This is a genomic window from Sphingomonas sp. DC1600-2 (assembly GCF_049897605.1).
Taxonomy (GTDB): Bacteria; Pseudomonadota; Alphaproteobacteria; order Sphingomonadales; family Sphingomonadaceae; genus Sphingomonas.
On the sequence record NZ_JAFCWO010000008.1, the window covers coordinates 1 to 55,744 of the forward strand.

Annotated in this window: 55 protein-coding genes, 1 rRNA gene, 1 pseudogene and 1 riboswitch (1 of these 58 cut by a window edge); of the genes and pseudogenes, 22 read left to right on the top strand and 35 right to left on the bottom strand. The window is 66.8% G+C overall.

The genetic code is table 11. From position 1 onward, the window contains the following. A 16S ribosomal RNA gene (locus ACP7BL_RS13960) occupies window positions 1–83 on the bottom strand; the annotation flags it as partial. Window positions 84–517: 434 nt separating this feature from the next. Between ACP7BL_RS13960 and ACP7BL_RS13965 the strand changes: the two genes are divergently transcribed. Further along, window positions 518–2,011 carry a lipopolysaccharide biosynthesis protein gene (locus ACP7BL_RS13965; protein WP_426258609.1) on the top strand — a complete coding sequence of 498 codons (1,494 nt, stop codon included), beginning with the start codon at window positions 518–520 and terminating at the stop codon, window positions 2,009–2,011. On the opposite strand, the gene ACP7BL_RS13970 is transcribed toward ACP7BL_RS13965, so the two are convergent. Further along, window positions 2,008–2,436, bottom strand: coding sequence for a CBS domain-containing protein (locus tag ACP7BL_RS13970; RefSeq protein ID WP_033966133.1), 429 nt, complete (start codon window positions 2,434–2,436; stop codon window positions 2,008–2,010). The two genes, ACP7BL_RS13965 and ACP7BL_RS13970, sit on opposite strands and share 4 nt — an antisense overlap. 78 nt (window positions 2,437–2,514) lie before the next feature. Between ACP7BL_RS13970 and ACP7BL_RS13975 the strand changes: the two genes are divergently transcribed. Then, complete coding sequence (locus tag ACP7BL_RS13975) at window positions 2,515–2,790, top strand: hypothetical protein (RefSeq protein ID WP_033966132.1); 276 nt, start codon at window positions 2,515–2,517, stop codon at window positions 2,788–2,790. A 147-nt stretch (window positions 2,791–2,937) separates the two neighbouring features. Here the strand turns inward: ACP7BL_RS13975 and ACP7BL_RS13980 are convergent, their stop codons facing one another. The 6 genes from ACP7BL_RS13980 to hisS form a co-directional block, all read right to left on the bottom strand. Continuing rightward, the gene (locus tag ACP7BL_RS13980; protein WP_426258610.1) at window positions 2,938–4,527 is read right to left on the bottom strand and encodes a DUF4139 domain-containing protein; all 1,590 of its coding nucleotides are present in this window, start codon (window positions 4,525–4,527) and stop codon (window positions 2,938–2,940) included. After that, complete coding sequence (locus ACP7BL_RS13985) at window positions 4,461–5,876, bottom strand: DUF4139 domain-containing protein (RefSeq protein WP_426258611.1); 1,416 nt, start codon at window positions 5,874–5,876, stop codon at window positions 4,461–4,463. The genes ACP7BL_RS13980 and ACP7BL_RS13985 overlap by 67 nt, the downstream gene beginning before the upstream one ends. A 91-nt stretch (window positions 5,877–5,967) precedes the next feature. Then, window positions 5,968–6,990: a DUF4167 domain-containing protein gene (locus ACP7BL_RS13990; RefSeq protein WP_426258612.1), complete on the bottom strand. Its 1,023-nt coding sequence runs from the start codon at window positions 6,988–6,990 to the stop codon at window positions 5,968–5,970. A gap of 234 nt (window positions 6,991–7,224) precedes the next feature. Then, window positions 7,225–8,052, bottom strand: coding sequence for a peptide chain release factor N(5)-glutamine methyltransferase (prmC, locus tag ACP7BL_RS13995; RefSeq protein WP_426258669.1), 828 nt, complete (start codon window positions 8,050–8,052; stop codon window positions 7,225–7,227). A gap of 142 nt (window positions 8,053–8,194) precedes the next feature. Then, window positions 8,195–9,268 (bottom strand): peptide chain release factor 1, encoded by a 1,074-nt coding sequence (gene prfA, locus ACP7BL_RS14000; RefSeq protein WP_126846142.1) that lies wholly within the window; start codon window positions 9,266–9,268, stop codon window positions 8,195–8,197. After that, complete coding sequence (hisS, locus tag ACP7BL_RS14005; RefSeq protein ID WP_426258613.1) at window positions 9,265–10,596, bottom strand: histidine--tRNA ligase; 1,332 nt, start codon at window positions 10,594–10,596, stop codon at window positions 9,265–9,267. Before hisS ends, prfA begins: the two co-directional genes overlap by 4 nt. 236 nt (window positions 10,597–10,832) lie before the next feature. Here hisS and ACP7BL_RS14010 point away from each other — a divergent pair, with 236 nt between their 5' ends. The 4 genes and pseudogenes from ACP7BL_RS14010 (at window position 10,833) to ppa (ending at window position 14,911) form a co-directional block, all read left to right on the top strand. After that, window positions 10,833–11,660 (top strand): sulfite exporter TauE/SafE family protein, encoded by an 828-nt coding sequence (locus ACP7BL_RS14010; protein ID WP_341204291.1) that lies wholly within the window; start codon window positions 10,833–10,835, stop codon window positions 11,658–11,660. Between the two features lie 36 nt (window positions 11,661–11,696). Continuing rightward, the gene (locus tag ACP7BL_RS14015) at window positions 11,697–12,344 is read left to right on the top strand and encodes a DUF1345 domain-containing protein (protein WP_126846138.1); all 648 of its coding nucleotides are present in this window, start codon (window positions 11,697–11,699) and stop codon (window positions 12,342–12,344) included. A 67-nt stretch (window positions 12,345–12,411) separates the two neighbouring features. Continuing rightward, a pseudogene (locus tag ACP7BL_RS14020) lies at window positions 12,412–14,319 on the top strand (M61 family metallopeptidase). Window positions 14,320–14,359: 40 nt separating this feature from the next. Next, a complete protein-coding gene (ppa, locus tag ACP7BL_RS14025; RefSeq protein ID WP_033966891.1) occupies window positions 14,360–14,911 on the top strand; it encodes an inorganic diphosphatase in 552 nt (183 codons plus the stop codon). A gap of 98 nt (window positions 14,912–15,009) precedes the next feature. On the opposite strand, the gene ACP7BL_RS14030 is transcribed toward ppa, so the two are convergent. From ACP7BL_RS14030 to ACP7BL_RS14135, 22 genes are all read right to left on the bottom strand, one after another. Next, window positions 15,010–16,311 (bottom strand): UDP-glucose dehydrogenase family protein, encoded by a 1,302-nt coding sequence (locus tag ACP7BL_RS14030; protein ID WP_033966893.1) that lies wholly within the window; start codon window positions 16,309–16,311, stop codon window positions 15,010–15,012. A 192-nt stretch (window positions 16,312–16,503) separates the two neighbouring features. After that, on the bottom strand, window positions 16,504–17,616 hold the full coding sequence (locus tag ACP7BL_RS14035) for an OmpA family protein (RefSeq protein WP_033966895.1): 1,113 nt from the start codon (window positions 17,614–17,616) through the stop codon (window positions 16,504–16,506). A 142-nt stretch (window positions 17,617–17,758) separates the two neighbouring features. Then, the gene (locus tag ACP7BL_RS14040) at window positions 17,759–18,262 is read right to left on the bottom strand and encodes a DUF2793 domain-containing protein (protein WP_033966896.1); all 504 of its coding nucleotides are present in this window, start codon (window positions 18,260–18,262) and stop codon (window positions 17,759–17,761) included. Between the two features lie 13 nt (window positions 18,263–18,275). Next, a complete protein-coding gene (locus tag ACP7BL_RS14045; protein ID WP_137903306.1) occupies window positions 18,276–20,450 on the bottom strand; it encodes a phage tail protein in 2,175 nt (724 codons plus the stop codon). Window positions 20,451–20,453: 3 nt separating this feature from the next. Next, window positions 20,454–20,852 (bottom strand): peptidoglycan endopeptidase, encoded by a 399-nt coding sequence (locus tag ACP7BL_RS14050; protein WP_126846132.1) that lies wholly within the window; start codon window positions 20,850–20,852, stop codon window positions 20,454–20,456. Further along, window positions 20,849–21,661, bottom strand: a complete 813-nt coding sequence (locus tag ACP7BL_RS14055) for a DUF2163 domain-containing protein (RefSeq protein WP_126846130.1) — start codon at window positions 21,659–21,661, stop codon at window positions 20,849–20,851. The genes ACP7BL_RS14050 and ACP7BL_RS14055 overlap by 4 nt, the downstream gene beginning before the upstream one ends. Continuing rightward, on the bottom strand, window positions 21,658–23,961 hold the full coding sequence (locus ACP7BL_RS14060; RefSeq protein ID WP_426258614.1) for a DUF2460 domain-containing protein: 2,304 nt from the start codon (window positions 23,959–23,961) through the stop codon (window positions 21,658–21,660). The genes ACP7BL_RS14055 and ACP7BL_RS14060 overlap by 4 nt, the downstream gene beginning before the upstream one ends. 163 nt (window positions 23,962–24,124) lie before the next feature. Beyond that, entirely contained in the window at window positions 24,125–24,688 is a 564-nt protein-coding gene (locus ACP7BL_RS14065; protein ID WP_426258615.1) for a tail tape measure protein, read from the bottom strand. Next, window positions 24,681–24,881, bottom strand: coding sequence for a phage tail assembly chaperone (locus ACP7BL_RS14070; RefSeq protein WP_137903310.1), 201 nt, complete (start codon window positions 24,879–24,881; stop codon window positions 24,681–24,683). The genes ACP7BL_RS14065 and ACP7BL_RS14070 overlap by 8 nt, the downstream gene beginning before the upstream one ends. Beyond that, on the bottom strand, window positions 24,881–25,192 hold the full coding sequence (locus tag ACP7BL_RS14075; RefSeq protein WP_010406305.1) for a gene transfer agent family protein: 312 nt from the start codon (window positions 25,190–25,192) through the stop codon (window positions 24,881–24,883). Before ACP7BL_RS14075 ends, ACP7BL_RS14070 begins: the two co-directional genes overlap by 1 nt. Continuing rightward, window positions 25,189–25,596: a phage major tail protein, TP901-1 family gene (locus ACP7BL_RS14080; protein WP_209515896.1), complete on the bottom strand. Its 408-nt coding sequence runs from the start codon at window positions 25,594–25,596 to the stop codon at window positions 25,189–25,191. Before ACP7BL_RS14080 ends, ACP7BL_RS14075 begins: the two co-directional genes overlap by 4 nt. A 308-nt stretch (window positions 25,597–25,904) precedes the next feature. Beyond that, entirely contained in the window at window positions 25,905–26,288 is a 384-nt protein-coding gene (gene gp17 / locus ACP7BL_RS14085) for a tail completion protein gp17 (RefSeq protein WP_426258616.1), read from the bottom strand. Then, entirely contained in the window at window positions 26,288–26,482 is a 195-nt protein-coding gene (locus tag ACP7BL_RS14090; protein ID WP_426258617.1) for a hypothetical protein, read from the bottom strand. Before ACP7BL_RS14090 ends, gp17 begins: the two co-directional genes overlap by 1 nt. Beyond that, a complete protein-coding gene (locus ACP7BL_RS14095; protein ID WP_426258618.1) occupies window positions 26,476–27,036 on the bottom strand; it encodes a head-tail connector protein in 561 nt (186 codons plus the stop codon). The genes ACP7BL_RS14090 and ACP7BL_RS14095 overlap by 7 nt, the downstream gene beginning before the upstream one ends. A gap of 108 nt (window positions 27,037–27,144) precedes the next feature. After that, a complete protein-coding gene (locus ACP7BL_RS14100) occupies window positions 27,145–28,197 on the bottom strand; it encodes a phage major capsid protein (protein ID WP_426258619.1) in 1,053 nt (350 codons plus the stop codon). Between the two features lie 97 nt (window positions 28,198–28,294). After that, window positions 28,295–28,678 (bottom strand): HK97 family phage prohead protease, encoded by a 384-nt coding sequence (locus ACP7BL_RS14105; RefSeq protein WP_426258670.1) that lies wholly within the window; start codon window positions 28,676–28,678, stop codon window positions 28,295–28,297. A gap of 119 nt (window positions 28,679–28,797) precedes the next feature. After that, entirely contained in the window at window positions 28,798–29,103 is a 306-nt protein-coding gene (locus ACP7BL_RS14110; protein ID WP_426258620.1) for a DUF6127 family protein, read from the bottom strand. Next, complete coding sequence (locus ACP7BL_RS14115) at window positions 29,100–30,224, bottom strand: phage portal protein (RefSeq protein WP_426258621.1); 1,125 nt, start codon at window positions 30,222–30,224, stop codon at window positions 29,100–29,102. The genes ACP7BL_RS14110 and ACP7BL_RS14115 overlap by 4 nt, the downstream gene beginning before the upstream one ends. A gap of 184 nt (window positions 30,225–30,408) precedes the next feature. Continuing rightward, window positions 30,409–31,083 (bottom strand): spermidine synthase, encoded by a 675-nt coding sequence (locus ACP7BL_RS14120; RefSeq protein WP_426258622.1) that lies wholly within the window; start codon window positions 31,081–31,083, stop codon window positions 30,409–30,411. A gap of 79 nt (window positions 31,084–31,162) precedes the next feature. Then, window positions 31,163–32,500, bottom strand: coding sequence for a DNA-packaging protein (locus tag ACP7BL_RS14125; protein ID WP_426258623.1), 1,338 nt, complete (start codon window positions 32,498–32,500; stop codon window positions 31,163–31,165). Beyond that, window positions 32,497–33,021 carry a hypothetical protein gene (locus ACP7BL_RS14130; RefSeq protein WP_426258624.1) on the bottom strand — a complete coding sequence of 175 codons (525 nt, stop codon included), beginning with the start codon at window positions 33,019–33,021 and terminating at the stop codon, window positions 32,497–32,499. The genes ACP7BL_RS14125 and ACP7BL_RS14130 overlap by 4 nt, the downstream gene beginning before the upstream one ends. 166 nt (window positions 33,022–33,187) lie before the next feature. After that, the gene (locus ACP7BL_RS14135; RefSeq protein WP_426258625.1) at window positions 33,188–35,056 is read right to left on the bottom strand and encodes a methyl-accepting chemotaxis protein; all 1,869 of its coding nucleotides are present in this window, start codon (window positions 35,054–35,056) and stop codon (window positions 33,188–33,190) included. A gap of 177 nt (window positions 35,057–35,233) precedes the next feature. Here ACP7BL_RS14135 and ACP7BL_RS14140 point away from each other — a divergent pair, with 177 nt between their 5' ends. Then, complete coding sequence (locus ACP7BL_RS14140; RefSeq protein ID WP_426258626.1) at window positions 35,234–36,433, top strand: carbohydrate porin; 1,200 nt, start codon at window positions 35,234–35,236, stop codon at window positions 36,431–36,433. Window positions 36,434–36,467: 34 nt separating this feature from the next. On the opposite strand, the gene ACP7BL_RS14145 is transcribed toward ACP7BL_RS14140, so the two are convergent. From ACP7BL_RS14145 to ACP7BL_RS14160, 4 genes are all read right to left on the bottom strand, one after another. Continuing rightward, window positions 36,468–36,998, bottom strand: coding sequence for a glycine zipper 2TM domain-containing protein (locus ACP7BL_RS14145; RefSeq protein ID WP_126846097.1), 531 nt, complete (start codon window positions 36,996–36,998; stop codon window positions 36,468–36,470). A gap of 69 nt (window positions 36,999–37,067) precedes the next feature. Beyond that, window positions 37,068–38,012 carry a diaminopimelate epimerase gene (dapF, locus tag ACP7BL_RS14150; protein WP_426258627.1) on the bottom strand — a complete coding sequence of 315 codons (945 nt, stop codon included), beginning with the start codon at window positions 38,010–38,012 and terminating at the stop codon, window positions 37,068–37,070. A gap of 37 nt (window positions 38,013–38,049) precedes the next feature. Next, window positions 38,050–39,129: a DUF2855 family protein gene (locus ACP7BL_RS14155; RefSeq protein ID WP_426258628.1), complete on the bottom strand. Its 1,080-nt coding sequence runs from the start codon at window positions 39,127–39,129 to the stop codon at window positions 38,050–38,052. A 22-nt stretch (window positions 39,130–39,151) separates the two neighbouring features. Then, window positions 39,152–39,625 (bottom strand): DUF6456 domain-containing protein, encoded by a 474-nt coding sequence (locus ACP7BL_RS14160; protein ID WP_033966151.1) that lies wholly within the window; start codon window positions 39,623–39,625, stop codon window positions 39,152–39,154. A gap of 92 nt (window positions 39,626–39,717) precedes the next feature. Here ACP7BL_RS14160 and ACP7BL_RS14165 point away from each other — a divergent pair, with 92 nt between their 5' ends. The 9 genes from ACP7BL_RS14165 to cobJ all read left to right on the top strand — a co-directional run bounded on the left by ACP7BL_RS14165 (window position 39,718) and on the right by cobJ (window position 50,271). Then, window positions 39,718–40,281, top strand: coding sequence for a helix-turn-helix domain-containing protein (locus ACP7BL_RS14165; RefSeq protein WP_426258629.1), 564 nt, complete (start codon window positions 39,718–39,720; stop codon window positions 40,279–40,281). Continuing rightward, on the top strand, window positions 40,278–41,045 hold the full coding sequence (locus ACP7BL_RS14170) for a glutaminyl-peptide cyclotransferase (protein ID WP_033966153.1): 768 nt from the start codon (window positions 40,278–40,280) through the stop codon (window positions 41,043–41,045). Before ACP7BL_RS14165 ends, ACP7BL_RS14170 begins: the two co-directional genes overlap by 4 nt. A gap of 122 nt (window positions 41,046–41,167) precedes the next feature. After that, window positions 41,168–42,226, top strand: a complete 1,059-nt coding sequence (locus ACP7BL_RS14175; RefSeq protein ID WP_052192457.1) for a HoxN/HupN/NixA family nickel/cobalt transporter — start codon at window positions 41,168–41,170, stop codon at window positions 42,224–42,226. A gap of 74 nt (window positions 42,227–42,300) precedes the next feature. Continuing rightward, window positions 42,301–42,529: riboswitch (cobalamin riboswitch) on the top strand. A gap of 180 nt (window positions 42,530–42,709) precedes the next feature. Then, entirely contained in the window at window positions 42,710–43,747 is a 1,038-nt protein-coding gene (cobW, locus tag ACP7BL_RS14180; RefSeq protein WP_426258630.1) for a cobalamin biosynthesis protein CobW, read from the top strand. Window positions 43,748–43,756: 9 nt separating this feature from the next. Continuing rightward, on the top strand, window positions 43,757–47,026 hold the full coding sequence (cobN, locus tag ACP7BL_RS14185; RefSeq protein ID WP_426258631.1) for a cobaltochelatase subunit CobN: 3,270 nt from the start codon (window positions 43,757–43,759) through the stop codon (window positions 47,024–47,026). Continuing rightward, window positions 47,023–48,159: a cobalamin biosynthesis protein CobG gene (locus ACP7BL_RS14190; RefSeq protein ID WP_426258632.1), complete on the top strand. Its 1,137-nt coding sequence runs from the start codon at window positions 47,023–47,025 to the stop codon at window positions 48,157–48,159. Before cobN ends, ACP7BL_RS14190 begins: the two co-directional genes overlap by 4 nt. After that, window positions 48,159–48,788: a precorrin-8X methylmutase gene (locus ACP7BL_RS14195; RefSeq protein WP_426258633.1), complete on the top strand. Its 630-nt coding sequence runs from the start codon at window positions 48,159–48,161 to the stop codon at window positions 48,786–48,788. Before ACP7BL_RS14190 ends, ACP7BL_RS14195 begins: the two co-directional genes overlap by 1 nt. Continuing rightward, complete coding sequence (gene cobI / locus ACP7BL_RS14200; RefSeq protein WP_033966156.1) at window positions 48,785–49,516, top strand: precorrin-2 C(20)-methyltransferase; 732 nt, start codon at window positions 48,785–48,787, stop codon at window positions 49,514–49,516. The genes ACP7BL_RS14195 and cobI overlap by 4 nt, the downstream gene beginning before the upstream one ends. Continuing rightward, the gene (gene cobJ, locus ACP7BL_RS14205) at window positions 49,513–50,271 is read left to right on the top strand and encodes a precorrin-3B C(17)-methyltransferase (protein ID WP_033966157.1); all 759 of its coding nucleotides are present in this window, start codon (window positions 49,513–49,515) and stop codon (window positions 50,269–50,271) included. The genes cobI and cobJ overlap by 4 nt, the downstream gene beginning before the upstream one ends. Here the strand turns inward: cobJ and ACP7BL_RS14210 are convergent. Next, window positions 50,241–50,996 carry a cobalt-precorrin-6A reductase gene (locus tag ACP7BL_RS14210; RefSeq protein WP_426258634.1) on the bottom strand — a complete coding sequence of 252 codons (756 nt, stop codon included), beginning with the start codon at window positions 50,994–50,996 and terminating at the stop codon, window positions 50,241–50,243. The two genes, cobJ and ACP7BL_RS14210, sit on opposite strands and share 31 nt — an antisense overlap. Between ACP7BL_RS14210 and cbiE the strand changes: the two genes are divergently transcribed. The 6 genes in view from cbiE to cobF are tightly spaced (each overlapping or abutting the next) and all read left to right on the top strand, a layout consistent with a single transcriptional unit that may run on beyond the window. Continuing rightward, entirely contained in the window at window positions 50,995–52,215 is a 1,221-nt protein-coding gene (gene cbiE / locus ACP7BL_RS14215) for a precorrin-6y C5,15-methyltransferase (decarboxylating) subunit CbiE (protein WP_426258635.1), read from the top strand. The two genes, ACP7BL_RS14210 and cbiE, sit on opposite strands and share 2 nt — an antisense overlap. Further along, window positions 52,212–52,577 (top strand): cobalamin biosynthesis protein, encoded by a 366-nt coding sequence (locus tag ACP7BL_RS14220; RefSeq protein ID WP_426258636.1) that lies wholly within the window; start codon window positions 52,212–52,214, stop codon window positions 52,575–52,577. The genes cbiE and ACP7BL_RS14220 overlap by 4 nt, the downstream gene beginning before the upstream one ends. Next, complete coding sequence (gene cobM, locus ACP7BL_RS14225) at window positions 52,574–53,359, top strand: precorrin-4 C(11)-methyltransferase (protein WP_426258637.1); 786 nt, start codon at window positions 52,574–52,576, stop codon at window positions 53,357–53,359. The genes ACP7BL_RS14220 and cobM overlap by 4 nt, the downstream gene beginning before the upstream one ends. Continuing rightward, a complete protein-coding gene (locus ACP7BL_RS14230) occupies window positions 53,356–54,669 on the top strand; it encodes a cobyrinate a,c-diamide synthase (RefSeq protein WP_426258638.1) in 1,314 nt (437 codons plus the stop codon). The genes cobM and ACP7BL_RS14230 overlap by 4 nt, the downstream gene beginning before the upstream one ends. Beyond that, the gene (gene cobA, locus ACP7BL_RS14235; RefSeq protein WP_426258639.1) at window positions 54,666–55,388 is read left to right on the top strand and encodes a uroporphyrinogen-III C-methyltransferase; all 723 of its coding nucleotides are present in this window, start codon (window positions 54,666–54,668) and stop codon (window positions 55,386–55,388) included. The genes ACP7BL_RS14230 and cobA overlap by 4 nt, the downstream gene beginning before the upstream one ends. Then, a protein-coding gene (cobF, locus tag ACP7BL_RS14240; protein ID WP_426258640.1) for a precorrin-6A synthase (deacetylating) crosses the window boundary here: on the top strand, window positions 55,385–55,744 show its beginning. The gene runs 405 nt beyond the window's last position; the window shows 360 of its 765 coding nt (coding positions 1–360); the start codon lies at window positions 55,385–55,387; the stop codon falls past the right edge of the window. Before cobA ends, cobF begins: the two co-directional genes overlap by 4 nt.

The window sequence follows — 55,744 nt, forward strand, 5'->3', positions numbered from 1 at the left end:
TAAGGCCGAAGCCTTCGTTCGACTTGCATGTGTTAGGCATGCCGCCAGCGTTCATTCTGAGCCATGATCAAACTCTCAAGTTTATGACCGGCATCATCGCAGTGGAATTCCACGATAAAACCGGCATCTCTAGGAGCTGCTCTGCACATATTCTTACGTATGGAAACGTGAAGGACATGTATGAACAGCTTAGCTTTGAACGATCTTCCGAGCCTAGAGGACCCGAAAAACCGTGAAGCCGCCGCCCACATGTCCCTTCATCTTAAACCAACAATGTCAAAGAGCGCAAAATACCGACGCCTTGCTCAACCCTTTCTTTCAAGGGGCGAGCCGAGCGCCGAAAATTTGGTGACCGTAGAAGCGGACCGTGTGGGCCACCGCTGCGGTGGAGTGGTCTCTAGATGCGACTCCCCAGCCCGTCAAACCCTTTTTTGCAATTTTCTTTCACTGCCCTGCAAAACCGCGGAAATCTGCGGGTTTAGCGGTCCTTAACGGCTTCCGGGATAAGGGCGTCGGAATGGACGCCCTTGCCGAATCTTCGAATCCCCCGGCCGAATCGCTGTCGAATCAGGTGCGTAGCGCCGTGATTTGGCGGTCAGGCAGCCAGATTCTCGCGCAAATCGTGCAATGGGCTTCCACCTTTCTCGTGATTCGGATCCTCGACCCGCACGATTACGGCCTGTTTGCGATGACCGGGGTGGTGCTCGTCTTCCTCAACATGCTCAACGGCTATGGGCTGGCGAGCGGGTTGATCCAGAAAGCCGAAATCACGCCGCGCGACATTCGCCAGCTGTTCGGCATGTTGCTGCTGCTCAACGGCGTACTGGCGGCGGCGCAGGTCTTCCTCCTCGCCCCCGCCGCCGCCGCTTATTATCGGCAGCCGATCGTCGCGCACCTGCTGCAGGTACAAGCGCTGCTCTATCTGACGACGCCCTTCATCGCGCTGCCCTATGCGCTGCTGTCGCGCACGCTCGAATTCAAGCTGCAGGCGCGGGTCAATATTCTTGCATCGATCGCCAGCGCGAGCGCAGCCTTGGCCGGGGCGATGGCCGGGCTCGGTGTATGGACGCTGGTGCTCGCCCCGTTGGTTCTCTTCAGCGTTCGAGCGATCGGCATGACGATCGTCGCCAAGTCGCTGGTATGGCCAAGCTTCGATTTTCGCGGAGCGGGCAAGCTCGCGCGATATGGCGGCGTAATGGCGGTTGGCCAGCTCTTCTGGTTCGCCCAAAGCCAGGCCGACGTGTTCATCGCCGGGCGCCACTTCACCCCGCACACGCTCGGCATCTACACCGAGAGCCTGTTCCTCACGCAGGTGTTCGTCTCGAAATTCGTGCCGCCGCTCAACGAAGTCGCCTTTTCGGCCTATGCGCGAATCCAGCATGATCGCGCGCTGGTCGCCGCCGCCTTTGCGCGATCGGTACGAATCATCATGATCGCGGCGCTCCCCTTCTATTTCGGCCTTGCCGCGACCGCCGAGCCGCTGGTGCTGACGGTATTGGGCGAGAAATGGCGCGAAGCCGCGCCCGTCGTGCATTTGCTCGCGCTGGCCATGCCGTTCATGACGCTGCAGGTGTTGTTGCAGCCAGCGTGCGACGCGTGCGGGCGTCCGGGGATCGGCGTGCGCAATGGCGCGGTTGGCGCGCTGGTGCTGACGATCGCGTTTGTGATCGGCGTGCGTTGGGGGGCGACCGGCCTGGCGACGGCGTGGATCTGCGCTTATCCGGTCTATCTCGGCGTCAGCCTGTGGCGATCACTGCCCGTCATCGGCACCTCGCCGCGCGCCATCGCCGACGCAATCGCGCCAGCGTTGCTCGCCGCGCTGGCGATGGCACTGGTGGTGACGCTGGTCGACGAGGCTCTGCCCGCGATGCAAGCCTTCCCGCGCCTTGCCATATTGGTGGCGGTGGGCGCGGGCGCTTATGGCGGATGGCTCGCGCTGTTCGCGCGCGGCGTGGTGCGCGAAATGATCGCGGTGGTGCGCAAACAGCCCACTCCGCTCGCAACCGCCTAGGCCGACTGAATATAACTGCGCATCGCCTCGGCATCGGCCTCGATCCGGTCGATGCGATATTTGACCAAATCGCCGATCGAGACGAAGCCGATCACCGTATCGCCCTCGACCACGGGCAAATGGCGGATCCGCCGCCGTGTCATCAGCGACAGCGCACCGATCACCGCCTCGGACGGGGTCACGGTGATCGGCGGTGCGGTCATCGTATCGCCGACGCTGCGCGCCATCGCGTCTGCGCCATGCGCGTGGATCGCATGAATCACGTCGCGTTCGGAAAAGATGCCGACGACGCTGTTGCCCTCCATCACCGGCACCGCGCCGACGCGGCGCGTCGCCAGCACCGCCACCGCGTCGCCGACGCTGTGCTGCGCGGTGATCGAAATCACTTCACGGCCCTTATTGCCCAGGATTGCTGCGATCGTCATCGGCTCTCTCCTACTGCGCTCGTCATCCGAGTCTCTCAGGCGCTTGAGGATTTCACGTTTCGCGATCTATGGGAAGCAATGACGACTCCTTCCGGCCTCGATGATCCTGCTTATGCGGCCTTCGCCTGGGCGCGCTTTCGCTGCATCCTCGGCTGGATGGCGGTGCTGGCAGCGGTGTTCATCGTCGCGGCGATCGTGGTGCTGCAGCATTTTTATGGGCCAATGGGGTGGGTGGCGATCCTCGCGGTGATCGGCGGCGCGGGCGGATCGATCATGCTGAGTGCGGTGCTGATGGGGCTGATCTTCCTCAGCTCGGGCTCGGGTCATGATGAGTCGGTCGATCGGCGGGACTGAGCCGAGGGCCAACCGTCGGACGCTTGAGCGCGATGATTTCACTTCGCCCCGTTCGTTTCGAGCGAAGTCGAGAAACAGCAACAATCGCTGTGCCAGGTTTCTCGACTTCGCTCGAAACGAACGGAACTGGTGAAAGATCACCCGACTCTAATCGCTATCCTTGATGCGATAGCCGAAGCTGCGCGTGCCGTTGGCGGGGATCTCCACCGACCACACCGCTTTGCCGTCCTTGCGCGTGAGCGTCTCGGTCATGCGCGACATGCGGGGCAAATCCTCGCCAGCGAAGCGCGCTTCGAAGCGGACGGGATAGGGGTTGGCGTTGCGCGCGGTCAGGCGATAGGCCTCCCAATCCTTGCCGCTGTCGGGATGCGCGCTTTCGATCGTCACTTGGGTGGCATCGGCGACACCGGCTTCGACCTCCTCGCCCACTGCCTTATCGGCAATCGCGCCCTCCCCGATCAACAGCGCGGTGTCGCCGCGCGGCTGGAATAAGGCGACAGGCCCCGCCGGAAGCGGCACGCCCAGCCCCTGATCGGTACGGTTGCGCAGGCGCAGCGTGATTCGCGGCGCGTCGGCATCGCCGCCGCTATCGACCGTGGAGACATAGACGATGTTGACCGGCACCGCCGCGCGATCCAGCAAGGCGACCTGCTTTTGCGCGAGCGCGGCGACGGTGGTGCGATCGGGCACGCGGTAGAGTTTCAGGTCGCCGAGATCCTCCTGCTGGACCATCGCGCGCCGTAAGCGCGTGCCCGTGACGACGATATCCGCCTCAAATGCCATCGGCGCGGGTGCAGGCAGCGGCGGAGGCGCAAACACTGCCGCCGGTGCTGGGAGGATCGGCTGCGCAAAACAGCGGAAGGTGAGCGATTCGTCCGCGACATTCCAAGCCGGATTGAGCGCGCTACCTTCGCGCTTGACCGCACCCGCGACCACCATCGTCTCGGCATCGGCGAAGCTGGTGGTGTCGCTGCTGGCCAGCGTCACCCACGCCAGAAGATCGGCGCTTTGGCCATCGGGGCGCAGCGTCGCGACATAATTGGCCTGCCAGTCAAACCCCCAGGCGAGATAGGAGAGCGTCACGGTGACACTCACCGCAGTTGGAGAATCTAGCTCAACCGACAGCGTCGGCTTGGCAGCAAGCGTAGGGGGCACGCGGTTATAGACCAGCGCATCCTGGGATGGCCCGCAATCCGCCGCGAGGAAACCGTCGCGCGTCTGCAGGATCGCGGCACCGTCCGGCCCCGAGCGGACGATCGCTTCCTCCTCGACGATGCGCTTGGCGATCGTCCGCCGGATCGTCACCGGACGGCCGAAACTGCCCGCGTAAAGGCTGCGCGGCGAGAGCAGATCGGCATCGAGATTCTTCTCGCGCACGCCCTGCGGAAGGCCGGTGACGATCGCGCTTTCGGGCAAAATCCCTGCCGCGACGCCTTCAAAGCGCAGCGTCGTCCGTCCCGCCGGGATGGTCACGCGACGCTGTTCGGTGATGAGTGCATAGCCTTGTAGCCAGGCGCGATCGATCGCCTGATCGGGCGCACGCAGGGGCGCGCGGTAGATTATCACGGCAACGCGGTCGGGCGCGGGCGAGACCGTCTGAGCGGGCGCCGCGCTCGCCAGCGCGCCGACCAGCAGTGCCAGCATCCAGCGCAGCACGCGCCGCACCGCGCTCAGAACCGCGTGTCGAAGGTCGCGGTGACGCTTGCCGTTCCGTTGGCGGGGACGGCGACTTGCCACACCGCCTCATCGGCATCGGCGCGCGTGCTCGGCTGACTCTCGTCGGTGATCTTCGTGTCGTGCCACCAGCGATCGAGCCCGGCCTGGGCGAGTTCGACCGTCACGCCCTGCGCGCGCGCATTGGTGAGCGTGTAACGCATCGTCGTACGCCAGCGCTCGTCCGAAATCCGCTCGCGCTTTTCGACCACGGGCAGGATCTTCACATCGAACGCTTCGCCGGTCTTGAGCGCGAGCTTCGATCCCATCGGCGTGTGCGGGATTTCGCTTTCGCCGATGAATTGCGGCGCGCCACGCGCATCGCGCATATAGACGCGCACCGTGCCGGCGGGCAGCGCATCGCCGAGGCCGCCCTCGCGCGACGAACTGAACTTCAACACCGTGTCGACGCTGACCGCCTCGTCAAGCTTTTGCAGCCAGGGGTTGCGATAGAAATAGGTCTTGGCGGCAGGCGCGCCGGCCACGTCGAGAAAGCTGACCTGCTTGGTCTGCGCATTGGCGATCGTGGTGCGCTCGGCCAGCGGATAGAGATAGAAGTCGCCGAGCTGCTCGCGCCCCGTCGTCTCGGTGCCGGGTTGATTGCCACGTGGGCCGGGCGCGCCGCGGCCACCGTAGAAACGCGGGCGATTGCCGCCATCCGCCGTACCGACCGCGCCCGCGACCAGCAGCGTCTTGGCCGCATTGAAGGTGGTGCCGGTGGTGTTGGTCAGCGTGACCCAGCCCTGCACGTCGAGCTTGCCCGCCTTCTCATCGAACAAGGCGACATAGTCGGCCTTCCACCCCAGCCCGCGCGACAAATAATTGAGCGTAGCCGGGCGCGTGCCCGCATTCGCGCTGTCGAGCGTCACCGACAGAGTCGGCCGCGCGCGCAAATTGGCGGGGAGCGAGGGGAAGACGACGCGGCCAGCATTGCTGTCGAGGATCTCGATGCGATTGCCGACCTGGACGATGGTGCCGCCATTGTTGGCGAGCACGCGCGCCGCCTCGCGCGTTTCCGCGCCAGTCGCCGGGTTGGTGCGCACCAGCGTCACGCCCTGGCCGACCGATTTGTTCATCAACGTTTCGGGCGAGAGCAGGTCGTAATCGAAATTCTGTTCGATGATCCCGGCACCGGCGGCGGTGAGCGTCACCGTCTCGGGGCGGATCTGCGCCGAGACATCCGCGAACTCCTGGCGCGATCGACCGCGCGGCAGGGCGAGCTGGCGCGTATCCTGGATCAGCGCCAGATCGTTATTGTAGATGGTGACCGACAGGTCCCCCTGCGCGCTGCTCGCGACCGGGTCGGGGGCAGCGCTCTGCGCGTTCGCCACGCCGGGCAAGCAGAGCATCGTCGTCGCCAGCCACATGCGCATGTCATCGCTCTCCCGTTATCGCGGGCCTAGGCTATGGATATAACAACGGCGTTACAATCCCATAGTCAGGCCCGCTAAACGGAGCGGCGGATTACTCGCTTGGCGTGCTGGTCGTGCTGCCGGGTGGGCGGCCGCGACGGCGGCGCGGCTTCTCGATCACTTCGCCCTCGCTGTCGGACTCGACGACGGCGGAGAGGTTGAGCGACGGCGGCAGGCGATCGGCGGTGAAACCGCTATCCTCGCCAGCATCTTCCACGACGGCAACCGCAACGGGCTCGCGCCGGGGACGACCACGGCCGCGACGCGGTGCCGCTGCAACCGCCTCGACCGCGACCACGCCTTCGACGGCGGGTGCGCCTTCAAAGGGCACGATCGTTTCGACCGACACCGCTTCTTCGCTCGCCTCGGGAGTCCGCGCTACGCGATCCTCACGCTCGTAGCGGTCGCCGCGTGGACGGCGTTCGCCGCGTTCTTCGCGCGGAGCATCGGCCTGCCGCTCATAACCGCCTTCGCTGCCCTGGGCGTTGCCATTTGCCCGGCCACGGCCACGGTCGTCATAACCCTGGCCCGCGCCGCGCGCTTCGGATGCGCCGTTTTGGGGTGCGGTGTTCTGGTTGCCGTTTTGCTGATGGCCGCCATTCTGGTTGTAGGAGCGATTGCCGTCCTGACGCCCATCCTGACGATTGCCGTCCTGGCGATACCCGTTTTGCTGGCCGTTGCCGTTCTGGCCGCCACGCTGCTGGTCGCCGCGCGGCTGCTCCTGAACGCGCTCGCCCTCATCTTCATAATCGGGCTCGTCTTCATCGAGCGTCGCGCCCTGGATGCGGCGGGTCGATGGCGCGCCGCCATTTTCCTCGAAGCGCGCGCGGGTCTCGGCCAGCACGCGGAAGTAATGATCGGCAAATTGCAGATAATATTCGACGTTGACGCGGTCACCCTGCATCTGCGCGTCGCGCGCGAGCGTCTTATATTTCTCGAGCAACTGGGCGGCATTGCCGCGCGCGCGATTGTCGATGCGATTGCCGGTGTCCTGACGACCCGGATTGCCACCCGACGAGCGCTGCTGCTGCCCGCCACGGCCGCGACGGCGGCCGGCCTGACGATTATTGATCAAGTTCTTGTTGTCCTGTGCTTGGAAACCAACCCGGCCGTGCTCCAACAAATCTGGATGCAAATGCCCCCGGCACCGCCGCCGACCATCGGCAACGCGCGCCCGCCACGGTCGCCGGACGACAGCGACTGCATGACTAAGGATGCAGGCTACAGCCCGTTTTCAACCAGTTGCGATGAAAACGCGAGCCCCTGCGCCGTTCAATAGCGACTGCAAAGCCAATCGCCAAGCGGAATATTATGACCGTCGCGTGACCAATTCGGACGAGCGCGTCGCGATCAGCGCGCGCGGACGCCCACCGAGATCATGGCGCAGCGCCACGGCGAAGCCCTGCGCTTCCAGCAGCGCGGTGACGGCGGAAGCCTGCGTAGCCCCAATCTCAAGGATCGCGGCCCCGCCCGGCGCGAGCAAGCCGGGCAGTTGCGGGGCGATACGGCGATAGTCGTCGAGCCCGTCCGATCCTGCGAACAAAGCAGCGCCCGGTTCATGGTCGCGCACCTCAGCCGGAAGGTGCTCCTGCGTGCCGATATAGGGCGGATTCGACAGGATCAGGTCGAACGCCTCGGTCACGCCCTCGCCCCAATCGCCGCGCCGCAAGGTGGCACGCGTCCCCAGCCCAAGCGCAAGCCGGTTGCGCTCGGCATAAGCCAGCGCCTCGGGCGACGCATCGACGCCCAATCCGGTGGCCGCAGGCCATTGGTCGAGCGCCGCCAGCAACAAGGTGCCAGGCCCAGTGCCCAGATCGAGAATGGTCTTGGGGCCAGCCGTGCCGAAATGATCGACCGCCGCCTCGATCAGCGTCTCGCTATCGGCGCGCGGCACCAGCACGCCCGGCCCCACCGCCAGCTCGATCGTCCAGAAGGCACGACTGCCGGTAATATAGGCGATCGGCTCATGCGCGAGCCGCCGCGCGAGCAGCGGGCCAAAGCTGTGCGGCGTTGGGGAGTCGAGCCGCTGCAGCAACAGCGTTTCGCGCGAGACGCCGAGGGCGTGCGCCATCAGCAGCTCGGCATCGAGCCGCGGCGTTTCGCTGACGTCGGCAAGGACGGATGAGGCAGCAGCCAGCGCTGCGCGTACTCCCTCTCCCGCTCGGGGGAGAGGGCCGGGGAGAGGGGCAGTATCAGGCGACGCATTCTGCAACTGCCCCTCTCCCGACCTCGCTCCGCTCGGCCACCCTCTCCCCGCCAGCGGGGAGAGGGAGAAATCGTCACCCATCGAGCGACGCCAGCCGCTCGGCCTCATCCTGCGCGATCAGCGCGCCGAGCAACTCATCCATCTCGCCCGCCAGAATCTCGGGCAACCGGTGCAGCGTCAAATTGATGCGGTGGTCGGTCACGCGCCCTTGCGGGAAATTATAGGTGCGGATCCGCTCCGAACGATCGCCCGACCCGACCATCGATTTGCGCGCACCAGCGCGCTCCTGATGCAAACGGTCCCGCTCAGCCTCGTACAAACGCGTGCGCAGCACGCGCATCGCCTTGGCCTTGTTCTTGTGCTGGCTCTTCTCGTCCTGCTGGATGACGGTCAGGCCCGTCGGGATATGGACGATGCGCACCGCCGAATCGGTGGTGTTGACCGATTGCCCGCCCGGCCCGGACGAGCGATAAATGTCGATGCGCAAATCCTTGTCCTCGATCTTGACGTCGACCTCCTCGGCCTCGGGCAGCACCGCAACGGTCGCGGCGGAGGTGTGGATGCGCCCCTGCGCCTCGGTCGCGGGTACGCGCTGGACGCGGTGGACGCCGCTTTCGAACTTCAATTTGGCGAACACGCCCTTGCCCTCGACCGAGGCAATCGCTTCCTTGAAGCCGCCGCTTTCGGACGAGGAGGTCGAGATCAGCTCGACCCGCCAGCCCTGGCTTTCGGCGTAGCGCTGATACATGCGGAACAGGTCGGCGGCGAACAGCGCAGCCTCGTCCCCACCGGTTCCGGCGCGGATTTCGAGCATCGCGGCGCGTTCGTCGGCGGCATCGCGCGGCAGCAGAGACAGTGCCAGCGCGCGCTCGGCGATCGGCAGGCGCTCGCGGATCGTGTCGATCTCCTCGCGCGCCATCGTCTTGATCTCGGGGTCGCCGTCATCCTCCATGCCGGCCAGCACGTCCAGCTCGGCGCGCAACCGCCGCACCTCGCCCGCCGCCTGCGCGACGGGTTCAAGCTCGGCATATTCCTTCGACACCTGGACGAAGCGATCCGACGGCAAATCCCCGGTCGCCATCAGCGCCGAAAGCTCGTCGCGCCGCGCCTCGATCTGGCGGATGCGGTCTGGGGAGATGGAGGTCATTGAGCGTCGTAATCCGAGAGGATGCCGCCGACATAGCTAGTATCAACGGTCTCCGGGTCACCCGTGTCAACGCCCCAAAGCAGCGACAGCGGGACGCGCCCAATCGAGTTTAAGGAACATGTCGCCTGTTTACCCTCAGCGAGATTGCGGACGACTATCCGATTTTGGAGCAGTTCCTCGTCGCCCAAAATTAGCGCGTAGGTAGCCTTAGCGTCATTGGCCTTTGCCAGCCGCCGTTTCATATTGCCCCTAAAGGCCATATCAGACGTTACCCCGGTGCGGCGCAACTCGGCGATAACGGCGACTGCCCGGGCCTCGGCAGCCATGCCCATGGGGATCACTACGGCCTCGACGGGCTCTACGACCGGCTCCTCCAGCAACATCGCCAGCCGCTCGATCCCCGCCGCCCAGCCAACGCCTGCCGTCTCCGGCCCGCCAAGCGAGCCGATCAACCCATCATAGCGCCCGCCCGCCAGCACGGTCCCTTGCGCGCCCAGCCGATCGGTGACGAACTCGAACGCGGTGTGCCGATAATAATCGAGCCCGCGCACCAGCCGCGCATTGCGCGTCCACGCCACGCCCGCCGCGTCCAGCCCCGCCGTCACTGCATCGAAGAATGCGCGCGCTTCGGGCGTCAGATAGGCATCGATATCGGGTGCCGAATCCGCCACCGGCCGGTCACGCGGATCCTTCGAATCCAGAATGCGCAGCGGGTTCTTGTCCAGCCGCGCCAGGCTGTCCTCGCTCAGCACATCCCGATGCGCCTCGAAATGCGCGACCAGCGCCGCGCGCCACGCATCGCGCGTCTCGGCATCGCCCAGCGTGTTGAGCTGCAGCGTCACGCCCTCGGTGATGCCAAGGTCACGCAGCAACTGGTCCGCCAGCACGAGCAATTCGACATCCGCCGCCGGTTCCGCCGCACCAATCACCTCGGCGTCGATCTGGTGGAACTGGCGATAGCGCCCCTTTTGCGGGCGTTCATAGCGGAACACCGGCCCATGCGTCGCGATCTTGAGCGGCGCATATTGCTGCCAGCCCTCGGTCAGATAGGCGCGCGCGATCCCGGCGGTGAATTCGGGGCGCAGCGTCAGCGAATCGCCGCCGCGATCCTCGAAGGTGTACATCTCCTTCGACACCACATCGGTGGTTTCGCCCAGCGAGCGTGCGAACACCGCCGTCGATTCAAACACGGGCAGTTCAACGCGCTGGAAACAATAGAGTCGCCGCACCCGGTCAAAGGTATCGACCACGCGCGCAAAGCGTCGTTGATCGTCGCCGAAGATATCCTGCGTGCCGCGGATGCGTTTGGGGGTTTCGATACGTGCCATAAAGGCTGGCTCTCTAAGCGAGCCCGGCACCAAGCGCCAGATGCTTGTGCGTCATCCCTATGACAGCGCTTGACAGCGCCTTCGCTGCATCGCAGCATCGTCGCAATGGGAACGGCGACAGTTCCCTTTTCAGCCTCCGCAGGACCCCACCCGGCTCGTTTCGGAAAGGTAGTCATGCGTCCGTTTGCTTCCCAAAGTCCCGCCGCTTTCGTTTCCTACAACCTCGCCATCATCGCATGAGCTTGCTGATCGCATGGGGGCCCGCGATCCTTGCCCTGCTCGCCGCCGGCCTGTTCGCCGGTTTTGCCGCCGGATTGTTCGGCATCGGTGGCGGATTCGTCGTCGTGCCGGCGATGATCGCGCTGTTGCCGCTGCTCGGCGGTAGCCACGCCGAATATACGCATGTCGCGATCGGGACGTCCTTCGCCACGATCGTCATTACCGCGCTGCGCTCGACGCTATCGCACGCCAAACGCGGGGCGGTCGATTTCGAGATCCTGAAAAGCTGGGCACCCTGGATCATCGGCGGGGTCGGCATCGGCGTGATGCTCGCACGCGTGCTGACCGGCCAGGCGCTCTCGATCATCTTTGCGGTTGGCATCACGCTGATGTCGATCAATTTCCTCGTGCCCAAGCTCGCGCGTCGACAAGTCAGCGATACGATGCCGACCGGGGTGGTGCGCGCGGGCATCGCCGGAAGCCTCGGCATCTTTTCCTCGCTGCTCGGCATTGGCGGGGGCACGGTCGCGGTGATCGTGATGACGCTGTGCGGTCGCTCGATCCACAAGGCGATCGCGACGGCGGCGGGCTTCGGGTTCATCATCGCGGTGCCGGGTACAATCGGCTGGATGCTGATCGGCTTGGGCAAGCCCGGGCTGCCGATCGGGTCGATCGGCTATGTCAATTTTCTGGGGGCCGCGATCATCACCTCGATGTCTATCTTGACCGCGCCGCTTGGCGTCGCGTCGGCGCACGCCCTGCCGGCCGAGCCACTCAAACGCGTGTTCGGCGTGTACTTGCTGTTCATCGCCGGGGTCATGTTCAATCGCGCCATGCATATGTGATTTGCGCTGGGTCAAAAGCGCGGTAGCACCGCGCCGATGACCCTGAACCTCGGCAAGAGAATCGCCCCGCCCCGCTTCATCCTGTTCACGATTCTGTTCGTGGCCGGGCTATTCTTCGCCATTCCCGCCTTTGGCTGGGGGCGCGGCACGATGGGCGCGTTCGATGTCGCGGCGGCGGTGTTCCTGATCGCGATCTCGACCCTGCTGCGCAAGGGGAAGGCCGATCAGATGCGCAAAGCCGCCGCCGCGAACGACGCCAATCGCGCCGGCCTGCTGGTGCTGACCGGGTTGACGATGGTCGTCATCCTCACCTCGGTCGCCAAGGAAATGCAGGAGAAAGCCAATCTCGTCGCGACCGTGCTCGTCATCGCGACGCTGGTGCTGGCGTGGCTGTTTTCCAATTCGGTCTATGCGCTGCATTACGCGCATCTGTTCTATTCGGATTGCGACGGTGACGGCAAGGATGCCGGCGGCCTGGAGATCCCCAATTGCGCCGAGCCCGATTATTGGGATTTTTTATATTTCAGCTTCACGCTCGGCATGACCTTCCAGACCTCCGACGTCGAAATCTCCTCGCGCCAGATCCGCCGCGTCACGCTCGGCCATTGCCTGGCGGCGTTCGTCTTCAACATCGGCGTGCTCGCCTTCACCATCAACGTGCTCGGCAGCAGCAGCACGTCCTAGGCTGGACGCCGACCGCATGAGCCGCTTAGATCCCTGTCACCGCACTCCTCTCACGAAAGAATCCCGAATGATCCGTCGTGCCGCGCTCACTACCCTGTTGCTCGCCACCGCCGCCCCGGTGTTGGCGGAAAATTCCAAGCCGCAGCCGGTGCCATATGTCGACACGATCCCCGCCGCACAGGACATCCGCTTTCCCGGCACGATCACGCTCGACATCGATGCGACCGACACACGCCGCGGCATCTTCACGACGCGCGAGACGATCAGCGGCGTTTCCGCAGGCCATATGGTGCTGCTCTTCCCGAAATGGCTGCCCGGCAACCATTCGCCGACGGGCCAGCTCGACAAGCTGGCCGGGCTGCACATTCGCGCGGGCGGCAAGGAACTGGCGTGGACGCGCGACCCGGTCGATGTCTACGCCTTCCACATCGACGTGCCCGCCGGTGCCAAGGCGCTCGACATCGATCTGCAATTCCTCTCCGCCACTGCCGGCGACCAGGGTGCGGTAGTGATGTCGCCCAACATGCTGCGACTGCAGTGGAATTCGATGAGCCTCTATCCGGCGGGCTATTTCACCCGGCAGATTCCGGTAAAGGCGACCGTGAAATACCCGGCCGGCTGGACCGCGTCGTCGGGCCTGCCGTCGAAGGCGACCGGCTCGACCTACAGCTATGAGAAGACCAATTACGAAATCCTGGTCGACTCGCCCGTGTTGGCGGGGCGCTATTACAAGCAGTGGCCGCTCAGCCCGCGCGTCAATCTCGACGTCTATGCCGACAATGCCGCAGAATTGGCCGCGACACCCGAACAGATCGATGCACATAAGAAACTCGTCGAGCAGGCGGTCAAGGTGTACGGCGCGCAGCATTACGACACCTATGAATTCCTGCTGTCGATCTCCGACGTGATGGGCGGAATCGGGCTCGAACATCACCGCTCGTCCGAAGACGGGGTGAAGCTTGGCTATTTCACCAAGTGGAAGGATGGTCCGGGCTCGCGCAACCTGTTGCCGCACGAATATAATCATAGCTGGGATGGGAAATTCCGGCGCGGAGCCGACCTTTGGACCCCGGATTACCGCACGCCGATGCGTGGCAGCCTGTTGTGGGTCTATGAAGGCCAGACGCAATTCTGGGGCTATGTCTTCCAGGCGCGCTCGGGGCTGGTGTCGAAGCAGGACACGCTCGACGGCTATGCTTCGATCCTCGCCAGCCTCGACAATCGCCCGGCACGCAACTGGCGCGACCTGGTCGATACCACCAACGACCCGACGATTTCGCAGCGCCGCCCGAAGGGCTGGGTCAGCTATCAGCGCTCGGAAGATTAGTACAATGAGGGGCTGCTGGTGTGGATGGAGGTCGACTCGATCCTGCGCCAGCAATCGGGCGGTACCAAGTCGATCGACGACTTCGCAGCGAAGTTCTTCGGCCTCAACGACGGCGACTATGGCGAGGTGACCTACACCTTCGACGATGTCGTCGCGACGCTCAACGCGATCCAGCCTTATGACTGGGCCAGCCTGCTCAACAAGCGACTGACCGAGACTGGCGAGCCCGCGCCGCTCAAGGGCTTCGAAGCCAATGGCTACAAGCTTGTCTATACCGACACGCCCTCGCTCGCTTTCAAGAACGCCGAGGCGACGCGCAAGAGCACCGATCTGACCTACTCATTGGGCCTCACGCTCAACAAAGACGGTGCCATCACCGGCGTGGGTTGGGACACGCCCGCGTTCAAAGCTGGGTTGACGATCGGCAACACCATCGTGGCGGTGAACGGCACCGTTTTCTCGGATACCGCGCTGAAGGCCGCCGTGACCGCCGCAAAGGGCGGCACCGACCCGATCGTGCTGCTGATCAAATCCAATGACAGCGTCGCGCCGGTCAGCATCGACTATCATGGCGGGCTGCGCTATCCGCACCTGGAGAAAATCGGCACCGGAGAGGGTGGTTTGGATCGGTTGCTGACAGCCCGGTAAACGGCTGCACTACAGACCTGCATCAGTTTAAGGATTTAGCATGCGTATCGACATGATTCCGGTCGGCAAGAGCCCGCCCGATGACCTGAACGTGATCATCGAAGTGCCAACCGGCGGCGAGCCGGTAAAGTATGAGTTCGACAAGGCGAGCGGCGCGCTGTTCGTCGATCGCATCCTGCACACGCCGATGCGCTATCCGGCTAATTACGGCTTCGTGCCGCACACGCTTTCCCCAGACGGCGATCCGCTCGACGCGCTGGTCATCGCGCGTTCGCCCTTCATCCCGGGCTGTGTCGTGCGGGCCCGCCCGATCGCCGTGCTCAATCTGGAAGACGAAGCCGGCGGCGACGAAAAGCTGGTCTGCGTGCCGGTCGACTCGACCTTCCCTTATTATTCGAACGTCAACGAACGCGGCGACATGCCCGAAATCGTGTTCGAACAGATCGAACACTTCTTCACGCACTATAAGGATCTGGAAAAGAAGAAGTGGGTGCGCATCGGCACCTGGGGCGATCGCGACGAAGCACGCCGGATCGTGACCGAAGCGATCGAGCGGTATCATGCCGCCAAGGCCGACAAGATCCCTGCCTGAATTCTCGGCAGCGGCGTGGCCCCGCGCCGCGCCGCTGCGTGTAGCGACCCCCCGCAGGCCGGGCCGCGAGCGGCCTTGCGCCGCCGGACCCGCCGCCCTTACCGCCCGATTGAGCTGTAACTGAAGCCAGCTCTTTCGACGTCACGCGGCGGATAGACATTGCGCAGATCAACCATCACCGCACCCGCCATCGTCGCCGCCAACCGCTTCAGGTCCAGTGCACGGTAGATGTCCCATTCGGTCACGATCACCACCGCGTCGGAACCCGCCGCAGCTTCGTAGGCATCGGTGCAATACACCACGTCGGGCATCATGGTCCTAGCAATCTCCATGCCTTCGGGATCATGCGCCCGCACCTTTGCCCCCGCATCCATCAGGCTTTGGACGATCGCCAAGCTCGGCGCATCGCGCATATCGTCGGTGTTTGGTTTGAAGGTGAGCCCCAGCACCGCAACGGTCTTGCCCTTCGCCTCGCCGCCCAACGCGGCAATCACTTTACGACCCATTGCGCGCTTGCGCGCGTCGTTGACCTGCACAACCGCCTCGACAATGCGTACCGGCGTCTCATAGTCCTCGGCCGTCTTGAGCAGGGCGAGCGTGTCCTTCGGGAAACACGAGCCACCATAGCCGGGACCCGCGTGCAAAAATTTGGAGCCGATCCGGTTATCGAGGCCGATGCCCCGCGCCACATCCTGAACGTTCGCACCGACGGCTTCACACAAGTCTGCGATCTCGTTGATGAAGGTGATCTTGGTCGCGAGAAACGCATTTGCCGCATATTTGATCAGTTCCGACGTGCGCCGCCCGGTGAACAGGATCGGGCTCTCGTTCAAATAGAGCGGGCGGTAGATATCACGCATGACCTGCTGGGCGCGCGCGTCGTCCGTGCCGATAACGATCCGATCGGGGCGTTTGAAGTCGCCGATCGCCGCGCCCTCGCGTAGGAACTCCGGATTGGAAACGACGGCGATCGGAAAGTCGCCGGCCAGTTCGGTCAAAATCTCCTCGACCTTGTCACCCGTGCCTACTGGAACGGTCGATTTGGTGACAACCACCAGCGGACCGTCAATCGCCGCAGCAATCTCGCGCGTCGCCGCGAAGACATAGCTGAGATCGGCATGGCCGTCGCCACGGCGCGACGGCGTCCCTACCGCGATGAACACAGCATCTGCCCCTGAAACCGCCGCTTTGAGGTCGGTCGAAAATTTGAGACGGCCTGCAGCGACGTTGGTGGCCACCAATGTGTCGAGACCAGGTTCGAAGATCGGCATCTTGCCCGCTTCGAGCGCCGCGATCTTGCTCGCATCCTTATCGACGCAAATTACGTCATGGCCGAAGTCGGAGAAGCAAGCGCCGGAGACAAGCCCGACATAACCCGAGCCAACCATCGTAATTCGCATGATGTTTCCCTAAGCCATTGTGCATGCGACAGCGCGAATGGAACGTCGAATGAGAACGATTCCCTGACGGTATCGTCATGGTGTCGCAACATCGCCGCCATGCGCTCGCATGCCGGAATTGTCGATATCACAAAAAAATGGGGAGGCCAGCTTACGCTGACCTCCCCACAATTTTCGTCTTCAGGTAAAGGCTTAGTTGCCCGAACCCGGACCGTAGGTGACTTCCACACGACGGTTCTGCACTTCACGAACGCCATCGGCAGTCTGAACGCGAAGGTGAGCAGGATCTTCACCGAACGCTTCGGTCGAGATCACACCATCGGGGATCGAGTGGGCGGTCATGTACGCACGAACCGCGTCGTTGCGGCGCTGCGACAGGGCCAGATTGTACTTCGGCGTACCCGAGCGATCGGTGAAGCCGGCCAGCATGACCTTTGCGCTACCGCAGTTCTGATACTGTGCAACCGCACCGTCCAGAATTGCTGCTGCTTCAGGCGTAACGTCCGACTTGTCCCATTCGAAGAACACGATGAACGGACCGGGCGAGCACGGCACTGCGACCGGTGCGGGCGGCGGTGCGGGGGGCTCGGGAGCCGGAGCCGGTGCCGGTGCGGGAGCAGGCGGCGGCGGCGGTGCAGCAGGCTCACCGAAGTTGTAGGTCAGACCACCCAGCAGGCTGTGCGTGCGGAACTTGCTCGCGTACGAGCTGCCCGCGATGTCGACCAGCTTGACGTTGTCGGCAGTGAAGAAACGATACTTCAGCGAGACGTCGACATTCTTGGTCAGCGGCGCGCGGATACCCGCGATGCCCTGATAAGCGAAGACGGTATCGCTGTCGTTCAGGAAGCGCGACGCGCCGAGCGCAACGCCTTCCTTGACGCGTGCGACGCCGACGCCGCCGCCAACGAAGCCCTGGACTTCATCGGCATCACCGAAATCGAGCAGGCCGTTGACCATGAAGCTCAAGGCTGAGCTACGACCGCCAGCGCCGCCGTAGCTACCGGCCGGAAAACCGCCTGGCGTCGTTACGGTCGAGCGATACCCATTTACATCTGCGCTCTTGTAACCGACTTCGGTTTCGATGCGGAAAATGCCGAGGTCGTAACCAATGACGCCATCGACGTCATAGCCATAACGGTGGTCAGCGGTGCTGGCACCCTTGATCGAATTGATGTCGAACTTAACGTCCTCCACAATCATCGCGCCACCCTCGACGCCGACGTACCACGACTTGTCGCGGGCGAGGGCAGGTGTGGCGACGATCGCGGTGGAGGCAAGCGCCATAGCAACGGCAAGCTTCCGCATAAAAAAACCCCTTCTTCTGGTTGTCACTCGGACAGCGCAAACTCCCTACCCAAAGGAATGTTTCCACGCAAGCGCACAAATAGATGCGGCTGTTGTACAAAAGCAACAGCGTGACGGGGTAAGCCTCTGATTCTGCAATCGCTCACGAAGCGATCAGGCCGTGCGACCGCATTGCAGCAAGCACGGCGGCAAGCGTTGCCCGCGCCTCGGCGTCGATGGTCGTCCCACCGGTAGCGGCAGAGATCGCCGATTGTTGCTCCCCGACGACCTGACGTCCCGCAACCAACAAGCACGCGCCCGTAACTTCCCCGATGCGCCAACGCGATCCATCGAAGCGGGCGAATGCGGAATCGCCCCTGCTCCACGCATTCATGCCATCGCGGGCGGCGAGGAAACGCCAGCCAGCGTTGGTCCACCCGGCGATCGCGTTTGGACTCCCGCTCCATGCCCCGGTCGGCGATGGACCCACGATCCAGCATGCACCCGTGTCTGGGCTAACCGGCGGGGACCCCACGCCTACCGCCTCGACCACTGGCTGGACCGCAAAGTCCAGTAGGGTCAGCGCTTCGTTATGCGACAATTCCTTCTGCGCCTGCCCCACCTGGAGCAAAGGCAGGCTCAGCCGCACGGTCGTTTGGTCGTTCATTGACGGTCCTTTCTTAGCCCGCCCAAGCGGGGATCATGCCGTGAAGGGGGTAGGATTGGCCATGTGCGCCAACCTGGGTGACCGCGATCGACAGGCCGACAATGCGATCGACGTGCCGAATCACCAAGGTCGGCTCCGTGGTTTCGACCGTGGCCCCCCGTCCGTCGGGATAGAGGAGCGCAATTTGATAGACCTCGCGCTCTTCTGCCAGCGGCGCATCGACGCCGTCGACCCAGCGCAGGCCCGCCCTGCTGCGCCGCACCCACTGCACCGTGACATCCCCATTCCCCACTTCGGACCACGTCAGATGCGTTGGCGAAAGCGGCAAGATCGAGGTTCCTGCAAGCGTGAGCGCGACTTCTACCGGCCCCTCCACGTCCCCGGGTCCAGACGCCATGATGCGCAGGTCTCCTCCCTGCGCGGTCCCAGGCAGGTCGAGCGTTGCGCTTGCGTCCGGCTCGACCAGCACGAAGCGATCGCCCGCGCGCTGCGTGCCGATCGCACTCTCGGTCGCGCGCCGCCCGCGGAGCAGCACCGCCAGTCGCCACCGTGTCGCGGTAAGCTGCGTGGCTTCGCCGAATTGCAACAGCTCGTTCCCCACCAGGGCTGTATTCAGCCCAGCATCGAGCGCCCCAGCATCGGCTCCAACCAGTGTCATGCCTGCATGGATGAGTTCGACCTCAATCACATTTGCGTGATCGACGATCGCAGCGCCCGCCGCCCCAGGTGGCGTCACGACCTGCCCAAGAATCCCCGGCACATTCGTAGCACCGGCCGCCATCCACCGCGCACCTCCGTCGGTGCTGTAAAGCAAGGTCGCCCTGCGCCAGCCCGGCTGGGTTCCCGCTGCGATTATCGTCACGCGCGGAACCGAGAGGACCGCGTCCTCCGGCGGCGCTTCGAACGCGGCCAGCACCGTCGTGCCCGTCGCGACGTCGGGCGCGTGCAGCACCCGCCCCGCACTCGCCGAAACGGCCAGGGTTCCCGTGGCGAGTCGCACGCATTCCAGCGACAGCACCATATGTTCCAGCGCCCACCCCGTGACTCGCCAGACCCCCGCCACCCCCGCAATCGTCACACACGCCCCGGGTGCCACCGCTAACGCGTCCCAGCCGAGCGTTAGCGTGCGCCGCTCGCGGGCGGCCTCTGCCCGCGACAGCACAGCCTCGGCCATCGTCTTGGCGGTGTCTGCGGTGATCGCGGCCGGCATGTCGACACGTTCTTCGCGGACCCCGGCCCCCGGTCGCCGCGCCTGCTGTATCCCGGTCTGATAATCGCGCGCCGGGTCGTAATGCGCCAGGGTTACATGGTGCGGCACCGTCTCCAACGCCGCCATCGCTCGGCCGTGCTTGCCGCGCGCGGCCCCGGCGGCAACGACTTCGCCATCGGCGATGGCATGGTCGGCGGCAAGCCCCGCCCGCATCCGCAGGCCCATCGCCTCGGGCGCGAACCACGCGCCCCCCGCCACCGCCAGCGTCTCGACCACACTGCGGACGCTGTCGCCATAAGCCGCAAAGCCGGTGACCGCTTGCGTTGCCGCGGCTCCATCGATCATATCGTCCGTCAGCTCCTGGGCGATCCTGCCGACCGCCACGGGTACCGCGTCGCCAATCACCTCGAAGGTCAGCGAGGGGATACGATTGCCATAATCGGCCAGTTCGAAATGCTCGAACACCGCATAGGCAAGCCCACGATGCGCAGGCGTCAGCCCCGCCCCTTCCGCAGATGCAATCAGCGGATCGACCGCTTGCCCTTCGTCGCCCAGATGCAGGCGAAAACCGGTCGCGCTCTTGAAATCCCCGCCCACGCCGCGCAGCAATTTGCCATCGGCCCAGATCCGCCCGACTCCCTGGATCGCCCGTCCCGACAACGCCACCGCGAACGACGCCGAATAACTGTAATTTGTCGTGCTCGGCTGTCCCTTGCCGCCGCCGCTGCTGGTTCTGCTCTCGATCAGATCGGTCGACCAGATCACGCAACCACCCACCCGCATCGTCCCGAAGACGCGTTGCAGCGGCGTGCCATAGCTCGATGTCTGCAGCTGCAGCTCGGTCAGTCGCGGCCCCTCCCGGGCCTTTGGCTTGAGCAGCACCTCGCGGTCAAAGACGTTGCCGATCACCGCGCCGATCGCGCTGCCGATCGGTCCGCCCACGATCCCGCCGACGGTCGAAAGAATCAGAGTCGCCATCGCTTACTTCTCCACCCGCCAGCATCCCAGCATTGGCCACGGCGGCGACCCCGGTCGCTCGACCACGCGCCGCAGCATCGCGTCGGCGTGGACGATCCCGCCCGGCACCAGCACCGCCAGATGAAATTGCCCCGGTCCGGTTTTGAACAGGGCAAGGTCACCCGGACCGGGCGCGTCGCTGGCGACAAGCCCCGCCGCCGAGAACGCCGCCGCGATTGCCGCCGCGCTCCCGCCACGCAGCGCATAGCCGCTAGGAATTTCGCCCCGGAAACCCGCCGCGCGCGCGGCCAACCCAGCCAGCCCGACACAATCGAGCCCGAACGCCGGGTCGCGCCCGTGCAAGCGGAAACGCGCGCCGATCGCACCGCGCGCCGCCGCAATGGCGCGTTCGGCCGCGCTCATGCGCCCGGATAACGGGTGAGCAGGTCGATCCCCGGCAGATACGGCTCGCCGCGAAAATTCACCGCATTGGTAAACCGGGCGGCGCACGTCGCCAGGCTCTTGTCGCACCCCTCGATCAACTCCACCAAATCGCCCGCCACCACCGGCAGCGCGGGTGCGCTCCGCAGCGTCACCGTCCACCCCGCAGATCGCGCGATCGCGCTCTCAAGCCCGCCATTCGCCCCGCCGATCCAGCGCAGCAGCCCCGCGCCATAGCCATTGTCGCTAGGCTCGACCGCATCCACCGTCACCACCTGCCCCGCCGCGCCCGTCACCCGCACTATCCGCCGCCGCCCCGCCATCGCCACGCGGCAGCGTTTGTCGCCCAGCTCGGCCCGGCATTCGGGCGAGGTCGCCTCGACCACGGGCCGCTCGAGCGCCGCACTCACCCCGCGCAATTCGGCGGTAAAGGCCCCGCGGTCGGTCTCAACCGCGCCGATCGTCCCTTCGCCCAGCGCCACTTGCGTCGCGCCGCTGCCGGTCCAGTCAACCGCGAACAACGCCACCCGCGCCCCATCCCAACGCCCCGCCAACAGATCACCTTCGGCAATCGCCGCGCTGGTCAGCGCACCGGTAATGTCCATCGTATCGGCCTCGAGTCCGGCGCTGCGCTTGATCGCCGACGGCGTCATTCCCGGCGCGGCGCGATGTGCCAGCCCGTTGATGACCAAATCGCGATCATGGTCAGTCAGCCCGATCGTCACCCCGTCGCGCCGCTCGATCCGCCAGCACAGGGCGATCGTGGTGAGCGTACCTTCGAGGAAGCTCATGCCAAATCCTCGCGCACTTCGATCAGCAGCACCGCCGTCGCCGCGCCTGCCAGGAAGGTTGCGCGGTTGACGCTCAACCGGTCCTCGGCGAACCGTACCGGCACATCGAACAGGAAACCCGCGGTCACCGCTACGCCCGTGGCCGGCGCACCATCGAGCTCGACATAGCCGCCCGCGACAACCGAGAAGGCCGCCGTCTCGACCCCGCCGACCCCGACGCGCACGCTCCCTCCAACGGGCCGCGTGATCCGCCGCACCGCGTCGCCATAGCGCTTGACCAACGCGAAGCGCACCGTGACGCCATCGCCGGTCCCCAGCACCTGGTCGCGCGCGCCCGGCGTCGCCGTCCCCGAACTGGCATCGAACGGGTCGCGCAACCGGAACCCGCGCGCCGGCCCCATCCGCGCGCGAAAGAAGCCGAGCAAGGTCGCGATATCGGCTTCGGATCGCACCCCCGGCCCGACATCGTAGCGCGTCCGCGCCTCCGCCCAGCTTGCATTGCGCGCCTCATGCCCGCCCGCGCTGGTGACGATCGCGGTCGAGAATTCCGGGCTGACCTCAGCCTCGCACCCCAAAGCGAGCGGGAACAGCACATCGTCGAAAGCCTGCACCGCATCCTCCGCCTCTTGGAAATGAACGAACCCGTCGCGCAGCACTTGCGGCAGCGCCCAGACAAAGGCGGCGGCAACTCCGCGCGCCTGCGCCGCCAGCGCCGCCGCCTCGATCTCGCGCCACTGCGCCGTCTGATCGGGCCTGAGCACGAAGCCCGAGAAATAGTGCGTATCCGCGACCGCATAGCCCAGCCGCGCGGTGGCGGCGTCAACCGCACGCGCCGTCCCCGCGACATTGCCCGCCACCACGAAATCATAGTCCTCGAGCTGCAGCACGTCGAAGGCGGGTTGCGCCCAGCCGACCGGCACATTGGCGCGCTGCACCTCGGGTGCATCGCCCGCCAGCACCGTCGGCAGATAGACCAGCACATGCGTCTCGACCGTCGGCGCCACCGCACGTACCGCCGCAACCAAAGCTGCGGTCGAAGCCGCCAGCAGCGCCCCCGCTGAATCGAGCAAGGCACGCTCGGCGGCGGTGGTCACGGCCTGGACGCGCGCAATCTCGACCGTGCCAGCCCCGAAATGCTGCCGCGCCGCCGCGTCATACAAACACGGACGGCCATCGGGCGTGATCCACCACCACGGCTCGCCCACCTGGAATTTGGGCGCGAGACCCGCCGCCAGCGCGATCTCGATCATCGCCACCGCGACCGCGCGCAAATAGCCCATCGCCCCGTCATGCGCGGGCGACAACAAGGTCGAGGGCGGCGCCCATCCGGTCAGCGCCGGGCTGCCATCCCAGGCCCGTTGCTTCCAATCGCCCCAGCAATGCGCGTCGAACAGTTCGTAGCTGAGCGACCAGATCACGTCATAGCCGAGCGCCTTCGCCCGCTCGGCAAAGTCGCGCTGCCACGCCGCCGCCGCCACATTCAGCGCGCCCCCCGCAAGGCTCGCATAAAAGCCGCCCGAATTGGCTTCGAGCCGCAGATAATGGCTCATCCCCAGATAATGGACGATGCTTCCGCGATAACCGAGCAACAGCGCGTTGCGCAGCAAACGCGCGGGCGTCAGGTTGTAACTGTCGTCATAGCCGCTCGCGATCTGCAAACGGTGCTCGGGCACCACCACATCGCCAATCGCCAGCACCGCCCCCGGCCCGTCGCACACGATCTGCGTCAGCTCGACCCACGCCTCGACCGGGGCCGCCAGCGGCGCATTCCCGCCATCGAAACCCGGCGGCACCAGCGACACGAACATCCGGTCGACATCGCCCGCCCACACCGGATCGGCCTCATCGGGCAGCACGAACCCGCCCGCCACGCTCGCAAAGTCGAGCGACACCGTCGCATCCTCGGGCAACCCCGTCGCATAATTCCACAACCGCACATACCAGGCGCGCGCTGCGCCTGCGGCGTCGCGCCCCTCGATCGTCAGCACCGGGCCATTGACCGCATCGAGCGGCAAAACCCCCGCCGAGCGCCAGCGAAACCCGAGCCGACACCCGCGAAAATCGCGCGCCGTCTCATAGCGCAGCAACGGATGATCGAAGCGGTCCTCCGCCTCCCAGATCAGCCCGGCCAGATCCCCAGACGTATAGAAGACGGCATCAACGCGCAGCGCATCTGCCGCGCTGGTCGTCACCCCCGCCATCATCGGCCGCGGAAAATTGACCGTCCAGAACCGCGGATCAAACCGCGACACCACGCCCTCGACCTGAACCGTGCGCTCGCTCGCCAACCAATATGCCATCTTCTTCCTCTCCCCTTCAGGGGAGCATCAGGTCGGTCATCCCCCCGGGATGACCTGAACCGTGCGGGGCACGGTTCACCTGATGCTGGCCGGGGAGAGGGGCAGTCAAAAGAACCGCCGCTCCAATCCGCTCTCCCAACATCGCCACCGCCAATGCAGCCCCTCACTCCATCAAAGCCGCCCGCACCGCCCGCGCCACCTGCCGGCTCGACGCCGCCAGCGCTTGCGGCGCATCGTTCCCGCCCTGCACCGTGATCGCCACGCGCACATCGCGCGCGCCGCCACCGCCCGCCGAAACCACGCTCCCGCTGGTGGTCGGCACGAACAGCTCGGGGCCCCTCTCCCCAACCAGATAGGGCCGCGCGGGCGACACTGGCCCACCCGTCGCCCGTCCCGGCGCGCCGATCAGACTGCCGAGCGTCGCCAGCAACCCGCCAGCCCCCGAAGACCCGCTCGACCCACCGCCCAGAATCGCGCTCAACCCGCTGCGCAGCGCCGACGCCGTAATGTCCGACAGCACCGACAGCGCGACCTTGCGCAAATCCTCAAAGCTGAGGCTCCCGCTCCGGATCGCCTTGCCCAGGGCGCTCTCGATCGCGCGCCCGACGCGATCCACCCCGCTGGTCAGCGGCCCGTCCAGGCTCGCGCGCATCGCATCGACATCGCGCGCAAACCCTGCGGTATCGGCGCGCACGCCCACCACCAGCCGTTCGATTTCCTCATCCATCGGGAAAGGCCTCCTGCATCCGCGCGATCGTCGCGCCATCGGGCGGGGTGATCTCGCCATCACCGCCGCGCAGCACCGCCACCACCGCCGCCAATTCCGCCGGGGTCGCGCGCCAGAAGATGTCGGGCGCCCAGCCCAGCACCACGCCGGCAAAGCCCGCCAGCCGCGTCGCACCCTGCGCGAACCGCTCCATCACCGCCCCGCCAGAATCTGCCCGAGCAGCACGCGCAGCACCGGCGTCGCGCGCGACAGCCCGCCCAGCACCACCGCCTCGCCCAATTGCGCGCGCGTCAGCCCTGCGGGTGCATCGTGCAGGCAATGCCAGAACAGGCCGACCATCTCGCCCAGCGACAAGCCCCCCGCCGCCGCACGCTCAACCAAGGCGAAGAGCGGCCCCAATTCGCCCTCGGCCGCGACCAAAGCGGCAAAGCTCGGGCGCAGCACGACCGTCGCGCCGCCGACGCGCAGCGCCGCCTCGCCGCGCTCGGGATTGGCCGCGCTCACGCCGACACCACCGGCCCGGAACTCTCCAGGCTCAGCGTGTAGCTGCGCTCGCCATTATAATCCCCGGCATAGTCGAGCTTGGTCACCAGGAAGCGCCCCGACAGCGTCTCGCCGCTTTCGAAGCTCAGCCGGTAATCGTCGATCGTGCCGGCCAGCGCATTGCCCTTGATCCGCGTCTCGGCGGCGGAGCCGGTAAAGATCCCCGCCCCCGACACGCTGACCGAGCGCACCCCCGCCCCCGACAGCAATTCGCGCCACCCGCCCGAATCCTTGGAGGTGATCGCGACCATCTCGCCATTGACGCTCATCTGCGTCGTCCGCAGCCCCGCCACCGTCGCATAAACGAGCGGCGACGCCCCATTCCCCACCTTCAACAAAAAGGCACTACCCCGTTCCGCACCCATGATATTCTCCTCAAAAATCGCCCTCTCCCACCGGGAGAGGGAAGGGACCCGCTGCCAAAGGCAGTGGGAAGGGTGAGGGTCCAGAAAATTGTTCGCGCAGAGGCGCAGAGGACGCAGCGCAGGCCCGCCCAGCATAAATGCCGTGCGCCAATTACCAGGCGGAAGCGCGCCCCACGCGAAGCATCTCCGCGTCCTCCGCGCCTCTGCGCGAACCCATCCACGCTGCCACAAGCGCCACCGCCAAAGCCGGTCACCCTCACCCTTCCGCGGCTACGCCGCTCCCTCCCTCTCCCGTTGGGAGGGGGACGTCAGGCCGCCAGAACCCGCACGCGATATTCCACGCTGGCGTTCCACCGCCCGCCCGCCGCGCCACTCAACCGCGACCGCACCAGCACCACGCTCGCCACGCGCCACCCCGCCAGAGCGCGCGGCACCGCCTCGATCGCCGCGCCGACCGCCCCCGCCAGCGCCTGCGCGCGCGCCGGACTGTCGCCCGCATCGCGCACCGTCACGATCAGCCGCAGTTCGCGCCCGGCGCGATCCTTCACGCTCCAGTCACCGCTCAGCAGATCGCCCAATTCGGCAAACGGCACCGTCGCCTTGACCGGCGGCCCCAGATAAACGCCGTTCAACCCGGCGACCCCGCGCACCGCCGCCAGCACCGCAGCTTGCACCACGCTCTCCGCGCTCATCACAGCAGACTCCCGATCCAGCGCAGCCGCGCATCGTCGGGCGCGATCCGCCCGGTCAGCACCACCGCCTCGCCCTCCACCGTCACCGCCACGCCCGGCAGTTCGGCGCGCAGCGCCTCCGCAACACGCCCCCGCGCCCGCTCCGCCGCGTGTTCCGCCAGCACGCGCCCCTGCGCCTCCAGCGCGCTCAACATGCGTGCGCCGTCGGGCGCAGCGCGATCCGCCGGAACGGCCGCCACAAAGCGGTGATCGCGCTCGGCGGCGCGACGCTGGCATCGCGCTGCTCGAACAGATGCGCCGCCAGCAGCACCACGCCTTGCCGGATCGGCGCAGGCAACCCCGCCCACCCCTCAGCCAGGCCCGCGCGCGCCAGCACCACGACAGAGGTCACCCCCGCCGCGCCCACGATCCGCACCCAGCCTTCGCCTGCCGCGTCGATGTCGATCGCAAAGCCATCGCTCGGCAGCGCCACCCCCGCCACCGTCTCCACGCCCGTAATTGCCGAGACCGGAGCCACGCCAAGCGCCTGCCACGCCCCCCGCACCGCCACCGGCACGCGCAGCGCCCGCGCGATCAGCACCATCCCCAGAAACTGCTCGGCCAGCCCCAACGCCGTTTCGGCAAAGGCCGCGATCAGCGCATCCTCGTCCTCGCTCGCCACGCGCAGCATCGCCTTGACCGCCGCCACCGCCAGCGCACGGTCCTCCTCGCCGAGCGTCACCACGCCCGGCCCATCCGTCTCGATCATCGCAAATCCTCCAAGTCCCTCGCCCAGCGGAAGAGGGAAGGGGCCCGCTGCCGCAGGCAGTGGGAAGCGTGAGGACGCACACCGACCGCGCGCCCTCACCCCACGACGTCAGCTCGCCGCGAACTTCAGCAGCTTGATCGCCTCGGAATTGGACACGCAGCCGCCGACGCGCTTGGTCGCGTAGAAATTGACGAACGGCTTGTTGGTATAAGGATCGCGCAGGATCACCGTCTCGCGGCGCTCGGCGATGAGATAGCCCGCCTTGAAATTGCCGAACGCGATCGAGAGACTGTTGGCAGCGATATCGGGCATGTCCTCGGCCTCGATCACCGGATAGCCGAGCAAGGTCGCCGGCGTGCCCGCGGTCAGGCTCGGTGCCCACAGGAACGCGCCGTCACTGGTCTTGAACTTGCGGATCCGCGCCAGCGTGCTCGCATTCATCACGAACACCGCCCCCTGCCGATACGGCCCGCGCAGCGCCTGCACCAGATCGATCAGCCGGTCCTGCGGGTTGGCCGCGAAATCGCCCGCCGCACCGCTCGCCAGATATTGCAGCGTCCCGAAGGCGCGCGCCGCATCCGCCGTGCTCGCGGTCGGGGCCTGCAAAAAGCCCTTGGGCCGGTTGACGCCCGATCCGTTGACGTACGCCGCACCCTCGGCCTTGGCGAATTCCATCGCGATTTCGCTCGCCAGCCACGCCTCGACATCGAACGCCGCATCGTCGAGCATCGCCTGGCTCGCCGACGGATTGGCGTAGAGTTCCCCCATCGGCGGCGCGATTTCGGTGAACACCGGCGTCGCCGTCGTCCCGCGCGCATCGGTCTCCGCTGCCCAGCCCGAGGGCGTGCCCCCCGTCGTCACCAGCTTGCGATACCCGGCCAAGCCGACCGTCACCACATTCGCGACACTGCGGATCGGCGAAATCGAACTGAGCGTCGCATCGATCACCGCATCGATCTCGCGCGGCACGGCATAGCCCCCGGCATCGCCGCTCACGGCGGTAAACGCCTTCATCTCGACGCTCGCACCCGAGCGCAGGAAAGCGCCGAACCCGGCCTCGCTCGCCGCACCGCCCCCCGCCAGCAGCGGCCGCGCCACCACGCTTTGCACCGGCTGCGTCTCGAAGCTCGCCTCGAGCGCATCCATCGTTTCGTCACCCATGTCCGTCTCCTTGCTTGAAAGTCCCGCCCAAAGAAAAAGGGCGCCGCACGCGCGACGCCCCTTCAGGCCCTGTCCGAAAATGCAGCGCTCCCCCGCGTCACGGCCCGGCGGCCTGCTCCTCCACGCGGTGCACCCGCGCCAGCGGCTGCAGCGGCCGCGCGACCAGGCTGACCTCGACCAGATCGACCGTCGTCAACTCGCGCACGTTCCCCCGCACCGCCCCCCGCGCGCGGAAACCGATCGACAGCCCGCGCAAAGCACCCCCGCGCACCAGCCGCGCGACGCGCGCATCGTCGATCCGCCCGATCACACGCAGCCCGCGCGCATCGGTGGCGATCCGCTCGATCGTGCCGACCGCTTGCCCGCGATGCTGCCACAGCAGCGGCACCGCCGCGGGCGCATCGCCGAACGCCCCCACGCGGATCACGTCGCCGCCATGGTCCACCGCATCGAACACCGCCGCATAGCCGGCGAAGCGCAGGCTCCCCTCCCTGGAAGGGAGGGGCTGGGGGTGGGTCGGTCCGAGGAGAGGATCGACGCCGCCACGGGCCGACCCACCCCCGCCCCCTCCCTTCCAGGGAGGGGAGGAGCGCGCTCCACTCACTTCACCCAATCCCAAAAGCCGAATTTGGCGGCGAGCCCGGTCAGCAGCAGCGCGCCCGCAATGCGCACCACCCAGCCCAGCACCGCCTTCCACACCGATCGTTTGGCATCGCGCCACGCGCCGAGCAGCTCGCGCAATTCGGCCATGTCCTTGGCCGCCGCCGCATCATCCAGCCCCAGCCGCGCCATCGCGCGCGAGGCCGCCAGTTCGCCCGCTTCCTCGACGATCGCACGCAGCGTCGCCAGATCCGCGCCTTCACCCGCGCCTTGCGCCAACAATTGCGCCAAGACCGCGCTGCTCATGATCCGCCCTCCCCGATTCCGACCATCGCGCGCTTTTCCTCGCGGCTCAGGAAATCGGCGGCGCTCACCTGCCCCCACAGCCGCTCGCGGTCCTCCGCCAGCGCGGTCACCCGGTCGAGATCGACACTCAGCGTCACCCCCGGCAGCCAGGCGCGCAGCCCCTGCGCCAGCCCGTCCAAAATCGTCCCGGCCAGCGGCAAAATCGTCGATCGCCACAAAGCCCGGCTGGCTTCCTTATAATTGGCATAGGTCGCGTCGCCCGGCAGGCCGAGCAGCATCGGCGGCACGCCAAAAGCGGTCGCAATCTCGCGCGCGGCGGTCGCCTTCATGCCCGCAAAGTCCATGTCGGCGGGGGAGAGGCTCAGCGCCTGCCATTTGAGCCCGCCTTCCAGCAGCATCGGCCGCCCGGCATTGCGGCTCCCGGCAAAGCTCGCCTCCATTTCCGCGCGCAGCCGCGCAAATTGCTCGCGCGACAGCGGCGCGCCGTCGCCAGGGTCGTAAATCAACGCGCCCGAGGGCCGCGCGGCATTGTCGAGCAGCCCTGCATTCCACGCCGCGGTGGCATTGTGCAGCGCGATCGCGCTCGCCGCCCCGCTCAGGCAGCCCAGGCCATAATGGTCGTCGAGCGGGTGAAACAGCTTGATCTGCACGATCTCGGGTCGCGGCGCCTCCGCCCCCAGCCGCACGCTGCGCTCGCCGACCGTATAGCGATAGGCGACGGGCCAGCCCGCCGCATCGGGCTCCACCGTCACCCGCTCGGGGCGCAGCGCGAACAGCTCGACCAGCTCCCCCGCCGCATCGGTCAGCAATTGGACATAGGCATTGCCGTGCAGCAGCAAATGCGCCGCCACCGTCGCCCCCAGCGCTTGCCCGCCCGAGCGCGCCTGCACCAGCCGCACCGCCGCGGCATCGCCGCTCAGCGGCGCATCGCCCACCGCATCGGTCACCAGCCGCACCGCACGCTGCGCAATCGCGTTGCGCAGATACAGCGCGCGCACCTGTTCCGCATAACTTTGCGGCAGCGCGCCGAAAGGCGCCCCTTCCGCAAAGCGCGCACGCCGAAACTCCAGCGCCGGACGCGACTCCTCGCGCCCGGCTGCCTTCCAGCCGAACCATTTCATGCTGTTTTCCTTCTCGTAGAGAAAAGACGGGCAGACGTCGCGCTCTGGGAGAACCCCAAGCATCCGTCACCCCGGGCTCGTCCCGGGGTCCACCCCGATCCTTATCCTGCGGCCGCAGAACCCGCGGCACGGTGGACCCCGGGACACGCCCGGGGTGACGAGAGGCTCGCGCGTCTCTTGCCCGTTACCCCGCCAGCGTCGCGAACCAGATCACATGGCGCGGCCCCTTGCCGTTCTGCCGCGCCTTCACCGCCACTTCGTCGACGACAAAGCCCGCGCTCTTCAACCGCGTGACGAAGCGCGCATCCGGTGCCGCCGACCACACCGCCAGCACGCCGCCCGGCCGCAACGCCGCGCGCGCCACCGCCAGCCCGCGCGGCGCATAAAGCCGGTTGTTCTCGGCGCGCACCAGCCCGTCCGGCCCGTTATCGACATCGAGCAGGATCGCGTCATAACCACCCGGTGCCACAGCGATCGCCTCGGCGACATCGGCCTCGACCACGCGCACGCGCGGATCGTCGAGGCACCCTTTCGCCACCGCCGCCATTGGCCCGCGCGCCCAGGCGAGGATTTCGGGCACCAGTTCGGCCACCGTCACCTCGGCCTTGGGGCCGACCACGCCCAGCACCGCGCGCAACGTAAAGCCCATGCCGTACCCGCCGATCAGCACGCGCGGTGCCGCCACTCCCGCGATCCGCGCACACGCCATCGTGCCCAGCGCCTCTTCCGAGCCGTTCATCCGCGTGCTCATCAATTCGTTGCGATCGACCACGATCATGAAATCGTCGCCGCGCCGGTACAGCGTCATTTCATCGCCGCCGGGAATGCGCGCACTGTCGATCCTTTCGCGGGGCACCATGACGTTCGTCCTTCCTGTCGTAGGGGACGGCGTTAGCGCGCACGACGAACGGACGCCATGCCGGTGAAACCGTCCTACCTTACAACCCCCGCACCCGCCCGCCGCCGCGCCGTTTGAGCAGCAGCTCGCCCAGCGCCCAGACCAAGGCGTCGGCGCGGTCAGGGGAGCGGCTCGGCCCTTGATAGCCGCCACCCACCACCAACCCGCATAACTCCCGCTCCAGCTCGGGCATCACCCCGATATGCGAGACAGCCCCGCGCTCGTACAGCAACGCCACCGGCTCGGCGCGCGCGACCTTGCCGTCGCTGGCATGGACCAGCTTCAGCGGCAGGCTCGCATCGGCGGCGAGCAGCACGCTCTGCACCATCCGCCCGCCCTGATTCTTCTCGGCGATGACACGGTCCGCGCGGTGGCGCGCGGCGCACCCCGCCACCGCCTGCGCCCAGCCTTCGGGGGATAAGCCCGTGACGCTTGCATCCTCCAGCACATAACCGCGCCCGTCACGCCCGAGCCCGGCCGCGACGATCCCGCACGCATCGCCGCCGCGCCCGGATTCGGTCCCGGCCGGGGGATCGACCGCGACCACCGTGCGCACCAACGCCGGGGCAGACACCACCCGCGCCGCATCGAACTGAGCGTTTGTCCACAAAGCCCCTTCGACATCGGCGAGCAGCTCGCCCGCAATCTCCTGCCGCCCCAGCCGCGTGCCGCCGTAGGCCCGCTCGATTGCCGCCAGAAAGCTCTCGGGTAGGAACACGTTCTTGTGGGAGCTCCCACCGCTTTGCGCCAAGCCCTCCAGCGCCATGATCCGGCGCAGCAACGGAGTCGGGCGCGGCGTTGTCGTCACCACCACTTGCGGGGCGTCGCCCATCCGCATCCCCAGCATCAGATTGTCCCAGGTCGCATCGCCATTGCGCCATTTGGCGAGTTCGTCGCACCAGGCGGCGGCATGTTCAGGCCCACGCAGTTTCTCGGGCGCGCTCGCCGAAAAGATCGTCGCGCGGGCCTTGGAGGCAAACTCCACTTCGGTGCCGCGCGATCGATAGTCGACCGATTCGCCCGGCCGCGCCACCGCGATCAGCCCGCTTTCGCCCTCGATCATCACGCGCCGCACATCCTCGATCGTCGCGCCGACCAGCGCGATCCGCGTGCCCGGCGTTGCGCGCGCGATCTCGCTCACCCATTCCGCACCCGCCCGCGTCTTGCCGAAACCGCGCCCGGCGCGGATCAGCCACACCCGCCACGGGCCGGCGGGCGGCTCCTGCCCTTCCTGCGTCCAGCGCTCCCAGCTCCAATTGAGTTCGGCCCGCTGCGCGGCGGTCAGGTCGCGCAGCACTGTTTCGCGCACGCCCGCGGGCAAGCGCGCCAGCTCCAGCACCAGCGCCCGCGCTTGCTCGCCGGAATATCGCTCGCTCATTTCGACCCCATCCGCCGTGCGAGCTGATCGAGCTTGCGCCGCAGCGCCGCGTCGGTTTCAGCCGGGGACGCCATTTTCACCCCGCGCCCGAGCGTAACCTTTCCCTCGGCGGCAGCGCGTTGCCGATTGAGCAAGCCGACCGCGAAGTGCAGATCGCTGGCCGAAATGGTGCGCTCGGCAAGCGCCGTGATCGGGCTTTGCGCCACCGCCTCGGGATCGGCGGCGGCGGGATCGGGCATCTCACCGACAACGCGCGCCAGCGCATAATCGAGCAACGCCTCCTCCAGCCGTTGATAGCCGGTGGCGATCGCCGCCTCCCACGCCGCCGCGAAGGCCGCATCGCGCATCCGCGCGCGATAGCAGCTCGACTGAGCCACGCCCGCCGCCCGCACCGCCGAGGTGACGTTGCACGTCGCCGCCAGCGTATCGAGAAAGCGCTTGCGCTTGGCCTTGTCGAACCCGCCCGAGCGCAACCGGCGGACTTGCAGTACGCGATTGTTCCCTGCCGTAATCCCGTCCATTCGGCCCTCCGCACAGCAAAACGGGCCGAAAGGCGTTGCCGCCCCGGCCCGTTGGCCGACCCCGAGGGGCCGACTCGCAATTCTTCATCGTTCTCTTTATGTACCAAAACAGCGCCGCGATGTCAAGCCGTTTTGTGCCTATTTGGTTATCGCGGAGCGTGCCGCCTCAAAACGTCGCCCAATCGTCACCTGCGCCGCTCTTGGTCACTATCGCCGCGACCGGCAAGGTGCGCGATCGACCGGCTGGCGCTTTGCGCGCCGCCTTTGCATAGCTCCGCATCTGCGGCGGTGACCCCGCGTCCCCGATCGTGAACTGCGCAGCCTGATTCGCCAGCGAGGCGACTTCGGAGGTCAAATTGCGCGCGGCCGCCGAGGTTTCTTCGACCATCGCTGCATTCTGTTGTGTTGCCTGGTCCATCGTCCCAATCGCCGCACTGATTTCCGAGATCATGGTCGACTGCGCCGTGTTGTCGCTTGCCATCTCGCCCAAGAGCATATGAACCTCGCCGACATCCCCGGAAATCGTCGAGAGCGCGCCGTCGACCCTGTGGACGCGCTCGACCGCGGCGACGATGTCGGTCTGCGTTGCGGTCAACTGGTCGCGCGCACGCCCTGCTTCCTGCTCTGCCCGAATGGCCAGCGCCGAAACGAGATCCGCCACCACCGCAAAGCCGCGCCCGGCCTCGCCCGCCCGCCCCGCCTCGACGGCCGCGTTCATGGCGAGCACGCGCGTCTGAAACGCGATCTTGTCGAGCCCCTCGATCACGCTGTCGATGCCCTTGGCGCTTTCGCTCACTCGGTTCATCGCCTGCACCGCCTCATCGGCGATGCCGCGCCCGCCGGCGACGGTGGCGATCGCTCCGTCTGCGCGCTGCACGGTGCGCGCGGCGGCGGCGGCGGTTGCTTTTAGCCGTTGTTCGATCTGCGCGATCGCCGCCGTGGTCTGCTCCAGGCTGGCGGCATTGCCTTCGGTGCGCCGGGCGAGATCCTCGCTCGCCTGTGCGATTTCGCCCGATCCGGTGCTGATCGCCGACGCGCTCTGCGTCACCGCCGCGATCAGCGCGTTCAATCCGCTGACCGCGCTGTTGAAATTGTCCTTTAACGCGGTGAACGGTGCCTGCAGGTTAGCGGTCACCGCAACGGTCAGATCCCCTTCGGCAAGCGAAGTCAGGCCGGATCCCAGACTATCGACGATCAATTGCGCCTGCGCCTGCTTCGAGGCTTCGGCAGCTTGCAACTGGTCGCGAAACGCCAGCATCGCCTGCGCCATATCGCCCAGTTCGTCAGCGCGATCCGCCCCGACCACCGCGACGCCCAGATTGCCCGCGCCGAGTTCGCGCATCGTGTCGGCAAGGCCCGCAATCGGGCGGATAACATGGCGGATAGCCGCCATTACGAGCGCCGAGGTCCCGGCGATGCCCAGCAGGACAATCAGGATCAACGCGACCATTGCCACGATCCCTACGATCTTGCCGGAATCGGACGCTTGCTTGGCATTTGCCGTAATCGCGTCCGACGCCTTCCCCATCGAAACCTCAAGAGTGCGGAACTGATCGAAAAATCCCGGAAGATCCGCCCGGGCCCCCGTCGGATCGGTCTTGATCCGAGCGATGATCTGCGTCGCGGAGGTCGCATAAGCCTCCATCGGCGCGACCAATTTGGTCGTGACGGCCGCAACGTCGGCGGAGCCGGTGTAACTGCCGTCGGCGGCGATCCCGTCGCGCAGCGCTTTCAGATGTTCGTCAAAGTCCTTCACGACATCGTCCATCTTGATGCCGCTATGGGGCGTGGTCGATTCGAACGCGGCGAGGACGTCGCTGCGGATCGCGTCGTGCATCATGTCAGCCAGTTCATGATTGGCAAGCAGCGCACCCGCCTCGTTTTGCCGCTCCAACGCGGCCGACTGTAACCAGGCGGCGGCAATCCCGCTGCCACCGCTCACCACCATCAGACTGAGCAGCGCGACCCCCGCGATCCGGATCGCGCGAGCGAGCGACATCTTGGCCAGGCCGCCGCTAAAATTATTGGATGTCATTTTGGCCAACCCCTTCAAATGGACTCGATGATCAACGTCCGTGGAAGCGAAGCATTGCGTCACCGAACATGTCGCCCGGTCGCTCGCGAGTAGTTCGCGTCCCCCACAAGTCCCCTCAGCCATCCTATAATAGACTATATTTTGAAAACGGGCGTGGGCTCGTCTGGGAAATGATCGATGCGCTGGCTCTCTGCTTCCGTTGTTGCTCTGACGATACTCTGCGGTCGCCCGGCCTTTGCGCAATCGGACGCGCCTGACCGCGCCGCCGCTGCCCCCGAACCGCGTCCGATCACCTTTGACGGCCGCTATGTCATCGATCTTATCGGCGTCGCGGCCGGCGGCGAGGCGCGCCAGACCGACATTCTGGACAATCTCGAACTTACCGCCGACGCGGATCTCTCGCGTCTGGTCGGATGGCGCGGCGCGAAGGCCCGGGTACATCTGCTGAGCAATCACGGCCGCGCCATCAACGATGCTGCTGGCACACTGCAGGGGATCGACAATATCGAAGTGCCTGATGGCCGGATCAAACTCTACGAAGCGTGGATCGAGCAGGCCTTCGCCGGAGGCCGCGCCGCGCTGTTGGTCGGGCTGGCCGATCTCAACGCCGATTTCTACCAGAATGACGGGGCGGCGATCCTGATGGCTCCCGCCTTTGGCGTGGGGTCGGAACTGGCCGCGACTGGCCCCAATGGTCCGTCGATCTTTCCCTCGACCGCGTTGATGGCCCGGCTGAATGTTACGATCGGTACGTCAGGCTATGCGCGCGCTGCCGTGGTCAACGCGCGCGCGGGCGTGCTCGGCGATCAATATGGCGTTGACCTGACCATGCATGACGGCGCGCTGCTCATCGCCGAGGCGGGAACCACGCGCGGCGGAAAACTGGCGGTCGGGCTATGGCGCTACACCCGGCGGCAGGACGACATTCGCATGATCGATGTCGATGGCAACCCGGTACACCGCGCTGCAATGGGGGCCTATCTGCTGGTCGATCAGCATATCGCGGGCGGGGATGCGCACGCGCTGTCCTTGTTCCTGCGCGCCGGGCTTTCGGAGGGGAAGACCACACCGTTCCGCGGCGGGTTTCAGATCGGGGCCCATATCCGGGGTGTCGTTCCCGGCCGCCCCGAAGGCCGTTTGTCGTTCGGCCTCGCCCACGGGCTGCTGTCGAGCGGCTATCGGGCCAATGTGGCCGATACCGGCGAACGCGCCGCATCGGCCGAAAACGGGATCGAGATCACCTATCAGGATCGTCTGGCACCGTTCCTGACGATTCAGCCCGATCTGCAATATATCCGGCGCGCCTGCACCGAGGGCGGCGATCGGGATACGCTGGTGCTGGGCTTGCGGATGATCGCGACCTTCGGTCGCCATTGATCCTGCAGCAGCCCGGCACCAGCAGCCGGTTACGTTAGCGGCAGCGCAACTGCGTATTGTTCTGGTCGACCGTCTTGCCGACCACGCCGCCGGCAATCGCGCCAAGCAGCGTGCCGACGCCGCGCGAATGCCCGCCCGCGATCAGGTTGCCGAGCACACCGCCGCCAACCGCGCCGGCGATCAAGCCGGTCGTGCCGTCGTTGCGCTTGCAATAGAGCTGCCCGTCGCTGCCGCGGTAGACGCGGTCGTCGGAACTCAGCACGCGCTCCTGATAACGCGGATCGTCTCGATAATAACGTGCGGGGTCATAACCGCCTTCGTCGCGGTCATCGCCACGCGGATCGTAATATGGCCGCGGCGGCGGGGCATAGCCGCGCGCGCGGGCACGCTGGTAGCGGTCGAATTCCTGGCGGAACACCGCAAGCTCGTTATCGAAGCGCTGCTGCGCTTGCTGGAAGCGCTGGTCGTCGGCTGGGCTCTGCGCCAGCGCCGGGGCCGCAGTCGCCACGCACGACCCAGCGATCAGTGCCGCCAGCATCGGCGCACTACGAAAAAAACGGCTCATCGGGGGAACTCCTTGGATGTTACGGCGCGACAACGATGCACCGCGACTTTGGTTGCGACAAGGAACCGCCTAGGCGATGGCCGCGATCACGCCACGCCATGCCGCAACCTCGTCATCGCTACGGTGCGTCACCGTGACCGGGCCCGCTGTCCGTGTCGCCAGATCGACATCGACCGATCCTGCCCATTCGAAGGTCGCATTGCCGGACAACCGCACCATACCATCGGCACTCGCCTCGGCGCGAACGAGTCCGCCACGATTGAACACCGTGATGTTGCGACCGAATGCACACTTTCCGGTCAGGCACGCGGCATAGGTCGACGCCGCCATCGCGCTGCCGCAACTGTCGGTCAGCCCCACCCCGCGTTCGAACGTGCGCACGAACAGCGCATCCTCGCCGCGTAGCTCGACAAAGGAGACGTTCGCGCGGTTGGGCAGCCAGGCGGGTGCCGCTTCGCACCGCTCGCCCAGCGCGACCAGTTCGGCCTCGTCGACCGAATCGACGAAGCTCACCAGATGCGGATTGGGGATCGCCACCGCAGTAAAGACGCGTGCGCTGCCAAGCGCTGGGATCGGCGCATCGACAATCCGCTCCGCGCCCACCGTCATCGGCCACTGCGTCACGTCGAGATTGACCGGCCCGGCCACTTCGCGGATCGTCGCCACGCCCGGTGCGAGGTCAGGATCGCGCCACACCTCGACCGTCGATGTCTGCAACCGCATCGCCGCGCGCTCGATGCCGAGCGCCTCGAACCCAAGACGCGCCACGCAGCGCACGCCGTTCAAACACGTCTCGGCTTCGCTGCCGTCGGAATTGAACATGCGAAAGCCCATCGCGTGGAGCGCATCCCCCGCCGTCAACAGCAACAGCCCGTCGCCGCCGACGCTGCCGTTCCGATCCGCCAGCGCCACCGCGATCCGTGCCCAGCTGGCGTCGTCCAGCGTCAGCGCGCGCGCGTCCACCAGGGGAAAGTCATTCCCCGAACCATGACATTTGATGAAATCGATGTGCATGTCTGTGGTCTTAGCGGGGCGGCCCGCGCGACGATAGCTACAGCCGCACGACGAACCCGGTATCCGGCGCGGCCTGCCCCGCCACCTGCGTGCGCCAGATGCGTTGCAACGCCTCGATGCCCTGGCCATGCTCGACGTGTACCAGCCCCGCCGCGACGGCGACAAAGCCAGTCCATTGCGCCGCGACGGCTGCATTGAACCCTTCCTGCCCGATCTCGCCAATCAGCGCGGTCGCGGCATTGGGTGCAAAGAACCATACCGGCTTCGGGTCCGGCAGCAGCGCGGTTTCACCACCTGCGTCATGATGCGTCACGCCCACGCGCAGGCATTGCGCCACCCGGTCCGGCAGCGCAGCGTAGGCTGCCTGCAACAGCGCCGCATTTCCGGCAAAATCGATGAGGACAGCCTCGCCGAGGCTCCCCAGACCATCGATCGCGTCATAAGCCAGCACCGCATCGTACAGCCCGGTCTTTTCGACAAAGCCGACATGCGCGGCGCTGGTCAAACCGATCCGGCGGATTTGCGGGCTGCCTTCGCGCAGCACATAGGCCGTGCCCAGCGCGGTCTTGCTCGACGCACTGGTCAGCACGACGGTGTCGGTGCCGTACCAGCCCGCGCGGCGCAGTGTGTCCTCGATCAGGAAGCTGGTCAGGAACAAGGGCTCGAACAGCATCCGCAAATCCTCCCGCGCCGCATCGTGCGCCGGGTCAGCCTGGAGCCGCCGATACTGGTTGTAGACCGCGCTCATCGGCTGGCGATGCGCCGCCATGTCGCGAAACAGCCCGGCCGAAATCTTGCCCGGCTGCACGATCAGATGCGACGCCATCGGCAGGAAGCCATAAACCCGCTCGCCCACCGCAATGTCCGCGACGCGCGACGCGACCACGCGGGCATAGCCCCAGGCCGGCACGATCCCCCAGCCTTCGGGCGCGGGGAAGAAATTCCAATATCCGATCTGCGCGCCGACCACGCCATAGGTCACGGTGTTGGCGGTCACCGCGAACGCCTCGATCTGCAGCAGGATTTCACCCTCGCCCGGCTCGGGGGCCAGCGTCTCGTTGACCGCCACCTGCGTCAGCGCATCGCGCCGCACCATCATTTCGCGCTTGATCGGCATCCTCTTCCCCCAACGATCCACCTCATCGCAACCCATAATGATCGCCCAGGCGATCAAGCGCCAGTGTCAGTACGATTCGCCCGGCCCGCTGCGGCCACCCGAGTGCGCGCTCGGCGATGGGCAGCCCTTCGCCCGCACACACCACGCGCCACGCGACGTCGCGCAAGCCGCCACCAAGCCCGGCCATCGCCGCATCGAAGCGCCGTTTTGCAGCTATCTGCGCCAGTGTCGGATCGAGCCCGCTAGCGCCGCCATCCACCCGTGCCGCCCACTGCATCGTCACCCGCGGGGCGAGCGCCGCCATTTCATAGTCCGCGCGCAAGCGCTCCCCCGCCTCGAACTGCCGCGCATCGATCTTGCCATGCGCCCGCAGCCAGCTGAGCGGCGATTCGCCGACATGCACACTGACGCTGCGCCGAGGCCGATGCGTGCGCGGTGTCGCCGCGCCGCGCACCACACCGCATTCCTCGATCGCTCGCTCCACCAGTTCCCGCATCGCCGTTTCCTCTCACATCGCTTCCGCGAAAAGCGTTGCCATGAGGCCACGGATGTAGGACAGCAAAAAACCAATTTGGTTAGAAGGCTGGCATGATCACCGCTATCCGCGAAGTCCGGCGCGCCAAGGGCATGACGCTCGACGATGTCGCGCGCGCGTGTATACCGCCAACCACCGCGCAGACGATCGGTCGCCTGGAAACCGGCACGCGCACCGTCTCGGTCGGTTGGCTGAACCGGATCGCCGCAGCATTGGGGGTGCGCGCAGCCGATCTGGTCACCTTGCCCGACCGCGCCGACATCGCCGTGGCCGCGATCCTCGATACCAGTGGAGCGCACGCCCCCAAGCGCCCGGCGACCGTCATCCCGCCAGCCCCCGCGCCGGAGCATGTCGCGGTGTCGGTCCAGGCCGGCGTGGGGGACTATCGTGCTGGCGACACCATCTGGTGCGTGCGTATTCCACCGACGGATTTCGCCCAGGCGCTCAACCGCGATGTGCTTGTCCCGCGCCCGGCGGGTCGTTTCCTGTTCGCACGCCTGATCGGGCGCGAGGACGGGAAGCTGCACCTTCTCCCGCTCGGCCCCGGTGCCCGCCAGCAAGTCGTTACCGATCCGCCGTGGATCGCCACCGCCGTTACATTGGTTCGCGCTTTATGATCCGCACCCTGCTCTTCGCCGCGCTCCTCGCCGTGCAAGGCGCGGCTCCGCCACCGGCACCCCCGCCGCCCGTCACCACGGCGCAGATCCTCAACCGCTACCCGCATGACACCAGCGCCTTTACCGAAGGTCTGCTGATCGACCACGGCGTGCTGTACGAAAGCACCGGGCGGGAGGGACAATCGGACATTCGTCGCGTCGACTTGGCAAGCGGCCGCGTCCTGGCACGGACGAAATTGCCGCCGAGCCTGTTTGGTGAAGGCATCGTTGCATGGAAACAGCAACTGTTCAGCGTCACCTGGCATGGCGGCCAAGGGTTTCGCTGGTCGCTCCCGGGTCTCAAGCGCTCCGGCGGATTCCGCTATAGCGGCGAAGGCTGGGCGATGACCGATGACGGGCACGCGCTGATCCTGTCGGACGGCACGCCGGTGTTGCGCTTTCTCGATCCGACCACTCAGAAGGTCGTCCGGCGCGTGACGGTGACGATCAACGGCCGCTTGCTCGACCAGATTAACGAGCTCGAATATGTCGATGGCGAGCTGCTCGCCAATATCTGGATGACGCACTATATCGCGCGGATCGATCCGGTCAGCGGCAAGGTGCTCGGCTTCATCGACCTGTCCCCGCTCCTCGCGCAGGTGCAACTGACCGACCCCGATTCGGTTGCCAACGGCATCGCGTATGATCGCGCGGCGCGGAAGCTCTACGTCACGGGCAAGAACTGGCCTGCGCTGTTCGAGATCGCGCGACCCAAGGGGGCGTGATCCGGCTCTTCGCGATTTTGGGCAGGCTCTTGCCATGCAACAGGAAATGACGGTAGCGGCGGCGCGCGTCTGAAGGGCGACCGCGCGTCGGGACCCAAGCGGTTGAGAAGGGTCTGTTGGTTATGACGCACGCACCGTCGGCTTCGTCCCCGCCCCGCCAGGATGGTCTGCGCCGCCGCATCGGCTGGTTGTTTACGATCTTGATCCTGGCGAATATCGGCGCGTGGATTTGGGCGTTCACGCTGTTTCACGAACGCCCGCTGATGCTGGGCACCGCCCTGCTCGCCTGGGGTCTGGGGCTGCGCCACGCGGTCGATGCCGATCATATCGCCGCCATCGACAACGTCACCCGCAAGCTGATGCAGGATGGCCAGCGCCCGGTCAGCACGGGCTTCTGGTTTGCGATCGGCCATTCCGGGATCATCGCAATCGCGTCGGTGGCCGTCGCGCTGACGGCGAGCGCACTCGCCGGCATGGCGGTGCTCAAGCAGATTGGCGGCACCGTCGCCACCATCGTGTCGGCGGGGTTCCTGTTCGCCATCGCGGCGACCAATCTCATCATCCTGCGCGCGGTGTGGAAGACCTTTGCCCATGTCCGCGCGGGCGGTGCCTATGTCGATGAGGATATCGACTTGCTGCTGGCCGGGCGCGGCATCTTGGCGCGGGTGTTTCGACCGATGTTCCGCTTAGTCAACCGACCGTGGCACATGGCCCCGCTCGGTTTCCTGTTCGGGCTGGGCTTCGACACGGCGACCGAGGTCGCGATCCTTGGCCTGTCCGGACAGCAGGCCGCCGATGGCACCGCGATCGGCACCATCCTCGTGCTACCGCTGCTCTTTGCCGTGGGCATGGCGCTGATCGATACCGCTGACGGGGTCGTCATGTTGGGGGCGTATGAATGGGCCTTCGTCAAACCGATCCGTAAGCTCTATTACAACATCACCATCACGCTGATGTCGGCAGTCGTCGCGATCGTGATCGGCGGCATCGAGGCGCTGGCGCTGATCGGCGGAAAGCTGGGGTTGGCGGGCTGGCCGTGGGAGACGGCGGCACGGCTGGGCGAGCAATTCAACACGCTCGGGTTTGCCATCATCGGCCTGTTCGTGCTGTGCTGGATCGTCAGCTTCGGCATCTATCGCTGGAAACGCTTCGACGAGATCGAGGTCCGCCTGCCCGGCTGAACCCGGCCAACATGCCGCATTGGCATTGCCTGCGAACTCGGTTAAGCGGTGCTCGAATTCTCCGGAGAAATCCGGGGGTTCATGATCGCACCGGTGCCCCGCGAGGGGCTTGAATGGGAATGTGGTGCGGGAGCGTGCTCCCAAATCCACAGCTGTCCCTGCAACTGTAAGCGGATAGTGCGATGCGCAAGTCTCCCCTTTGCGGGAGCAGCCACTGGAACGCCACGCAAGTGGGGATCTGGGAAGGTGCGTATCAAACGGTGACCCGTGAGCCAGGAGACCTGCCAGTGCACCGGTCGCTCTTGCCCAGATCCAGGGGATGGTCTTGGCACGGTACTTCTCCGTCTGGGCGACGAAACTGTGCGGCTGGGGCTGCACGGTCGTGCGGCCATGGGCGCTCTCGCGTCGGTCCGGGTCGCACGCCGACCGGTCATGCGCCGGCAAGCCCCGTCCTGTGTTCGTCCTGGCGCGGGGAGATGTACCATGTCCGATCTTTCCAAGATCCCCGTCACCATCGTCACCGGCTTCCTCGGGGCCGGAAAAACCACCGTGATCACGCACCTGATCCGCAACGCTGGCGGTCGGCGGCTCGCGGTCGTCGTCAATGAATTCGGCACGCTCGGCATCGACGGAGATATTCTACAGGGCTGCGCCATTCCGGATTGCCCTGCGGAAAACATCGTCGAACTGGCCAATGGCTGCATCTGCTGCACCGTCGCCGACGATTTCATTCCGACCGTCGAACGCTTGCTGGCACTCGACCCTCGGCCCGATCATATCCTGATCGAGACCTCCGGCCTCGCCCTGCCCAAACCCTTGTTGAAGGCGTTCGACTGGCCCGCGATCCGCAGCCGCATCACCGTCGATGGCGTCGTCGCGCTGGCCGATGCCGAGGCGGTGGCGGCAGGCCGCTTCGCACCCGATCTCGCAGCGCTGGAGGCGCAACGCGCCGCCGACCCCGGCATCGACCATGAAACCCCGTTGTCCGAAGTGTTTGGGGACCAATTGGCCTGTGCCGATATCGTCCTGCTCACCAAGATCGATCTGGCGGGTCCCGAAGGCGTGGCGGCGGCACGCGCGACTATCGCCGCCGAGGCACCGCGACCGCTGCCGATCCTCGAGCTGACCGACGGCGTGGTCGATCCGCGCGTAATTCTGGGGCTTGGCGCGGCCGCCGAAAACGATATCGCGGCGCGTCCGTCGCATCACGATGGCGACGACGATCACGAGCATGACGATTTCGACAGCATCGTGCTCGACATCGGCGAAATCGCCGATCCCGCCGATCTGGCTGCCCGGATCGTGCGCATCGCGCAGCAGCACCAGATCTTGCGCGTGAAGGGATATGCTGCGGTGGCGGACAAGCCGATGCGGCTGCTGGTCCAGGCGGTCGGCACGCGCGTGCGCTACCATTATGACCGTCCGTGGCGGCCGGGTGAAGCGCGGCGCACCACGCTGGTCGTCATTGCCGAGCGCGACCATATCGATGGTGAGGCGTTGCATACGGCGCTGGTCGGCTGAGGCCAGCCCGTGCACATCCTCTTCCGCGAAAGCCACGGTCTGGAAGAAGCCGCGATCCCGCAGGATCTGGGGCAGAGCCCGGCTGACCTGGTCATCCTGTCCTTTTCGGACAGCGACCTTGGTGCGTTCGCGGGCGCATGGCACTCCGCGCGAAGATCCGGGCAAACGCTGCCTTCGCTCCGGTTGGCCAATCTCGCGGCGCTCGGCCATCCGCTGTCGGTCGATACCTATGTCGAGCACACGCTGAGCGGTGCCAAAGCGATCCTCATCCGGCTCATCGGCGGCATGCCCTATTGGAGTTACGGGTTGCAGCAGGTCGAACTGCTTGCGCGGGCACGGGGGATTGCACTGGCGGTGTTGCCCGCCGATGGTCGCGCCGACGCACGGCTGGACGCCGTCTCCACCCTGTCCGCGCAGACGCTGCGCGCGCTGGCGCGCTTGTGCGACGAAGGCGGGCCCGAAGCGAGCGGAGCCGCGTTGACGCTGCTGGCGCGCGCCGCAGGATTGTGTTGGGACGATACGGTCACGCCCCGATCGTTGCCGCTGGCGGGCGGATGGCATCCCGATTGCGGGGTGGTCGATCCGGCCACTTTTGCGCGCGATCCCGATCGACCGCTGATCTTGCTCGTCTTCTACCGCGCTTATCTCGCGGCGCAGGACCTTGCCCCCTTTGCCGCGCTGCATAGCACGTTCGAGCAGCGCGGTTTTGCGACTCTGTCGCTGTTCGGACCGTCGCTGAAGCACCCGCAAACGCGCGACCGGATCGCGGCGTGGATCGGCACACTATCGCCCGTCGCAATCCTCAACGCGACCGCATTTTCGGCGCGGGGCGAGGCTGGGGAAACACCGCTCGACGCGGCGGGGGTACCGGTGTTTCAAGTGGCGCTGGCAACGTCGGGACGCGCCGCCTGGGCAGACGGCACGCGCGGCCTGTCACCTGCCGATCTCGCCATGCATGTCGTATTGCCCGAGATTGACGGTCGGCTATTCGCCGGGGTCGCCAGTTTCAAGGAAGCGGGCACGCGCGATCCGCTGCTCGAATTTGCCCGGACCGCGCATCGGGCCGAGCCCGAGCGGATCACGGCGATCGCGGACCGGGTCGCTGGTTGGACTAGGTTGGCGGCCAAAGCCGTCGGCGAACGGCAAGTGGCGCTGGTCCTGTCCACCTATCCCGGCAAGACCTATCAGATGGCCCATGCCGTCGGACTGGATGCGCTGGCATCGGCCGAGGCGATTTTGGCCGATCTGGCAAGCGCGGGATATGACGCAGAGACGCGCGACGACCTTGCCGAGGGGCTTCGCTCCGACACTTTGACCTGGCCGCTGGCTGACTATCGCCGCGCGCTGGCGGCATTGCCCGAGGCCTTGCGACACGATCTTGCCGCATCGTGGGGCGAACCCGAAGACGATCCGGCACTCATGGACGGGATGTTCCGGTTTGCGGCGGTGCGCGCCGGGCGCACACGGGTGGCACTGCAGCCGGAACGTGGTGCCAGCACCGGGCGCGATCAGGAATATCACGACCTCACCCGATGCCCGCGCCATGGCTATGTCGCTTTCTATCTATGGCTGCGCGCGATCGGCACCGACGCGATCGTCCATGTGGGGGCACATGGCACGCTGGAATGGTTGCCGGGCAAATCGGTCGCGCTGTCGCAAGGCTGCTGGCCCGAAGCTCTGCTTGGGCCGTTGCCCTTCATCTACCCGTTCATCGTCAACGACCCCGGCGAGGCAGCACAAGCCAAGCGCCGCATCGGTGCCGTCGCCATCGGCCACGTCCCGCCACCCTTGGCCCCGTCAGGTACGGGGGCCGGGCTTGGGCGGATCGAGGCGCTGCTCGACGAATTTTCCAATGCCGACGGGCTCGACCCGGCGCGGCGCGACCGCTTGCAAACCGATATTCGCGCAGAGGCGGAAGCGCTGGGACTGGAGGCCGAGCTTGGCCTGGATCGCGCGACCCGCTTGAGCGACGCGATCACACGCATCGACCGCTTTGTCTGCGACGTGAAGGAAAGCCAGTTCACCGATGGCCTGCACGTGTTCGGCCGTGGAGCGCAGGGGGCGGCGGAAAGCGCCGGCCTGCTCGCAGCGCTGGCCGGGCGGCGCGTGGCGGCCGGGCCGTCGGGCTCTCCCTATCGCGGGCGCAGCGACGTGCTGCCGACCGGACGCAACCTCTACACGATCGACCCGCGCGCAATCCCGTCGCGTTCGGCGCACGAACAGGGCGTGGTGCTGGCGGAGGAATTGATCCGCCGCCATTTGCAGGATCATGGCGACTATCCGCGCGCCCTGATCGTCGATCTGTGGGGATCGGCAACCATGCGCACCGCAGGCGAAGAATTTGCGATGGCGCTGCATCTGCTTGGGGCAAAGCCGGTCTGGGACACCGCCTCGGAGCGAGTCAGCGGAATCGAAATCCTGCCGCTCGCGCTGCTCGACCATCCACGGATCGACGTGACCTTGCGCGTGTCCGGGCTGTTCCGCGATGCCTTCCCCACGCTGCCGGTGCTCTTCGGACAAGCGGTGCGCGCGCTCGCCGCACGCGAAGAACCCCCCGACTGGAATCCCTTTGCAGGCCGGATCGCGACGGCGCGAGTCTATGGGCCGCGGCCCGGCGCTTATGGCGTTGGGCTTGGCGAGACGATCGATCTATATACCGACGACGCGCGACGCGCGGCTGGCGAAGCCTGGCTTGCGGCATCTGCCTATCCGCTCGATTTGCCGGAGGGACAGGCGGGGCCCGACGCCCAGGGCTTGCGCGATCGGGTCGCGGAGACGGATGCGTTCGTCCATCTCCAGGATTTGCCCGAAACCGACCTGCTGCTGGCCGCCGACTATGCGGCGCATGAAGCGGGGTTCGCCGCCGCAAGGGCGATCGTGGCCGCACCCGTCGCGCTCTACCATCTCGACCATCGCGATCCGGCTCGGCCCGCAGCGCGCACGCTGACCGAGGAACTGGCGCGGGTGGTCCGCGCGCGCGCGGCGCATCCGGGCTGGGTGGCGGGGATGATGCGCCACGGGTTTCGCGGCGGGGCGGAATTGGCGGCGACGCTGGACCATCTGGGCACGTTCGCGCACCTCTCCGCCAGCGTGCCGCCACAACTGTTCGACCTCTATTACGATGCCACGCTCGGCCAAGCCGAGGTGCGGGCGTTTCTGGAGCGCGACAATCCGGGCGCGCTGGCGGCGATGGAGGCGCGCTTTGCCGCGCTCCATGCCGCCGGGCTGTGGCCGACGCGCCGCAATTCGATCCTCGCGCAGTTGCAGGGGGTCGCATGAGCCCCTTCATCGTAAAGGGCTGGTGCCCCGATGCGTGGCGACCGATGCGCTCGGGCGATGGACTGCTGGTGCGGGTGAAGCCCCGGCTTGGCCGGTTGACAGCCCACCAGGTGCGCGGGCTGTGCGCGGCGGCGATCGCTTATGGTAGCGGCGTGATCGACCTCACATCGCGCGCCAATCTGCAGCTTCGCGGCGTGTCGGAGGATGGCTGGCAGCCGCTTTTGCAGGCGTTGATCGCACTGGATCTGGTCGATGCCGATGCAGAAGGCGAGAAGCGGCGGATGATCCTCGTCGCGCCTCAGTGGCAGGAGGGCGACGACACCCACCGCATCGCCTGCGACCTTGTCGAACATTTGCACACCGCACCCGATCTGCCGGGCAAGGTCGGTTTCGTCGTCGATGCCGGAGCCACGCGCGTGCTGGGGACGGAGACCGGCGATTTCCGGGTCGAGCGCGCAGCCGACGGGGCGTTGATCCTGCGCGCCGATGGCCGGGCGACCGGGGTTGCGGTGGCACGCGGGGACGAGGCCGCCGCGTTGATCGCGCTGGCGCGGTGGTTCATGGACAGCGGTGGTGCGGTCGCCGGACGCATGGCCCGCCACGAAGCGGCCCTGCCGGATTGGGCGACGGGCGCACTGCCCCCCTCGTCATCGCTCGCTCCACTTCAGCCGGGCACGTGGCAGCGCGGCATGGCATGGGGGTTGCCCTTCGGCCAGATCGCAGCGGCGGTGCTTGCCGATCTTGTCACGCCCGGGTCGACCGTCGCCGCGGTGCGGATCACGCCGTGGCGGCTGATTCTGGTCGAGGGCGACCGCACGCCATCGCCGCCGCACGGAATGCTGGCCGACCCGTCCGACTTCCTGCTGCGCGCGGATGCCTGTCCCGGTGCGCCATATTGCCCGCAAGCAAGCGTCGAAACCCGCAGTCTGGCCGCTCGCCTGGCGCCGTCGATCGCCGGGCGACTGCATGTGTCGGGCTGCGCCAAGGGCTGCGCATCACAACGCGCCGCCGACGTCACAGTGACCGGGCGCGATGGCCTTTACGACCTTTCCCTCAACGCGCGCGCCGGGGCTCCGGCGGTGCGCACGGCGCTCAGCCGCGCCGCGCTGCTCGCCCAATTCGGAAGCAATTGATGCCGTACCACTATGAAACCGACGGCGCGGCAATCTATCGCCAGTCCTTCGCCACGATCCGCGCCGAGGCGGACCTTGCCCGGTTTACCGCCGAGGAAGAACCGGTGGCGGTGCGTATGATCCACGCCTCGGGCCTGGTGGAACTGGCCCCGCATATCCGGTTTTCCGTTAGCTTCGCCGCCGCAGCGCGCACCGCGCTGGCGGAGGGCGCACCGATCCTGTGCGACGCGCGCATGGTGAGCGAGGGGATTACGCGCGTGCGCTTGCCCGCCTCCAACCCGGTCTTGTGTACGCTGCACGATCTGCACGTACCGGATCTGGCGCGGGCGATGGGCAATACGCGGTCGGCGGCGGCGCTGGAGTTGTGGCGGCCGCATCTCGCGGGGGCGGTGGTGGCGATCGGCAATGCCCCGACCGCCTTGTTCCATTTGCTCAATATGCTGGAGGACCCGGACTGTCCGCGTCCCGCCGCGATCATCGGGTGCCCGGTCGGCTTTGTCGGCGCGGTGGAATCCAAGGCGGCCTTGTGGGACGTACAGCCTGTGCCATGCTGCGTCGTGGCAGGGCGGCTGGGCGGCAGTGCGATCACCGTTGCCGCAGTCAACGCACTCGCGAGCCGCGCCGAATGAGCGCGCGGGTGGGCACCATTTACGGCGTCGGGCTGGGCCCCGGTGCGCCCGATTTGCTGAGCGTGCGGGCCGATCGGCTGGTGCGCGGTGCCACCCATATCGCCTATTTTCGCAAGGCCGGACGCCCCGGACAGGCGCGGCGCATCGTCGAGGGAATGCTGCGCGCCGACGCGATCGAGCTGGCGATGGAATATCCGGTAACGATCGAAATCCCGCTGAGCGACCCGCGCTACAATGCCTGCCTTGCCGCTTTCTACGCCGACTGCAGCGCGCGGCTGACCGCGCTGGCGCAAACGGGCGCGGACGTGGTGGTCCTGTGCGAGGGCGACCCGTTTTTCTACGGGTCGTTCATGCACCTGCATGCGCGCCTGTCGGGCGTGGTGCCGGTGGAGGTGGTGCCGGGCATTACCGGTATGGCCGGGGCGTGGAACGCAACCGCCATGCCGATCACCTGGGGCGACGACGTGTTGACGGTCGCGATGGCCACCTTGCCGGAAACGGAACTCGTCCGCCGGATTCGCGACACCGACGCGCTGGTCGTGATGAAAATCGGACGCCATCTGGCCAAGCTGCGCCGCGCGGTCGCCGCTGCGGAGCGCGAGGATGCGGCGTGGTTGGTCGAACATGCCGCTATGCCAGGACAGAAAGTAACGCGACTGGTCGAGGCTGACAGCGTCACGCCCTATTTCGCAATTCTGCTGATCCACGGACAGGGACGCAGACCATGAGCGCCGGTTGGCTCGCCATCGCTGGCCTGGGCCCTGGCGACGCGGCGCAGATCACCCCGGAAGTGTCGGACGCGTTGTCCAGCGCGAGCGACGTGATCGGCTACGTTCCCTATGTCGCACGGGTCGCGCCGCGCGCGGGGTTGACGCTGCACCCCTCCGACAATCGCGTCGAGCTGGACCGGGCGGCGCACGCGTTGACATTGACGGCGCAGGGTCGGCGTGTGGTGGTGGTTTCGTCGGGCGACCCCGGCGTGTTCGCCATGGCAGCAGCCGTGTTCGAGGCGGTCGAGGCGGGGCTGCCCGCATGGCGCGACCTCGATATCCGGGTGCTGCCGGGGATCACCGCGATGCTCGCCGCCAGCGCGCGTGCCGGTGCCCCGCTCGGCCACGATTTCTGTGCGATCAACCTGTCGGACAATCTCAAGCCGTGGACGATGATCGAAAAACGCCTGCGGCTGGCGGCAGAGGCGGATTTCGCCATGGCCTTTTACAACCCGCGCTCAAAGGCGCGGCCCGAGGGGTTTGCCCGCGTCCTCGCGGTGTTGCGCGCGGCATGTGGCGACGATCGCCCGGTCCTGTTCGCCCGCGCCGTCTCGACCCCCGAGGAACATCTGCAAATCGTGCCCTTGGGGCAGGCGCGCGCCGAGATGGCCGACATGCGGACAATGGTGATCGTAGGATCGAGCCAGACGCGGACGATCCAACGCTCCAGCGGCGTGTTTCTCTACACGCCGCGTTCGGCAGACGTGTCATGAAGCAGCCAATCCAGCACCGCTGCGGGATCGCACATTTGGTGCCGCTCGGGCATGGCCGGGCGGTCGATCATCAGCACCGGCACACCGAGACGCCGGGCGGCGATCAACTTGGCCTCCGCCCCGCTTCCGCCTGCATTCTTGCACACCACCAGATCGATCGCGTGATCGCGCAGCACAGCGACGTCGCCGTCGACGGTGAACGGTCCTCGATCCACGATCAAGCTGTAGTGCGGCAGCGGCGGTGGCTGATCCGGGACATCGACGAAGCGCAGCAGATAACGGTGCTGTGGCTGGGCGACAAAGGCGTCCACATGCATCCGCCCCAGCGCCAGCAAGATGCGACGCGGCGGCACCGTCAGCGCCGCCACCGCACCGGCAATATCGGCGACGTGGCTCCAGCGGTCCTCTTCGGTGGGCACCCAGGCGGGCCGGGTCAGGGCGATATGGGCAACGCCCGCCAGACGCGCAGCGGCGATGGCGTTGGTGCTCATCGTCGCTGCGAAGGGATGTGTCCCATCGACCAGATGCGTTATCCGGTGCTCGCGCAGATATCCCGCCAGCCCTCCAATCCCGCCAAAACCGCCGATACGGACCGGCACGGGTTGCGGACGGGGGGATTGCGTCCGGCCAGCGTAGCTGAGCGTGGCCGCAACGCCGCCGGCCGCCAGCAGCGCCGCGAGCGCACTCGCTTCGGTCGTGCCGCCCAGCAGAAGGACATTGCGCATGGCTGAAACGGCTCCGCAGCTTCGGCACATGCCGTGGTTGACGATCCTGGGCGTCGGAGCGGCGGGCGCGAAGAGCCTTTCGCCCGCCAGCCAGACGGCTTTGGCCGAGGCCGAGCTGGTCATCGGATCGGCTCGGCATCTGTCGCTATTCCCGGCGATTACCTGCCCCGTGATCGAATGGCCAGTGCCCTTTGCCGACGGCATTGCGCTGTTGCTGACGCATCGCGGTCGAAAGGTGGTGATGCTGGCGTCGGGCGATCCGTTTTGGTTCGGGGCGGGCAGCAGCGTGACCCGCCATCTCGCCCGCGATGAATGGGTGGCGCATCCAACGCCCTCCACCTTCAGCCTCGCCGCCGCGCGCCTGGGTTGGGCATTGCAGGATACCGTCTGTCTCGGCCTCCATGCCGCGCCGCTGGAACGGATGCGCCCACACCTTGCCACGCGCGCGCGCCTGCTGGTGCTGGTGCGCGACGGCACGGCGGTTGCCGCGCTGGCCGCTATGCTGCGCGGCTGTGGCTTTGGCGCGTCGCCGTTGCACGTGCTGGAGGCACTGGACGGACCCGACGAGCGCATCCGTTCGACACAGGCCGATACGCTTGATTTCACCGATATCGCTCATCCTGTCGCGGTGGCGATCGAGTGCGCGGGTTCGGGGGCCGCGGTGCCGCGCGTGGCGGGCCTGCCCGATGTGCTGTTCGACCATGATGGCCAAATCACCAAACGCCCGATCCGGGCGCTGACGCTGTCGGCGCTGGCCCCCCGTCCGGGCGAAACGCTCTGGGACATTGGCGCTGGATCAGGCTCGATCGCGATCGAATGGTTGCTGGCGCATCCGGCCAATCGCGCGCTGGCGGTCGAGGCAGATGCGGCCCGCGCCGAACGCGCCCGCGCCAATGCCTGGGCGCTGGGTGTCGATCGGCTGGAGGTGCTGATCGGAACCGCACCTTCGGTCTTGCCCGAAGGGCCCGCGCCCGCTGCGGTGTTTATCGGCGGCGGCCTGTCGCAAGATTTGCTGGAGGCGCTGTGGGCACGCCTGCCGGTCGGCACGCGGCTCGTCGCCAATGCGGTGACACTGGAATCGGAAGCACTGCTCGCCGCCTGGCACAGCGCCAAGGGCGGTGCTCTGCTGCGGATCGAGCTCGCTCAGGCTGCTCCGCTGGGCCGCCGCCGCGGTTGGCGGTCGAGCTATCCCGTCGTGCAATGGAGTGTCATCCTGTGATCGTCGCCGGGTTCGGATTTCGGGCAGGTGCACCGCTGGAGTCGCTGCGCGCGGCCTTGCGGCTGGCGCAACGGGGGCATCCCTCCGTCACCCACCTCGCCACCGTGACAGACAAACTCTCCGGCCTGTCGCCATTGGGGCAGGCGTTGGATTTACCGGTTCTTGCGATCTCGCCCGAGGCACTGTCCAGCGTCGCCACGCCGACCCGCTCCGTCGCCAGCTTGGCCGCCTATGCCAGCGGGAGCGTCGCCGAGGCCAGCGCGCTGTGCGCCGCGGGCCGCGGCGCGCGCCTGCTCGGCCCGCGCCACGTTTCGCCCGATCGCATGGCCACCTGCGCGATCGCTGAAGGACCCCAGTCATGACCGTTCACTTCATCGGGGCTGGCCCCGGCGCGCCCGATCTGTTGACGCTGCGCGGGCGCGATCTGATCTCCGCCAGCCCGGTCTGCCTGTATGCAGGGTCGCTTATCCCCGAAGCGGTGCTGCGCCACTGCCCGCCGGGGGCGCGGATCATCAACACCGCGCCGATGGACCTGGACGCGATCATCGCCGAAATCGCCACCGCCCATGCGCTGGGGCAGGATGTCGCGCGGCTGCATTCGGGAGATCTGTCGCTATGGTCGGCGATGGGCGAGCAACTGCGTCGCCTGCGCGCGCTGGACATTCCCGTCACGGTCACCCCCGGCGTGCCCGCCTTCGCCGCGGCCGCTGCCGCGCTGGAGGCGGAACTGACCTTGCCCGCGCTCGCCCAGTCTGTAGTGCTGACGCGCACGCCGGGACGCGCCAGTACGATGCCCCCTGCGGAAAGCCTCGCCCATTTCGCAGTCACCGGGGCAACACTGGCGATCCATCTGTCGATCCACGCGCTCGATCGCGTCGTCGCCGATCTCACCCCGGCCTACGGCGGGGACTGTCCGGTGGCGGTGGTCTGGCGGGCGAGCTGGCCCGATCAGCGTATCGTGCACGCCACGCTGGCGACGATCACGGATGCGGTCGCGGGCAGCATGGAGCGCACCGCGCTGATTCTGGTCGGCCGCGTGCTGGCAGCCGAGGATTTCGCCGAAAGCAGCCTTTACGCCCACGGCTATGACCGGCGCTTCCGGCCGCAGGATGCAACCTCGCGTTTTGCGGAGTCTGCCGAATGAGCGTGCCGGGCCTCATGATCGCCGCCCCGGCATCGGGCACGGGCAAGACAACGGTCATGCTCGGGCTGCTCCGCGCGCTCAGCGCACGCGGGCTGGTGGTGCAGCCGTTCAAGAGCGGACCCGATTATATCGATCCCGCCTTTCACCGCGCGGCGTGCGGGCGCGCGTCGTTCAACCTCGACAGTTGGGCGATGACGGGTGGTTTGCTCGATACGATCGCAGGCGAAGCAGCGGGCGCGGATCTCGTCCTCGCCGAAGGCTCGATGGGGCTTTATGATGGCGTTGCCGGTGCCGGGGCCACTGGCAACGGGGCGAGCGCCGACATTGCGTGCCGCATGGGCTGGCCCGTCGTGCTGGTAATCGACGTATCGGGCCAGGCGCAGTCTGCGGCAGCGATCGCGCTTGGTTTCAAGCTGCTCGACCCCACTGTCCCGCTCGCCGGGGTCATCCTCAACCGCGTCGCCAGCCCGCGCCACGAACGGCTGGTACGGCGCGGATTGGAGGCGGTGGGAATTGCGGTGCTGGGGGCCTTGCCGCGCCGTGGCGACTTGACCTTGCCCGAGCGGCATTTGGGGCTCGTCCAGGCGATCGAACATCCCGCGCTCGATGCCGCGATCGCCGATTATGCCGCCTTCCTGCGCGACCATGCCGATCTCGACGCGATTTGCGCCGCCGCCGCGCAGAAACGGGCGCACACGCCCGACCGGTCGCTCCCGCCCGCGCCGCCAGCCCAACGCATCGCGATCGCGCGCGATGCCGCCTTCTCCTTCGTCTATCCGCACGTGCTGGAGGGGTGGCGACGCGGCGGCGCGGAAATCCTGCCTTTCTCGCCGCTCGCCAATCAAGCACCGGATGCCACCGCCGACATGGTGTGGTTGCCCGGCGGCTATCCCGAACTCCACGCCGGGCCGATCGCCGCCGCCACGACCTTTCTGGGTGGCCTTCGCCACCATGCGGAGACGCGCCCGGTCCACGGCGAATGCGGCGGCTATATGGTGCTGGGCGCGGCGCTGATCGACAAAGACGGCGCAGCGCATCGCATGGCCGGTCTGCTCGGGCTGGTCACCAGCCATGCCCAGCGCCGCATGCATCTGGGCTATCGCCTTGCCGAACTGGTCGCGCCGGTAGGAGCGCTGGCGGCGGGCACGCGGCTGCGCGGCCATGAATTTCATTACTCGACGGTCGTCGAACAGACCGACGCACCGCTCGCTTATGTCACCGACGCTGACGGCGCAGCGGTCGCCGAAACCGGCTCGCGGCGCGGCCGCGTCACCGGCAGCTATTTTCATATGATCGCCACCGCACAATGACCGGCTTTGTTTCCTTTGTCGGCGCAGGCCCCGGCGATCCCGAATTGCTGACGCTGAAGGGCCTGTCGCGGCTGCAACAGGCCGATGCCGTGCTGTTCGACGATCTCGCCTCCGGTGCGATGCTCGACCACATCCGCGCCGGTACGACCTTGATCGATGTCGGCAAACGCGCCGGACGCCCCTCCCCCAGCCAGGCCGAAGTGAACCGCTTGCTCGTCGCCCATGCTGCCACGGGTGGGCGTGTGGTGCGGCTAAAGTCGGGCGACGCCGGGATCTTCGGTCGGCTGGAGGAGGAGATCGAAGCGTTGCGGCTGGCGAACATCCCCTTCGAGATCATTGCCGGCGTCAGTTCGGCCAGCGCAGCGGCGGCGGCGGCGGCGATCCCGCTCACGCGGCGGGCGCTGGCGCGGCGCGTTCAGTTCATCACTGGGCACGATGCGACCGGGGCGCTGCCGCACGACCTCAATCTGGCGGCGCTCGCCGATGCCGAGGCGACGACGGTGGTGTTCATGCCCAAGCGCACCTTCCCCGCGCTGGCCACGCGTCTGATCGCCGCCGGATTGCCGCCGCAGACACCCGCGTTGCTGGCCGAAAATGTCGGCCATGCCAGTCAGCGGATAACGCGCAGCTCGGTCGCCGCGCTGGCCGATGCGCTGACCACGGGCGCGGGATCGGCCCCCGCGCTGATCCTCTATGGCCCGTTGATGGAGGACGCATGATCGATCTCGACCTGATCGGCATCGCCACCGGCAATCCCGACCATCTGACCGCGCAGGCGGTGCAGGCGATGAACAGCGCCGACCTGATCCTGCTGCCGCGCAAGGGCGATGCCAAATCCGACCTGATCGACCTGCGCCGCGCGATCTGCGCGCGGGTGCTGACCGGGCCGACGCGGATCGTCGCCTTCGACATGCCGGTGCGCGCAGCAGGCGGGGACTATGCCCACGCCGTCGACGACTGGCACGACGCCATCGCCGCCGCATGGCGCGCTCAGATCGTGGCGCATTTGCCCGAGGGCGGGCGGCTGGCGCTGCTCGTCTGGGGCGATCCCGCGCTCTATGACAGCAGCTTGCGC

Bases quoted from the DNA above. Each gene is read 5' to 3' on its own strand.
- ACP7BL_RS14010 (WP_341204291.1), top strand. From the start codon at position 10,833: ATGAGCTTGCTGATCGCATGGGGGCCCGCGATCCTTGCCCTGCTCGCC.
- ACP7BL_RS14055 (WP_126846130.1), bottom strand. From the start codon at position 21,661: ATGAGCTTCCTCGAAGGTACGCTCACCACGATCGCCCTGTGCTGGCGG.
- ACP7BL_RS14145 (WP_126846097.1), bottom strand. From the start codon at position 36,998: ATGAGCCGTTTTTTTCGTAGTGCGCCGATGCTGGCGGCACTGATCGCT.
- prfA (WP_126846142.1), bottom strand. From the start codon at position 9,268: ATGACCTCCATCTCCCCAGACCGCATCCGCCAGATCGAGGCGCGGCGC.
- ACP7BL_RS14100 (WP_426258619.1), bottom strand. From the start codon at position 28,197: ATGGGTGACGAAACGATGGATGCGCTCGAGGCGAGCTTCGAGACGCAG.
- ACP7BL_RS13975 (WP_033966132.1), top strand. From the start codon at position 2,515: ATGACGACTCCTTCCGGCCTCGATGATCCTGCTTATGCGGCCTTCGCC.
- ACP7BL_RS14195 (WP_426258633.1), top strand. From the start codon at position 48,159: ATGCCGTACCACTATGAAACCGACGGCGCGGCAATCTATCGCCAGTCC.
- cbiE (WP_426258635.1), top strand. From the start codon at position 50,995: ATGGCTGAAACGGCTCCGCAGCTTCGGCACATGCCGTGGTTGACGATC.
- ACP7BL_RS14090 (WP_426258617.1), bottom strand. From the start codon at position 26,482: ATGTTGAGCGCGCTGGAGGCGCAGGGGCGCGTGCTGGCGGAACACGCG.
- ppa (WP_033966891.1), top strand. From the start codon at position 14,360: ATGCGTATCGACATGATTCCGGTCGGCAAGAGCCCGCCCGATGACCTG.
- ACP7BL_RS14120 (WP_426258622.1), bottom strand. From the start codon at position 31,083: ATGGTGCCCCGCGAAAGGATCGACAGTGCGCGCATTCCCGGCGGCGAT.
- ACP7BL_RS14095 (WP_426258618.1), bottom strand. From the start codon at position 27,036: ATGATCGAGACGGATGGGCCGGGCGTGGTGACGCTCGGCGAGGAGGAC.
- cobM (WP_426258637.1), top strand. From the start codon at position 52,574: ATGACCGTTCACTTCATCGGGGCTGGCCCCGGCGCGCCCGATCTGTTG.
- ACP7BL_RS14165 (WP_426258629.1), top strand. From the start codon at position 39,718: ATGATCACCGCTATCCGCGAAGTCCGGCGCGCCAAGGGCATGACGCTC.
- ACP7BL_RS14190 (WP_426258632.1), top strand. From the start codon at position 47,023: ATGAGCCCCTTCATCGTAAAGGGCTGGTGCCCCGATGCGTGGCGACCG.
- ACP7BL_RS14170 (WP_033966153.1), top strand. From the start codon at position 40,278: ATGATCCGCACCCTGCTCTTCGCCGCGCTCCTCGCCGTGCAAGGCGCG.
- ACP7BL_RS14050 (WP_126846132.1), bottom strand. From the start codon at position 20,852: ATGAGCGCGGCCGAACGCGCCATTGCGGCGGCGCGCGGTGCGATCGGC.
- ACP7BL_RS14045 (WP_137903306.1), bottom strand. From the start codon at position 20,450: ATGGCGACTCTGATTCTTTCGACCGTCGGCGGGATCGTGGGCGGACCG.
- ACP7BL_RS13985 (WP_426258611.1), bottom strand. From the start codon at position 5,876: ATGCGCATGTGGCTGGCGACGACGATGCTCTGCTTGCCCGGCGTGGCG.
- ACP7BL_RS14130 (WP_426258624.1), bottom strand. From the start codon at position 33,021: ATGGACGGGATTACGGCAGGGAACAATCGCGTACTGCAAGTCCGCCGG.
- cobW (WP_426258630.1), top strand. From the start codon at position 42,710: ATGTCCGATCTTTCCAAGATCCCCGTCACCATCGTCACCGGCTTCCTC.
- ACP7BL_RS14210 (WP_426258634.1), bottom strand. From the start codon at position 50,996: ATGCGCAATGTCCTTCTGCTGGGCGGCACGACCGAAGCGAGTGCGCTC.
- ACP7BL_RS14155 (WP_426258628.1), bottom strand. From the start codon at position 39,129: ATGCCGATCAAGCGCGAAATGATGGTGCGGCGCGATGCGCTGACGCAG.
- ACP7BL_RS14125 (WP_426258623.1), bottom strand. From the start codon at position 32,500: ATGAGCGAGCGATATTCCGGCGAGCAAGCGCGGGCGCTGGTGCTGGAG.
- ACP7BL_RS14115 (WP_426258621.1), bottom strand. From the start codon at position 30,224: ATGAAATGGTTCGGCTGGAAGGCAGCCGGGCGCGAGGAGTCGCGTCCG.
- ACP7BL_RS14135 (WP_426258625.1), bottom strand. From the start codon at position 35,056: ATGACATCCAATAATTTTAGCGGCGGCCTGGCCAAGATGTCGCTCGCT.
- ACP7BL_RS14040 (WP_033966896.1), bottom strand. From the start codon at position 18,262: ATGAACGACCAAACGACCGTGCGGCTGAGCCTGCCTTTGCTCCAGGTG.
- ACP7BL_RS14230 (WP_426258638.1), top strand. From the start codon at position 53,356: ATGAGCGTGCCGGGCCTCATGATCGCCGCCCCGGCATCGGGCACGGGC.
- ACP7BL_RS14070 (WP_137903310.1), bottom strand. From the start codon at position 24,881: ATGGAGCGGTTCGCGCAGGGTGCGACGCGGCTGGCGGGCTTTGCCGGC.
- ACP7BL_RS14015 (WP_126846138.1), top strand. From the start codon at position 11,697: ATGACCCTGAACCTCGGCAAGAGAATCGCCCCGCCCCGCTTCATCCTG.
- cobJ (WP_033966157.1), top strand. From the start codon at position 49,513: ATGAGCGCCGGTTGGCTCGCCATCGCTGGCCTGGGCCCTGGCGACGCG.
- ACP7BL_RS14110 (WP_426258620.1), bottom strand. From the start codon at position 29,103: ATGAGCAGCGCGGTCTTGGCGCAATTGTTGGCGCAAGGCGCGGGTGAA.
- ACP7BL_RS14065 (WP_426258615.1), bottom strand. From the start codon at position 24,688: ATGGATGAGGAAATCGAACGGCTGGTGGTGGGCGTGCGCGCCGATACC.
- ACP7BL_RS14160 (WP_033966151.1), bottom strand. From the start codon at position 39,625: ATGCGGGAACTGGTGGAGCGAGCGATCGAGGAATGCGGTGTGGTGCGC.
- ACP7BL_RS14060 (WP_426258614.1), bottom strand. From the start codon at position 23,961: ATGGCATATTGGTTGGCGAGCGAGCGCACGGTTCAGGTCGAGGGCGTG.
- gp17 (WP_426258616.1), bottom strand. From the start codon at position 26,288: ATGAGCGCGGAGAGCGTGGTGCAAGCTGCGGTGCTGGCGGCGGTGCGC.
- ACP7BL_RS14140 (WP_426258626.1), top strand. From the start codon at position 35,234: ATGCGCTGGCTCTCTGCTTCCGTTGTTGCTCTGACGATACTCTGCGGT.
- cobA (WP_426258639.1), top strand. From the start codon at position 54,666: ATGACCGGCTTTGTTTCCTTTGTCGGCGCAGGCCCCGGCGATCCCGAA.
- ACP7BL_RS13965 (WP_426258609.1), top strand. From the start codon at position 518: ATGGACGCCCTTGCCGAATCTTCGAATCCCCCGGCCGAATCGCTGTCG.
- cobI (WP_033966156.1), top strand. From the start codon at position 48,785: ATGAGCGCGCGGGTGGGCACCATTTACGGCGTCGGGCTGGGCCCCGGT.
- hisS (WP_426258613.1), bottom strand. From the start codon at position 10,596: ATGGCACGTATCGAAACCCCCAAACGCATCCGCGGCACGCAGGATATC.
- ACP7BL_RS14080 (WP_209515896.1), bottom strand. From the start codon at position 25,596: ATGGGTGCGGAACGGGGTAGTGCCTTTTTGTTGAAGGTGGGGAATGGG.
- dapF (WP_426258627.1), bottom strand. From the start codon at position 38,012: ATGCACATCGATTTCATCAAATGTCATGGTTCGGGGAATGACTTTCCC.
- ACP7BL_RS14035 (WP_033966895.1), bottom strand. From the start codon at position 17,616: ATGCGGAAGCTTGCCGTTGCTATGGCGCTTGCCTCCACCGCGATCGTC.
- ACP7BL_RS14175 (WP_052192457.1), top strand. From the start codon at position 41,168: ATGACGCACGCACCGTCGGCTTCGTCCCCGCCCCGCCAGGATGGTCTG.
- ACP7BL_RS14030 (WP_033966893.1), bottom strand. From the start codon at position 16,311: ATGCGAATTACGATGGTTGGCTCGGGTTATGTCGGGCTTGTCTCCGGC.
- ACP7BL_RS13970 (WP_033966133.1), bottom strand. From the start codon at position 2,436: ATGACGATCGCAGCAATCCTGGGCAATAAGGGCCGTGAAGTGATTTCG.